This is a genomic window from Kribbella endophytica (assembly GCF_054781295.1).
Genome location: NZ_BAAGUR010000007.1, coordinates 1 through 57,156, shown reverse-complemented (window position 1 = coordinate 57,156; position 57,156 = coordinate 1). Strand labels below are relative to the sequence as shown.

At 68.7% G+C, this 57,156-nt stretch carries 50 protein-coding genes (1 of these 50 only partly in view); 33 read left to right on the top strand and 17 right to left on the bottom strand.

What is annotated here, in order from left to right:
- From ACYVIO_RS40005 to ACYVIO_RS39995, 3 genes are all read right to left on the bottom strand, one after another.
- Window positions 1-28, bottom strand: the beginning of a protein-coding gene (locus ACYVIO_RS40005) for a glutamate ABC transporter substrate-binding protein (protein ID WP_460656235.1). It extends 815 nt beyond the left edge of the window; 28 of the gene's 843 nt are visible here — the first part of the coding sequence; it begins with the start codon at window positions 26-28; its stop codon lies beyond the left edge, outside the window.
- A gap of 50 nt (window positions 29-78) precedes the next feature.
- Window positions 79-807, bottom strand: coding sequence for an amino acid ABC transporter ATP-binding protein (locus ACYVIO_RS40000; protein ID WP_460656461.1), 729 nt, complete (start codon window positions 805-807; stop codon window positions 79-81).
- Window positions 808-980: 173 nt separating this feature from the next.
- The gene (locus ACYVIO_RS39995; RefSeq protein ID WP_460656234.1) at window positions 981-2,507 is read right to left on the bottom strand and encodes an amidohydrolase family protein; all 1,527 of its coding nucleotides are present in this window, start codon (window positions 2,505-2,507) and stop codon (window positions 981-983) included.
- A gap of 100 nt (window positions 2,508-2,607) precedes the next feature.
- Between ACYVIO_RS39995 and miaB the strand changes: the two genes are divergently transcribed.
- Window positions 2,608-4,086 carry a tRNA (N6-isopentenyl adenosine(37)-C2)-methylthiotransferase MiaB gene (gene miaB, locus ACYVIO_RS39990; protein ID WP_460656233.1) on the top strand — a complete coding sequence of 493 codons (1,479 nt, stop codon included), beginning with the start codon at window positions 2,608-2,610 and terminating at the stop codon, window positions 4,084-4,086.
- On the top strand, window positions 4,086-4,745 hold the full coding sequence (locus ACYVIO_RS39985; protein WP_460656232.1) for a phosphotransferase: 660 nt from the start codon (window positions 4,086-4,088) through the stop codon (window positions 4,743-4,745). The genes miaB and ACYVIO_RS39985 overlap by 1 nt, the downstream gene beginning before the upstream one ends.
- On the opposite strand, the gene ACYVIO_RS39980 is transcribed toward ACYVIO_RS39985, so the two are convergent.
- From ACYVIO_RS39980 to ACYVIO_RS39965, 4 genes are all read right to left on the bottom strand, one after another.
- Window positions 4,742-6,556 carry a LamG-like jellyroll fold domain-containing protein gene (locus tag ACYVIO_RS39980; protein WP_460656231.1) on the bottom strand — a complete coding sequence of 605 codons (1,815 nt, stop codon included), beginning with the start codon at window positions 6,554-6,556 and terminating at the stop codon, window positions 4,742-4,744. The two genes, ACYVIO_RS39985 and ACYVIO_RS39980, sit on opposite strands and share 4 nt — an antisense overlap.
- Before the next feature lie 64 nt (window positions 6,557-6,620).
- Window positions 6,621-7,076, bottom strand: a complete 456-nt coding sequence (locus ACYVIO_RS39975) for an NUDIX hydrolase (RefSeq protein WP_460656230.1) — start codon at window positions 7,074-7,076, stop codon at window positions 6,621-6,623.
- A gap of 111 nt (window positions 7,077-7,187) precedes the next feature.
- The gene (locus ACYVIO_RS39970) at window positions 7,188-7,430 is read right to left on the bottom strand and encodes an antitoxin (RefSeq protein WP_460656229.1); all 243 of its coding nucleotides are present in this window, start codon (window positions 7,428-7,430) and stop codon (window positions 7,188-7,190) included.
- Between the two features lie 89 nt (window positions 7,431-7,519).
- Window positions 7,520-7,741, bottom strand: coding sequence for a hypothetical protein (locus ACYVIO_RS39965; RefSeq protein WP_460656228.1), 222 nt, complete (start codon window positions 7,739-7,741; stop codon window positions 7,520-7,522).
- Window positions 7,742-7,885: 144 nt separating this feature from the next.
- Between ACYVIO_RS39965 and miaA the strand changes: the two genes are divergently transcribed.
- The 4 genes from miaA (at window position 7,886) to ggt (ending at window position 11,990) form a co-directional block, all read left to right on the top strand.
- A complete protein-coding gene (gene miaA, locus ACYVIO_RS39960; RefSeq protein ID WP_460656227.1) occupies window positions 7,886-8,860 on the top strand; it encodes a tRNA (adenosine(37)-N6)-dimethylallyltransferase MiaA in 975 nt (324 codons plus the stop codon).
- Window positions 8,847-9,368: a SigE family RNA polymerase sigma factor gene (locus ACYVIO_RS39955; protein ID WP_460656226.1), complete on the top strand. Its 522-nt coding sequence runs from the start codon at window positions 8,847-8,849 to the stop codon at window positions 9,366-9,368. The genes miaA and ACYVIO_RS39955 overlap by 14 nt, the downstream gene beginning before the upstream one ends.
- 1 nt (window position 9,369) lies before the next feature.
- Window positions 9,370-10,068 carry a hypothetical protein gene (locus ACYVIO_RS39950; RefSeq protein WP_460656225.1) on the top strand — a complete coding sequence of 233 codons (699 nt, stop codon included), beginning with the start codon at window positions 9,370-9,372 and terminating at the stop codon, window positions 10,066-10,068.
- Between the two features lie 80 nt (window positions 10,069-10,148).
- Window positions 10,149-11,990, top strand: coding sequence for a gamma-glutamyltransferase (gene ggt, locus ACYVIO_RS39945; protein ID WP_460656224.1), 1,842 nt, complete (start codon window positions 10,149-10,151; stop codon window positions 11,988-11,990).
- Here ggt and ACYVIO_RS39940 read toward each other — a convergent pair.
- Complete coding sequence (locus tag ACYVIO_RS39940; RefSeq protein WP_460656223.1) at window positions 11,987-12,238, bottom strand: hypothetical protein; 252 nt, start codon at window positions 12,236-12,238, stop codon at window positions 11,987-11,989. The two genes, ggt and ACYVIO_RS39940, sit on opposite strands and share 4 nt — an antisense overlap.
- Before the next feature lie 22 nt (window positions 12,239-12,260).
- On the opposite strand from ACYVIO_RS39940, the gene dapF reads away from it, so the two are divergent.
- Window positions 12,261-13,100, top strand: a complete 840-nt coding sequence (dapF, locus tag ACYVIO_RS39935; RefSeq protein ID WP_460656222.1) for a diaminopimelate epimerase — start codon at window positions 12,261-12,263, stop codon at window positions 13,098-13,100.
- Between the two features lie 85 nt (window positions 13,101-13,185).
- Window positions 13,186-14,679, top strand: a complete 1,494-nt coding sequence (gene hflX / locus ACYVIO_RS39930) for a GTPase HflX (RefSeq protein WP_460656221.1) — start codon at window positions 13,186-13,188, stop codon at window positions 14,677-14,679.
- Window positions 14,680-14,741: 62 nt separating this feature from the next.
- Here hflX and ACYVIO_RS39925 read toward each other — a convergent pair whose 3' ends face one another.
- Complete coding sequence (locus tag ACYVIO_RS39925) at window positions 14,742-17,102, bottom strand: immune inhibitor A domain-containing protein (protein ID WP_460656220.1); 2,361 nt, start codon at window positions 17,100-17,102, stop codon at window positions 14,742-14,744.
- A 248-nt stretch (window positions 17,103-17,350) separates the two neighbouring features.
- Between ACYVIO_RS39925 and macS the strand changes: the two genes are divergently transcribed.
- On the top strand, window positions 17,351-18,472 hold the full coding sequence (gene macS, locus ACYVIO_RS39920; protein ID WP_460656219.1) for a MacS family sensor histidine kinase: 1,122 nt from the start codon (window positions 17,351-17,353) through the stop codon (window positions 18,470-18,472).
- Window positions 18,469-19,104 carry a response regulator gene (locus ACYVIO_RS39915; protein WP_460656218.1) on the top strand — a complete coding sequence of 212 codons (636 nt, stop codon included), beginning with the start codon at window positions 18,469-18,471 and terminating at the stop codon, window positions 19,102-19,104. The genes macS and ACYVIO_RS39915 overlap by 4 nt, the downstream gene beginning before the upstream one ends.
- A gap of 177 nt (window positions 19,105-19,281) precedes the next feature.
- Here the strand turns inward: ACYVIO_RS39915 and ACYVIO_RS39910 are convergent, their stop codons facing one another.
- Window positions 19,282-20,463: a S8 family peptidase gene (locus ACYVIO_RS39910; RefSeq protein ID WP_460656217.1), complete on the bottom strand. Its 1,182-nt coding sequence runs from the start codon at window positions 20,461-20,463 to the stop codon at window positions 19,282-19,284.
- A 308-nt stretch (window positions 20,464-20,771) separates the two neighbouring features.
- On the opposite strand from ACYVIO_RS39910, the gene secD reads away from it, so the two are divergent.
- From secD to ligD, 3 genes are all read left to right on the top strand, one after another.
- The gene (gene secD, locus ACYVIO_RS39905; protein WP_460656216.1) at window positions 20,772-23,069 is read left to right on the top strand and encodes a protein translocase subunit SecD; all 2,298 of its coding nucleotides are present in this window, start codon (window positions 20,772-20,774) and stop codon (window positions 23,067-23,069) included.
- 442 nt (window positions 23,070-23,511) lie between these two features.
- Entirely contained in the window at window positions 23,512-25,422 is a 1,911-nt protein-coding gene (locus ACYVIO_RS39900; protein ID WP_460656460.1) for an ATP-dependent DNA helicase, read from the top strand.
- The gene (ligD, locus tag ACYVIO_RS39895) at window positions 25,422-26,390 is read left to right on the top strand and encodes a non-homologous end-joining DNA ligase (protein WP_460656215.1); all 969 of its coding nucleotides are present in this window, start codon (window positions 25,422-25,424) and stop codon (window positions 26,388-26,390) included. The genes ACYVIO_RS39900 and ligD overlap by 1 nt, the downstream gene beginning before the upstream one ends.
- 391 nt (window positions 26,391-26,781) lie before the next feature.
- Here the strand turns inward: ligD and ACYVIO_RS39890 are convergent, their stop codons facing one another.
- Window positions 26,782-27,297 carry a glutathione peroxidase gene (locus ACYVIO_RS39890; protein WP_460656214.1) on the bottom strand — a complete coding sequence of 172 codons (516 nt, stop codon included), beginning with the start codon at window positions 27,295-27,297 and terminating at the stop codon, window positions 26,782-26,784.
- A gap of 48 nt (window positions 27,298-27,345) precedes the next feature.
- Entirely contained in the window at window positions 27,346-28,119 is a 774-nt protein-coding gene (lexA, locus tag ACYVIO_RS39885) for a transcriptional repressor LexA (protein WP_460656213.1), read from the bottom strand.
- 345 nt (window positions 28,120-28,464) lie between these two features.
- Between lexA and ACYVIO_RS39880 the strand changes: the two genes are divergently transcribed.
- Complete coding sequence (locus tag ACYVIO_RS39880) at window positions 28,465-29,001, top strand: LysM peptidoglycan-binding domain-containing protein (protein ID WP_460656212.1); 537 nt, start codon at window positions 28,465-28,467, stop codon at window positions 28,999-29,001.
- Between the two features lie 185 nt (window positions 29,002-29,186).
- Here ACYVIO_RS39880 and ACYVIO_RS39875 read toward each other — a convergent pair whose 3' ends face one another.
- The gene (locus ACYVIO_RS39875) at window positions 29,187-30,137 is read right to left on the bottom strand and encodes a nucleoside hydrolase (RefSeq protein WP_460656211.1); all 951 of its coding nucleotides are present in this window, start codon (window positions 30,135-30,137) and stop codon (window positions 29,187-29,189) included.
- 98 nt (window positions 30,138-30,235) lie between these two features.
- On the opposite strand from ACYVIO_RS39875, the gene ACYVIO_RS39870 reads away from it, so the two are divergent.
- Complete coding sequence (locus tag ACYVIO_RS39870) at window positions 30,236-32,095, top strand: glycerophosphodiester phosphodiesterase (RefSeq protein WP_460656210.1); 1,860 nt, start codon at window positions 30,236-30,238, stop codon at window positions 32,093-32,095.
- Window positions 32,096-32,182: 87 nt separating this feature from the next.
- Here the strand turns inward: ACYVIO_RS39870 and ACYVIO_RS39865 are convergent, their stop codons facing one another.
- The gene (locus ACYVIO_RS39865; protein WP_460656209.1) at window positions 32,183-32,866 is read right to left on the bottom strand and encodes a GntR family transcriptional regulator; all 684 of its coding nucleotides are present in this window, start codon (window positions 32,864-32,866) and stop codon (window positions 32,183-32,185) included.
- Window positions 32,867-33,143: 277 nt separating this feature from the next.
- Between ACYVIO_RS39865 and ACYVIO_RS39860 the strand changes: the two genes are divergently transcribed.
- The 10 genes from ACYVIO_RS39860 (at window position 33,144) to uvrA (ending at window position 48,398) form a co-directional block, all read left to right on the top strand.
- Window positions 33,144-34,424: an extracellular solute-binding protein gene (locus tag ACYVIO_RS39860; protein WP_460656208.1), complete on the top strand. Its 1,281-nt coding sequence runs from the start codon at window positions 33,144-33,146 to the stop codon at window positions 34,422-34,424.
- The gene (locus ACYVIO_RS39855) at window positions 34,421-35,350 is read left to right on the top strand and encodes a carbohydrate ABC transporter permease (RefSeq protein ID WP_460656207.1); all 930 of its coding nucleotides are present in this window, start codon (window positions 34,421-34,423) and stop codon (window positions 35,348-35,350) included. Before ACYVIO_RS39860 ends, ACYVIO_RS39855 begins: the two co-directional genes overlap by 4 nt.
- Window positions 35,343-36,161 carry a carbohydrate ABC transporter permease gene (locus ACYVIO_RS39850; protein WP_460656206.1) on the top strand — a complete coding sequence of 273 codons (819 nt, stop codon included), beginning with the start codon at window positions 35,343-35,345 and terminating at the stop codon, window positions 36,159-36,161. The genes ACYVIO_RS39855 and ACYVIO_RS39850 overlap by 8 nt, the downstream gene beginning before the upstream one ends.
- A 1-nt stretch (window position 36,162) precedes the next feature.
- Window positions 36,163-37,896 carry a GH39 family glycosyl hydrolase gene (locus ACYVIO_RS39845; RefSeq protein ID WP_460656205.1) on the top strand — a complete coding sequence of 578 codons (1,734 nt, stop codon included), beginning with the start codon at window positions 36,163-36,165 and terminating at the stop codon, window positions 37,894-37,896.
- A 2-nt stretch (window positions 37,897-37,898) separates the two neighbouring features.
- Window positions 37,899-39,344: an NAD-dependent succinate-semialdehyde dehydrogenase gene (locus ACYVIO_RS39840; protein ID WP_460656204.1), complete on the top strand. Its 1,446-nt coding sequence runs from the start codon at window positions 37,899-37,901 to the stop codon at window positions 39,342-39,344.
- A complete protein-coding gene (locus ACYVIO_RS39835) occupies window positions 39,341-40,249 on the top strand; it encodes a dihydrodipicolinate synthase family protein (protein ID WP_460656203.1) in 909 nt (302 codons plus the stop codon). Before ACYVIO_RS39840 ends, ACYVIO_RS39835 begins: the two co-directional genes overlap by 4 nt.
- Window positions 40,246-41,943 (top strand): dihydroxy-acid dehydratase, encoded by a 1,698-nt coding sequence (locus ACYVIO_RS39830; protein ID WP_460656202.1) that lies wholly within the window; start codon window positions 40,246-40,248, stop codon window positions 41,941-41,943. Before ACYVIO_RS39835 ends, ACYVIO_RS39830 begins: the two co-directional genes overlap by 4 nt.
- A 298-nt stretch (window positions 41,944-42,241) precedes the next feature.
- Window positions 42,242-42,736 (top strand): transcriptional regulator NrdR, encoded by a 495-nt coding sequence (nrdR, locus tag ACYVIO_RS39825; RefSeq protein ID WP_460656201.1) that lies wholly within the window; start codon window positions 42,242-42,244, stop codon window positions 42,734-42,736.
- Between the two features lie 119 nt (window positions 42,737-42,855).
- On the top strand, window positions 42,856-45,750 hold the full coding sequence (locus tag ACYVIO_RS39820; protein WP_460656200.1) for a vitamin B12-dependent ribonucleotide reductase: 2,895 nt from the start codon (window positions 42,856-42,858) through the stop codon (window positions 45,748-45,750).
- Between the two features lie 155 nt (window positions 45,751-45,905).
- Entirely contained in the window at window positions 45,906-48,398 is a 2,493-nt protein-coding gene (gene uvrA, locus ACYVIO_RS39815) for an excinuclease ABC subunit UvrA (protein WP_460656199.1), read from the top strand.
- 19 nt (window positions 48,399-48,417) lie between these two features.
- On the opposite strand, the gene ACYVIO_RS39810 is transcribed toward uvrA, so the two are convergent.
- Window positions 48,418-49,242 carry an aldo/keto reductase gene (locus ACYVIO_RS39810; RefSeq protein ID WP_460656198.1) on the bottom strand — a complete coding sequence of 275 codons (825 nt, stop codon included), beginning with the start codon at window positions 49,240-49,242 and terminating at the stop codon, window positions 48,418-48,420.
- A gap of 129 nt (window positions 49,243-49,371) precedes the next feature.
- Here ACYVIO_RS39810 and ACYVIO_RS39805 point away from each other — a divergent pair, with 129 nt between their 5' ends.
- From ACYVIO_RS39805 to ACYVIO_RS39795, 3 genes are all read left to right on the top strand, one after another.
- Window positions 49,372-50,001 carry a hypothetical protein gene (locus ACYVIO_RS39805; RefSeq protein ID WP_344183851.1) on the top strand — a complete coding sequence of 210 codons (630 nt, stop codon included), beginning with the start codon at window positions 49,372-49,374 and terminating at the stop codon, window positions 49,999-50,001.
- A gap of 184 nt (window positions 50,002-50,185) precedes the next feature.
- Window positions 50,186-51,124, top strand: a complete 939-nt coding sequence (locus ACYVIO_RS39800; RefSeq protein WP_460656197.1) for a hypothetical protein — start codon at window positions 50,186-50,188, stop codon at window positions 51,122-51,124.
- A gap of 150 nt (window positions 51,125-51,274) precedes the next feature.
- Window positions 51,275-52,213, top strand: a complete 939-nt coding sequence (locus tag ACYVIO_RS39795; protein WP_460656196.1) for an aldo/keto reductase — start codon at window positions 51,275-51,277, stop codon at window positions 52,211-52,213.
- Window positions 52,214-53,076: 863 nt separating this feature from the next.
- Here the strand turns inward: ACYVIO_RS39795 and ACYVIO_RS39790 are convergent.
- Window positions 53,077-53,484 carry a MerR family transcriptional regulator gene (locus ACYVIO_RS39790; protein WP_460656195.1) on the bottom strand — a complete coding sequence of 136 codons (408 nt, stop codon included), beginning with the start codon at window positions 53,482-53,484 and terminating at the stop codon, window positions 53,077-53,079.
- Window positions 53,485-53,692: 208 nt separating this feature from the next.
- Complete coding sequence (locus ACYVIO_RS39785) at window positions 53,693-53,959, bottom strand: hypothetical protein (protein WP_460656194.1); 267 nt, start codon at window positions 53,957-53,959, stop codon at window positions 53,693-53,695.
- Between the two features lie 138 nt (window positions 53,960-54,097).
- Here ACYVIO_RS39785 and ACYVIO_RS39780 point away from each other — a divergent pair, with 138 nt between their 5' ends.
- The 5 genes from ACYVIO_RS39780 to ACYVIO_RS39760 all read left to right on the top strand — a co-directional run bounded on the left by ACYVIO_RS39780 (window position 54,098) and on the right by ACYVIO_RS39760 (window position 56,664).
- On the top strand, window positions 54,098-54,451 hold the full coding sequence (locus ACYVIO_RS39780) for a helix-turn-helix domain-containing protein (protein ID WP_460656193.1): 354 nt from the start codon (window positions 54,098-54,100) through the stop codon (window positions 54,449-54,451).
- A gap of 65 nt (window positions 54,452-54,516) precedes the next feature.
- Window positions 54,517-54,720: a KTSC domain-containing protein gene (locus ACYVIO_RS39775; protein ID WP_460656192.1), complete on the top strand. Its 204-nt coding sequence runs from the start codon at window positions 54,517-54,519 to the stop codon at window positions 54,718-54,720.
- Between the two features lie 101 nt (window positions 54,721-54,821).
- Window positions 54,822-55,049, top strand: a complete 228-nt coding sequence (locus ACYVIO_RS39770) for a hypothetical protein (protein ID WP_425840185.1) — start codon at window positions 54,822-54,824, stop codon at window positions 55,047-55,049.
- A 74-nt stretch (window positions 55,050-55,123) separates the two neighbouring features.
- Window positions 55,124-55,309, top strand: a complete 186-nt coding sequence (locus ACYVIO_RS39765; protein ID WP_460656191.1) for a hypothetical protein — start codon at window positions 55,124-55,126, stop codon at window positions 55,307-55,309.
- Between the two features lie 20 nt (window positions 55,310-55,329).
- On the top strand, window positions 55,330-56,664 hold the full coding sequence (locus ACYVIO_RS39760; RefSeq protein WP_460656190.1) for a serine hydrolase domain-containing protein: 1,335 nt from the start codon (window positions 55,330-55,332) through the stop codon (window positions 56,662-56,664).
- The last annotated feature ends 492 nt before the right edge of the window (window positions 56,665-57,156 follow it).

Sequence of the window (57,156 nt, the reverse complement as noted above, 5' to 3'; positions counted from 1 at the left end):
CGAGGGCAGCGATGATCCGCTGTCGCATGGTGGTTCTCCTCCAGTGATTCGGTACTGCTCGGGAACTGCGGGCGGCGGTCAGTGGGTGAGGATCTTGGACAGGAAGTCCTGGGCCCGCTTGGACTGCGGATCGGTGAAGAACCGCTCCGGCTCGGCCTCCTCGACGATCTGACCGTCGGCCATGAAGACGACCCGATCGGCCGCCTTCCGGGCGAAGCCCATCTCGTGGGTGACCACGACCATCGTCATGTTCTGCTTGGCGAGCCCGACCATCACGTCGAGAACCTCGTTGATCATCTCCGGGTCCAGCGCCGAGGTGGGCTCGTCGAACAGCATCACCTTCGGGTCCATCGCCAGCGCGCGGGCGATCGCCACCCGCTGCTGCTGGCCGCCGGACAGCTGGGCCGGGTACTTGTCGGCCTGCGCGGAGACGCCGACCCGCTCGAGCAGGGCGCGGGCGCTCTTGTCGGCCTCGGCCTTCGACAGGCCGCGGACCTTGGTCGGTCCGAGCGTGACGTTCTGCAGGATCGTCTTGTGGGCGAACAGGTTGAACGACTGGAACACCATGCCGACGTCGGCGCGCAGCCGGGCCAGGGCCTTGCCCTCGCTGGGCAGCGGCTGGCCGTCGAGGGTGATGCTGCCGGTGTCGATCGGCTCCAGGCGGTTGATCGCGCGGCACAGCGTCGACTTGCCGGACCCCGACGGTCCGATCACGACGACGACCTCGCCCTTGCCGATGGACAGGTTGATGTCCTTCAGGACGTGCAGGTCACCGAAGTGTTTGTTGACGCCGGTGAGCGCGACCAGTCCGGTCTTCACCGGAGCGGCGTTCGCCGAGGTGACGGAATCGTTCATGGCGTGAACCTAGCCGAGGCAAGGGTTGCCTCGCACGGCCCTCCGATTCCGCGGAGGTAACGATCTGCGACGGCCGACGCGGATTGTGATCGGTCGATCACAATCCGCGCTGCTGTCCGTCGATGTCAGTGCCCTCCGCAGCACCCACCCGCCGCCAGGGCGGGTCCGACCGGCGGAGCCTGTACGGCGGCCTCGACATTGGCGAGCATTCGCCGCCGGGCCTGCGGCGAGATCACCCGGCCGCGGGTGACGACGGTGTGGATCCGCCGGGTGTTGCGGATGTCGGTCAGCGGATCGGCGTCCAGGACGACCAGGTCGGCGATCTTGCGTGGGGCAACAGAACCCAGGTCGTCGCTCATCCCGAGGAACCGGGCCGGCTCGACGGTCGCGGCGTACAGGGCCTGGCGCGGAGTGGCTCCGGCACCGACCATCAGTTCGAGCTCCTGGTGCAGCGCGAAGCCGGGCACCATCCACGGCGTACCGGTGTCGGTACCGGCCAGGATCGGGACGTCGTGGGCGAACAACTCGCGGACGAACCGCTGGCGGTACTCCCACATCTGCTGCTGCCGGGCGATCTCCTCGGGCGGGCGGTTCGCGCTGTAGAGGTTGGCCAGGACGTACTCGTAGGTGCCGATCGAGTCCGCGCTGAGGTACTTGCTGGTGGCCGGGTCGAGGCTGGTGAAGTCGGGCCGGTCGAGCACGTTGTGCATGGTCAGCGTCGGCGTGACCCGGGTCCGGTTGCGGCGCAGCAGGCCGAACACGTCGGCGGCGCGGGAGCGGCTGAACGAGTTCGCGGCGATCCACTCGATCGGGTGCACCTGACGGAACCAGCCGTTGTAGTCACCGGTCCTGATCGTGATCGCGCGCTGCATCCGTCGTACCTCGGCCTCCCGGCTGGACACCGAGAGCGCGAGCGCGTGGATGTGCTCGATGCTGCGCTGGCCGGCGTTGCTGACCTGCTGGACCGAGACCTGGTCGGGACCGTGCCCGTGCACGGTGAGTCCGTTGCGTCGCGCCTCGTCGAGGATCGCCCGGTACGCCGTGGGGCCGAGCCGCGAGTACACCTTCACGAAGTCGGCACCCTCGGCCTTCACCTGCCGTACGGCGGCGCGCGCGGAGGCCTCGTCGTTCACCACCAGGACGTGCAGCAGGTTCGGGTCCCACAACGTCGGGTCGCCGTCGATGATCTGGCTGGCCACGACCATCCGCGGGCCGAGCAGCGTGCCGGCGTCGATCCGGTCGCGCCAGTCGTAGACGACCGGGTCGGGCGCGGCCATCTCGCGGACCGTGGTCAGGCCGTTGGCCAGGTAGAGCGGCGGCGAGACGTGCTCGTCGCCGAGGCTGTGGACGTGCATGTCGGCCAGGCCGGGGATGACGAACTTCCCGGTCAGGTCGAGCTCGGTGGCGCCGCGCGGGACCGGGAGGTTGCGGCCGACCCCGATGATCCGGTCGCCGCTGATCAGCACGGTCTGGTGCTTGGCGCGGTGGCCGGTGGCGACGTCGATCACGGTGACGCCCGTGAGCGCGGTGATCCGGGTGGTCCCGACCGCGGCCAGCGCGGCGACGGGGGAGGAGGCGAAGGTGCCACCGGCGACGACAGCGGCGCCTGCGACGGCGGAACGGGCAAGGAACTGACGGCGAGAACTGTTCATGGCTTCAACTGTGGCCGGACGCGCTCGCCCGGTCAGGGGTGCGAAGGGCCCGACCCAGGTAGGGAAAAGTCCACCCTCGGACGTACTCTTGGTGGCTGTTATGCGTACTTACGAGGTCCGCACCTACGGGTGTCAAATGAATGTCCACGACTCCGAGCGCCTGCGCGGCCTCTTGGAGGACGCGGGCTACGTCCGTGCACCCGAGGGCGACCAGGCCGACGTGGTCGTCTTCAACACCTGCGCGGTCCGCGAGAACGCCGACAACAAGCTGTACGGCAACCTCGGCCACCTGGCGCCGGTGAAGGCCAAGAAGCCCGGCATGCAGATCGCCGTCGGCGGCTGCCTGGCGCAGAAGGACAAGGCGACCATCACCAAGAAGGCGCCCTGGGTGGACGTCGTCTTCGGCACCCACAACATCGGCTCGCTGCCGGTGCTGCTGGAGCGGGCCCGGATCGCCGAGGAGTCGCAGGTCGAGATCCTCGAGTCGCTCGACGTCTTCCCGTCGACGCTGCCGACGCGGCGCGAGTCGCCGTACTCGGCCTGGGTCTCGGTCAGCGTGGGCTGCAACAACACCTGCACGTTCTGCATCGTGCCGGCGCTGCGCGGGCGCGAGAAGGACCGCCGCCCGGGCGACGTGCTGGCCGAGGTCGAGGCGCTGGTCGCCGAGGGCGTGCTCGAGGTGACGCTGCTCGGCCAGAACGTGAACTCGTACGGCGTGGAGTTCGGCGACCGGTACGCGTTCTCGAAGCTGCTGCGCGCCTGCGGCGCGATCGACGGGCTGGAGCGGGTCCGCTTCACCTCGCCGCACCCGCGCGACTTCACCGCGGACGTGATCGAGGCGATGGCCGAGACGCCGAACGTGATGCACTCGCTGCACATGCCGCTGCAGTCCGGGTCGGACCAGATCCTGAAGACGATGCGGCGCTCGTACCGGCGCGACCGGTACCTGAAGATCATCGAGGACGTGCGCGCGGCGATGCCGGACGCGGCGATCACCACCGACATCATCGTGGGCTTCCCCGGCGAGACCGAGGAGGACTTCCAGGGCACGCTGGACGTCGTCCGGCAGGCACGGTTCGCGGGTGCGTTCACCTTCCAGTACTCCAAGCGCCCCGGCACTCCGGCGGAGTCGATGGAGGACCAGGTCCCGCGCGCGGTCGTCCAGGAGCGGTACGAGCGGCTGGTCGCGCTGCAGGACGAGATGGCGTGGTCGGAGAACAAGGCGCTCGTCGGGCGTTCGCTGGAGGTCCTGGTGGCCGAGGGCGAGGGCCGCAAGGACGCCGCGACCCACCGCTTGTCCGGTCGTGCTCGCGACAACCGACTCGTCCACTTCGCGCTTCCCGAGGGCGTCGAGACACCCCGACCGGGCGACATGGCAACGGTCGAGGTCACCTACGGAGCTCCGCACCACCTGGTCGCCGACGTCTTCGGTTCAGTACGCCGTACGCGCGCAGGCGACGCCTGGGAGAAGCTCCAGGACGCTCCCGCCTCGTCGACTCCCGGCGTGATGCTCGGCCTACCGACCATCGGCAAGCCCGCCCCGCTGGAGCCGGTAGTCGGCGGCTGCCAGGTCAACTGATGCTGGACCCGGAGGCCGAACCGTTCGCCTCCGGGCGGGACGCCGATGTCTACCCCATCGACGACGAGTGGGTTCTGCGTCGCTACCGCAACGGGCATCCGGTGCGGGATGAAGCTGAGTACATGAAGTGGGTCGGCAAGCACGGGTATCCGGTGCCTGTGGTGGGGCGGGTGGATGGGCCGGACATGGTGATTCAGCGGCTCACTGGACCAACGCTGGCCGAGGCGGCGATCGCGGGGGACATCGGACCGGTTGAGCTGGGGGAGATGCATGCCGACCTGCATTGGCGGTTGCATGCGATTCCCGCACCGAGCGGCGCCGAGGATTCCGTGGTCATGCACGGTGATCTGCACCCCGAGAACGTGATGCTGACTGCCGACGGACCCGTGGTGATCGACTGGCGCAACGCCGAGGAAGGCCCGGCGGAGTTCGACATCGCGATGACCGCGATCATCTTCGCCCAGGTCGCCCTCGACCCCGCGTTCGCCGAGCTGTCGGAATTGTTGCGCAAGGCCCTCAACAGCTACCTGGCCAATTCGATCGACCCGAGACCGCATCTCCCGGCGGCGTTGGCCAGGCGAGGCAGCAACGTCACGCTCACCAAGGAAGAACTGGCCCTGCTGCCGAAGCAGGACCAGCTCATCCGCAGCATCCTCTAGGCGTTCAGGAAGCTCTTCACCGGCAGCGCCCGGTCGACGATCCGCAGCTCACCGATGTGCCCAGCGAACGCCTGCTCGACGACGTTGTCGTAGTGGTTCGCCCCCAGCAACCACGGCAGGTTCGCCGTGGCCAGCCCGTTCGAGCGGGTGGACGGATTCCGCAGCAGCGGCGACGAATCGACGTACAGGGTGGTGAACCGCCCGTCGTTGACGACCGCGAGATGGAACCACTCACCGGCGCGCTGCTCGTGCCCCCAGTTGGTGAACGTGTCGTTGCGGTCGAGCGGGTAGACCGCCCACTGCGCCTGCCGCCCTCCGGAGAACGCCAGGTTGACCACCGGCTCCGACGGATCACTGCCCGTCTTCCCGGCATCGGTCCCCGTCCCCATCCGACTCAGCAGTCCCATCCACGAGTGATCGGCCCCGTCGTCGAGCAGCTTCACGAACGCCTCGATCGTGTACCCACCCCGGAAGGTCAGCCGGTTCAACGGCGAATCCGCGGCCGTCTGCAGATACCCGCCCCGCGCCGGTTTCTTGCCCCCGGCAAACACCCAACTCGCGTGCCCGGGCTGCTCCGGGTGGAACTCCGCCGAAGCCTGCAAGCTGTCCGACGAACTACCCGGCAAGTACGCCGTAGTCAGGTGATTCCCACGCCCCGAGTGATCAACCACCCGAGAAGCAACCGGCCCGTCGAACCGCCAGTACGCGACCGTCCCCGGAATCACCAGCTTGGACGCCGGCCGAGCAGGCCGCACCGCCACCGGCGCGAACCCGGCGAACCGTTCCGCGAAGTCGATCGGCACGCTGAACCGGTTGGTGTCGTCGGTCAGCTCGATCTCGCCCTCGGCCAGCAGGCTGCGCCGAGCGGTGTCCTGGCCGAGGATCCACGGCGAGATCGTCTCGACGTCGATCACGTTGCGGGCCAGGTCGAAGTGGTACAGCCGGATCATGCCGCTGCCGCCGTAGTACCGGTCCTGGTAGTTGGTGATGTGCAGGTGCACGTCGTGGCCGGCCGCGTTCTGCTTCACCACCCGGCCGGACGGCCAGTAGTGGCCGTTCAGGGTCAGGAAGATCTGGTCGTTGCCGTTGACCAGCTGGTCCCAGACGCGGTTGCCGTGATCGGACAGGTGAGCGACCGGGTCGCCCGCGTCGGCGTACACGAGGTCGTGGGTGGTCAGGATGACGGGCAGCCGTGGGTGCGCCGCGATCACCTGACGCGCCCACGCGAACCCGGCGTCGGACGGCCGCCAGTCCATCGCGAGCAGCAGCCACTGCCGACCGGCCGCGCGGAACACGTGGTACGAGTTGTAGCCGTCGGGCGTCGAGCCGCCGTACGTGCTCATCCGGCGGAACCGCTGCGGCCCGAAGACGTGCAGGTACGGCGAATCGCCGCGCTGGTCGTCCTTCGAGGCGTCGATGTCGTGGTTGCCGGCCAGCACGCTGTACGGCAGCCGCGCACGGTCGAGTACGCCGAACACCGGGTCGGCCTGCGCGAACTCCGAGGCCTGCGCGTTCTCGACCACGTCGCCGAGGTGCGCGGTGAACGCGAGGTTCTCGGCGCCGCGGTTCTCGATCAGGTACTTGAAGCTCGCGGTCAGCGGGGCGCCGTCACCCCGGTCGAGGTCGAACAGGTACTGCGTGTCAGGTACGACGGCCAGCGTGAACCGCGGCTCCTCAGCATCGGGGGTGGGCCGCCCGGTCTGAGCCGACGAAGGAGCAGCCGAAGCCACTCCGGGAATCACCGCCGCGCCCGCGCCGAGCGCGCCCGCCTGCAGAAGCCGTCGTCTGGTCGTGCCGTCGTACTGGTCCATCGGTGCCTCCACAGGTTCGCTGACAACGCAGGAACTGTAGAGGTGGTTCGGTGAACGGCAGGGGTCAGTCGGTGAAGCCCTGGGCGATCACCGGAAGGAGATTGCCCGTGCGGACCCCCTCCAGCACCCGCGCCTCGTGCGGCACGACCGGATCGGGCAACTGATCGAGCGGGTACCACGCAAGCCCATCGGCCTTGCCCGGCTCCATCGACCGCGGCTCACCGGTCCAGCGCGTGGCGGTGAAGAAGAAGTCGACCCGCTCGTCGATCCACTCGCCGTTGCCGCCGGTCCGGTGCATCGCGGTCAGCGGGACCAGGTCGGCCGGGTCGATCTCGACCCCGACCTCCTCGAGCACCTCGCGCCGCGCCGCCGCCAGGACGGACTCACCCTGCTCGACGTGCCCGGCCGGGACGGCCCAGTAGCCGTCCATGTAGCCGGTGTTGGCCCGCAGCAACATCAGCACCTCGTTGCCTCGCCGGAGGACGACGTACGCGGCAGGCACCACCTGAAATCTCTCCACGCCCGGAACCCTAGACCGCCCCGCCGACAGGTGTTTGCCCTCGGCATCCGGACCCGGACGGACCGAAGGGCCGCGGGGAGACCCCGCGGCCCTTCGTCGTACCCGTGAGAATCAGGCCGGGTTCGGCTTGTTCTCGATGTCGTCGTCCTGGCCGTCCAGACCGTCGAGACGGTCCTTGGCGACGTCGACGCCCTGGTCGATCTTGTCGCCGTACTTGCCGCCGGTCTTCTGGTCGGCGAAGTCGCCGGCCTTGTCCAGGCCATCGCCGACCTTGTCGCCGTGCTGGTCGACCAGGTCGGTCGCCTTGTCCTTCAGGTCCTCGGCCTTGCCCTTGAACTTGTCGAAGATGCCCATCGTGGGGTTCCCGTTTCTTGCGTAGTGAACTGCTTACAGACAGCTAGCGGGATCTTCCCACCTGTACGGCCCCAGATGTGGGAGGTTGTTCAGTTTCCCCCGCCGCTTTCGACGTCGCCACCGCTCTCGACGTCCCCTCCACTTTCGATGTCGCCACCGGACTCGCCCTTCGGGCCCCGCTCGACGTCTCCACCGCTGCGTTCGACGTCTCCGCCGCTCCGCGTCAGCTCCACGTCGCCACCGCTCAGCTGGGCGCCCTTGTCGATCGCGTCCTTGGCTGCCGCGGTCTCTTCCTCGAACTGGTTCGTCACTACGGGTTCCCTCCCGGGTCGTGGTCCGACTACACCTGAGTTCCTACCCTCACCACGGGTTCTCCACAAGCCCCACCTCGTCACTCTTGTCCCAGAGTTCACGCCTTGCGTCACGCCGGGCGTCCGCACTGTCACACTGGACCGATGGCCGCACCACTCGTCGTCGCCGTCGTCGGTCCCACCGCGGCCGGCAAGTCCGACCTGTCCGTTGCTCTGTGCAAGCACCTGGGCGGCGAGGTGGTCAGCGCCGACGCCTACCAGGTCTACCGCGGGATGGACATCGGTACGGCGAAGATCACCGCGGCCGAGCGGGCCGGCGTACCGCACCACCTGCTCGACATCCTCGACGTCACCCAGACCGCGACCGTCGCCGAGTTCCAGCAGCTCGCGCGGGCCGCGATCGACGACTGTCTGCGTCGTCAGGTGGTGCCGGTGCTGGCCGGCGGATCGGCGCTGTACGTCCGCGCGATCCTCGACGAGTTCGAGTTCCCGGGCACCGACCCGGCGATCCGCGAGCGGCTCGAGCAGGACCTGGCCGAGCACGGCTCCGGCGTTCTGCACAAGCGTTTGGCCGAGATCGATCCGCCGGCCGCCGAGCAGATCCTGCCGAGCAACGGTCGCCGGATCGTTCGCGCTCTGGAGGTCATCGAGCTCACCGGAGCGCCGTACGCCGCGACGCTGCCCGGGCACACCTCGATCTACCCCGGCGCCGTGCAGCTCGGGCTCGACGTCCCACGGCCGGTGCTCGACGAGCGGATCGGCCGCCGGGTGGACCGGATGTTCGAGCAGGGCTTCGTCGACGAGGTGCGCGGACTGCTCGACCACGGACTGCTCGACGGCCGTACGGCGAACCGCGCGCTCGGCTACCCCCAGGTCGTCGCGCTGCTGCGCGGCGAGATCTCCGAGACCGAGGCCCGCGAGCAGACCGCGCAGCAGACCCGGCGGTTCGCGCGGCGGCAGGATTCCTGGTTCCGCAAGGACCCGCGGATCACTTGGTTGCCCTACGACGCACCCGACCTGATCGGGCAGGCGATTCAGGTACTAAGAGGCAACCAAACGCCCGCCCCCGACGTAGACGGGGTGGAAGAGGGCCTGGGGGCTGTCGATGCGAGGGGGTGACCGTGAGGCCGAGTTCCGCGAGTACGTGCTCGCGGACCGCACCCGACTGCTGAGAACGGCGATGCTGCTCACCGCGGGGGACGTGCACACTGCCGAGGACCTGGTCCAGACCGCCTGCACCCGGGTCTACGTGCACTGGCACCGGATCCGGCACGAAGGTGCCGGGCCGTACGCGCACCGGATCCTGGTGAACGCCTTCCTGGACGAGCGACGCCGGGCCGGCCGTCACCCCGAGGTGATGACCGCGGACCCGCTCGAGCCGCGGGAGCCCGACGTCACCGACCATGCCGACCTGCTGGCGGTCCGGAGCGCCCTGCTGGACCTGGCACCGCGGCAACGTGCGGTCCTCGTGCTGCGCTACTTCCAGGATCTCGACGTGGCCACCTGCGCGCGGATCCTGGAGTGCACCGAAGGCACCGTGAAGAGCCAGACCGCGAAAGCACTGAAAAGACTGAAGGACCTGATGGCCGACGACCAGGCCTCGGGCCCTGCGACCGGGAGTAGTTGACGTGGACGACGTGAAGAGGCTGCTGGAGCAGTTCGCCGACCGAGCGGTCGACGGCCTGCCACCGGCGGACGTGGACGCGGACGTGACCCGCGGGCGCCGGGCGTTGCGCCGGATCAAGGCGCGCCGCCGGGTCACCGGTGTCCTGTGCGTGGCGGCGGCGACCACCGCCGTACTGGTGGTCGGTGACCAGGGGGAGTGGTGGGGTGGAGGTGGCGAGGCGGAGGTCGCCACCGACGCCGCGACCACGCGGTCCCAGCCGCAGCCGGAATCGGCGACCGCCGGATCGGCCACCCCGTCGGGCACGAAGGAAGAGACCTTCTCGACGTACTCGGCGACCGTCGTCCAGCTGGTCACCAACGCCAAGCCCTGGAACGGGATCGGCTGCACGCTGACCCCGCTGGGCTGGACGGCGGCGCCGCAGAACGCGGCCAAGCGCGTCGTCCTGACCCCGCCCAGCGCGCGGACCGCCGACACGGCGGCGCAGCTGGAGCTGTTCACCGCCGCTGAGCCGCAGTCGCTGAGCGGGATCCGCGCGGTCGAGACCGGCGGCAAGGTCTTCCACGTCGGCAGCACCGGCGGCCGCGAGGTCGGCCAGGTCCAGCTCGGCGAGACCTGGCTGGTGGCCAAGCTGCCGATCGAGCACCAGGACTGGAACGACGACCTGGTCCGCCGCTTCCTGGCCTCCTGCAGCGTGTCCTGACGCGCGAGAACTGGCGTAGACCCCTCCGTTCCGGTAGGCAGGGGCCTGTCCCAGTACGTCGACTCCTGCGGAGGACCCCGGTGACACCGAAGAAGCTGGCCGCATCCCTGACCGCGGGTGCGCTCGTCCTGACCGGCCTGACCGCCGGCGGCGTGCCCGCCCAGGCGACCGCCGAGAGCCACGCACCCCAGCCACCGGCCAAGAACGCCACCGCGATCGGGTACGGCGGCGCCGTCGCCTCGGTCGACCCCGAGGCGACGAACGTCGGCATCGGCGTCCTGCGCCGCGGCGGCAACGCCGTCGACGCCGCGGTCGCGACGGCCGCCGCGCTCGGCGTCACCGAGCCCTACTCGGCCGGTATCGGCGGAGGCGGCTACTTCGTCTACTACAGCGCGAAGAACCGCAAGGTCTACACGATCGACGGCCGCGAGACCGCACCCGCGGCGATGCCCGCCGACGCGTTCATCAACCCGGCGACCGGCACGCCGTACACCTTCTTCCCCGACCTCGTCACCTCCGGCGTCTCGGTCGGGATCCCGGGCACGCTCGCGACCTGGGACTCCGCGCTGAAGTCGTGGGGCTCGCTGCCGCTGAAGAAGGCGATCAAGCCGGCCGCCGAGCTGGCCGACCGCGGCTTCGTCGTAGACCAGACGTTCCGCAGCCAGACGCTCGACAACAAGGCCCGCTTCTCGGCGATCGTGCCGACGGCCAAGCTGTTCCTGCCGGGCGGCGACGCCCCGGCCGTGGGGTCCGTCTTCAAGAACAAGGAGCTGGCCAGGACGTACGACCTCATCGGCAAGCAGGGCCCGTCCGCGTTCTACCAGGGCCCGCTCGCGGGCGAGATCGCGAAGGTCGTGAAGACCCCGCCGAAGACGCCCGGCACGACGCTGCCGGTGATGCCCGGTCACCTGACCACGGCCGACCTGGCGAAGTACAAGGTGCTCAAGCAGGACCCGACGAAGGTCAGCTACGACGGCCTGGACGTGTACGGCATGGCGCCGTCGTCCTCCGGCGGTACGACGGTCGGCGAGGCGCTCAACATCCTGGCGCCGAAGAAGCTGTCGACCCTGAGCACGCCGGATGCCCTGCACAACTACCTCGAGGCGTCCGCGCTGTCGTTCGCCGACCGCGGTCGGTACGTCGGGGATCCGAAGTTCGTCGACGTACCGACCAAGGAGCTGCTGTCGAAGGGCTTCGGGGCCGAGCGGTCCTGCCAGATCAACCCGACGAAGGCAGCGGCCAAGCCGGTGCCGCCGGGTTCGCCCGACGGCTCGTACGACGCGTGCGCGCCGGCCGCGGCCAAGGCCGAGCACCCGGACACCGAGGGCCTGTCGACCACGCACCTGGTCGCTTCGGACCGGTGGGGCAACGTCGTGTCCTACACGCTGACGATCGAGCAGACCGGTGGCTCCGGCATCACGGTCCCGGGCCGCGGCTTCCTGCTGAACAACGAGCTGACCGACTTCAGCGCCGTCCCGGACCCGGCCGACCCGAACCGGATCCAGCCGGACAAGCGGCCGCGCTCGTCGATGTCGCCGACCATCGTGCTGAAGCACGGCAAGCCGTTCCTCGCGCTCGGCTCGCCGGGTGGTTCGACCATCATCACCACGGTCCTGCAGACGCTGACCAACCGGCTCGACCGGGGGATGACGCTGCCGGAAGCGGTCGCCGCGCCGCGTGCGTCGCAGCGCAACACCGCGGCCGTGACCGCCGAACCGGCCTTCATCGACGCGTACAAGGCCCAGCTCACGCCGTACGGGCACACGCTCGTGCTCGCGGGTGACGCGCTCACCTCGGCCGCTGAGATCGGTGCTGTCGCTGCGCTGGAGTTCCTGCCCGGTGGTGGGTACCTGGCGGCGGCCGAGCCCAAGCGGCGCGGTGGTGGCTCCGCGGCCACCGTCCACCAGCTCTGGCCGCGCTAGCGCTTCTTCAGCCGCTGAGGTGCCGTAGGCAACGGCGGTGGCTCCGGAGCCGGCTGCTCGACAGCCGGCTCCAGCCATCCGCCGTACTCGTCGACCAGGTCGGTATCGGCATCCGCCGGCAGCACGACCACCCACGGGTGGTCCTCGTCGTCGTCCTCCCCGTGGAACCGCTCGCGCCGCAGCTCGCCGCCGAGCCGCTCGGCCACCGCCTCGGCGTCGTCCCGCTCCCAGAAGTACGCGATCTCCATGGGGCAACCGTACGATCTGTGCATGAGCACTTTCGCCTGGCTGAAGGGGCACGGCACCGAGAACGACTTCGTGCTGCTGCCTGATCCCGACGGTTCGGTGCACGGGGACCTCGCGCCTGAACTGGTGCGGTTCCTGTGCGACCGGCACGCGGGGATCGGTGCCGACGGGGTGCTGCGGGTGATCGACGGCGCGAAGCAGACGTACGTCGAGGACGGCGGCGAGTGGTTCATGGACTACCGCAACGCCGACGGTTCGACCGCGGAGATGTGCGGCAACGGGATCCGCGTGTTCGTCCGGTACCTGGTCGACGAGGGCCTGACCGCCGGCAAGCCGGTCCGGATCGGGACCCGGGCGGGCGTCAAGGAGGTCGTCGTTCACGACGACGGCACGATCACCGCCGACCTGGGGGAGCCGCGCGTCGGCCCGGCCGGCGTGGTCGTCGAGGCGAACGGGCACCAGTGGCCCGCGGTCGCCGTCGACATGGGCAACCCGCACGCGGTCGCGTTCGTCGACGACCTGCGCGAGCCGGGCCACCTGGTCGACCAGCCCACCTGGTCCCCGGAAGAGGCTTTCCCGGACGGCGTGAACGTCGAGTTCGTGACCCGCCTGGGCCCGTACGACGTCCAGATGCGCGTCCACGAGCGCGGCGCGGGGGAGACCCGCTCCTGCGGCACCGGGACCTGCGCGGTCACCGTCGCGTCGACGCTGGCAGCCCGGCAGGAGCGGCCGGTCACGTACCGGGTCGGCGTACTGGGTGGCGAGGTGTCGGTGACGTGGCGGGCGGACAACCACCTGGAACTGCGCGGACCTGCTGTCGTCCACGCTCGTGGAGAGTTCGACCGGGGCTGGTTGCCCGCTTGAGCGGGGGAATTCACCGGGTGACCGGGTCGTTGACAGTAGTAATCGGGTCGCCCGTACGGGTGAGCCGTGCCACGATGGAAGGTATATGACGACCCATTCGAACGCATACGAAGAGATCAACGACGTCGACCTCGACCTGACGCAGGACGACGCGCTCGACGACGAGGACACTTCGTCGGGTTACGACAACGACACTGAGGGTCCGGGCATCGAAGGCCTGGAGCTCGAGGAACGCCAGGCGCTGCGGCGCGTGGTGGGGATGTCGACCGAGCTGACGGACATCAGCGAGGTCGAGTACCGCAAGCTCCTGCTGGAGCGGGTGCTCCTGGTCGGGGTGTGGACCGAAGGCAGCGCCGAGGACGCCGAGAACTCGCTGGCCGAGCTGAAGCTGCTCGCCGAGACGGCCGGTTCCGAGGTCCTGGACGGTGTGATCCAGCGCCGCAAGAAGCCCGACGCCGCGACCTTCATCGGGTCCGGCAAGGTGGCCGACCTGCGCAACCTGGTCGCCGCTCTGGGTGCGGACACGGTGATCGCCGACGGTGAGCTGGCCCCCGCGCAGCTGCGCAACCTGGAGGACAAGCTCAAGGTCAAGGTGGTCGACCGGACCGCGCTGATCCTGGACATCTTCGCCCAGCACGCGAAGAGCAAGGAAGGCAAGGCCCAGGTCGAGCTGGCGCAGCTGCAGTACATGAAGCAGCGCCTGCGTGGTTGGGGTGGAAACCTGTCCCGCCAGGCCGGTGGCCGCGTCGGTGCGGCCGGTGGCGGTATCGGTGGTCGTGGTCCGGGTGAGACCAAGATCGAGACCGACCGGCGCCGGATCAACACCAAGATCTCCAAGCTCCGCCGTGAGCTCAAGGAGATGAAGACGACGCGCTCGACGATGCGCCAGGAGCGCCGTCGGCACTCGGTGCCGTCGGTGGCGATCGCCGGCTACACCAACGCCGGCAAGTCCTCGCTGCTGAACGCGATCACGGGTGCGGGTGTCCTGGTCGAGAACGCGCTGTTCGCGACCCTGGACCCGACCACCCGGCGGACCACGACGGCGGACGGCCGGGTCTACACCTTCACCGACACCGTCGGGTTCGTCCGGCACCTGCCGCACGACATCGTCGAGGCGTTCCGCTCGACGCTGGAGGAGGTCGCCGACGCCGACCTGCTGCTGCACGTGGTCGACGGGTCCCACCCGGACCCGATGGCCCAGATCCACGCCGTCCGCGAGGTGCTCACCGAGATCGGGGCGGTCGACGTCCCCGAGATCATCGTGATCAACAAGGGCGACCTGGCCGACCAGCTGGCGCTGGCGCCGATCCTGCACCGCGAGACCGGTGCGATCGTGGTCTCGGCCCGGACCGGTGAGGGCATCGACAAGCTGAAGGCGCTGGTCGAGGCGTCGCTGCCGCAGCCGCACATCGCGGTGGACGCACTGCTGCCGTACGACCGGGGCGACCTGGTCTCGCGGGTCCACTCCGAGGGGGCGGTCGACACCCTGGAGCACACCGGCGACGGGACCAGGCTGACGGCGCGGGTGCACCCGCAGCTCGCGGGCGAGCTGGCGCCGTACCAGGTCGCAGCCATCTAGTACGACAGGCAAACGAAAGGGCCCCCGGGGAATCCCCGGGGGCCCTTCGTGTTGTCAGCGCATCAGTTGCGCGCCGACACCTTGACCTTCATGGTCGTGCCGGTGCGCGACACCACGGTGATGTTCACCTTGTTGTTCGGCACCTTCACGCTGTTCTGCGGCTGCGCCGCGTCCCAGTAGGACTTGCTGTCGTTGAACGTCTTCACGGCGTCCTGACCGCGGACGTAGCTGGCGTTGCCGTTCACGTGCAGCGTGAACGAGTCCGCCTTCTCCAGCCCGAACGGCGCGTCGTAGCCGCCGATCCGCGGACGCCAGATCTGGCCGTCCAGACGGTTGATCGGAGCCGGGTGCGAGTCGATCGGCAGGATCAGGCCCTCACCCGGGTGCTGGTTGGTGTTGTTGTCGCCCTGCGAGGCGTCCCAGTACGAGATCAGCAGGCCGTCCTGGTACGGGAAGTGCTCGACCTTGTCGGCCAGCGTGCTGGCCCAGCCGAAGTTGTACGGGCCCGTCTGCAGGTGGGCGTCGTACGACGTGTAGTTCAGGTGCGACGCGAGGTAGTAGTTGTCGTACTGCGTCGTGATCGTCGAACCGACCGAGCTGAAGCCGTTCAGCGCCCAGCCCTCGGGCGATGCCTCGGCACCGGAGTCGACGACGGTGGTCGCTCCGCTGGTCACCTTGACCTCGTCGGCGAAGAAGCCGTAGCCGCCGGTGTTGGCGTCGGTGGTGTAGCGGAACTGCAGCCCGATCGTCTTGCCGGCGTACGCCGACAGGTCGAAGGTGGCCGGAACCCAGCCGCCGCTCTCGCCGTCGATGCCGTTGCCCTCGGCCGGGTTGGTGATGTTGCCGGCGATCGTCTTGTAGCCGGTGCCGTCGTTGACCTCGACGTAGGCGTAGTCGCACGCCGTGGTGTCGCAGTCCTCGATCTGCCAGTTCGCCTTGAAGGTGAGCGACGCGGCGCCCGCCGGCAGGGTGACCTGACGGTTCATCGTGTGGGTGAAGTCGTCGCCCTCACCGCTCCACCACGACTTGGTCCCCGCCGTCGGCGGCTGCAGCGGCGTGGTGACCGACTTCTTCGGCAGCGTGACGACCAGACCCTGGGCCTTGGCCGAGTTGTACTCGTGCGGGCCGAGGTCGAGCGTCTTGTTCTGACCGGCCTTCACGATCTCGTAGTCCAGCCAGCCCAGCTGCAGCTTCTCCCAGGCGCCGAAATCGGCCGCCTGCTCGCCGATGCCGCCGTCGCTCGGCTTGCCGACCCGGCTCTGCGCCATGATCGACCACCAGTTGACGCCGTTCTCGACCGCCGCACCGGAGGTGTCGTAGAGGTCCGGCAGACCGAGGTCGTGGCCGTACTCGTGGGCGAAGACGCTGATCCCGCCGTTCTCCGGCTGGATCGTGTAGTCGCCGACGTAGAAGCCGGTGTCACCCAGCTGCGCGCCGCCGGCCGGGTTGTTGGCCGGGCCGCCGGCCTGGCCGACGTACCAGCGGTGCGACCAGATGGCGTCCTCACCCTGGTGCGGGTCACCATCGGCCTGGTCGCCACCGGAGTGGACGATCTGGAAGTGGTCGAGGTAGCCGTCCGGCTCGTTGAAGTTGCCGTCACCGTCGAAGTCGTAGCGGTCCCACTGGTCGAACGTCGCCAGGTCGGCCTTGATCTGCGCCGCGGTACGGCCGGCGGCCTTCTGGTCGGCGACCCACTGGTTCACGGCGTCCTGGACCAGGGCCCAGGTGTTGTTGCAGACGTTGCCGGTGCACGGGAAGCCGTTCGAGCGACCGTAGCGGGCCTCGTTGTACTTGACCTTGACCCAGTCGGTGACCGTGCCGGACACCGAGTAGCGGCCCGAGGACTGCTTCTCGTAGTACTTCTTCACCGAGTTGCCGGCGCCGAAGTACATGTCCTGGAAGTGCTTGCGGTTGTAGTCGGCCTGCCAGACGGTCGAGTTGTCGACCGCGCGGTCCGGCTCCGGGATCGCGTTGTGCAGCGGTCCCTCGAAGGTGCTCGGACCGGGCACCGCGGGAGCGGTGTCCTGGTCGGGGTAGCTCGGGTGCCGCTCGTTGCCGAACTCGGCGAGGACGACGAAGATCCGGTCGGTCTTCTCGCGCGACAGCTCGACGTACTGGTCGACCTTGGCCTTGGCGGTCTTCTGCCCCTTCGCGGCCGCGGTCTTCTTGCCCAGCTTGACGACGGTGCTGGCACCGCGCTTCTCGGCCTTGGCAGAGCCGTTCAGCACCTTGGTCAGTGCCTCCTGGCGCAGTTCGCGGCGCTTGTCCTCGAGCGGGCTGGGCAGCTCGTCGGACGTTGCCTGCTCGTTGGCCGTGACGGCCGGGCCCTCTTTGGGCGATGCGGCGGTCCCGGACTGGGCGAAGCTCAGTCCGATCGTCGCCGCCAGGGCCAGGCTGAACAGCCCGGCAGATACTTTGCGCACGATTCCCCTCCTGCGTGTGAAAGGTCCGCTACGTGAGGTTTGTGACTTGACGCAGCGTGACCACGTGCTCCCCCGAGCGTGGAACTTCTGCGCGAGAGTACGGGGAAAACCGGCGATCCTGAAGTGGTTCCGATCAAATATATTGATTCGTGCGGGGAATCCTGCGCGCACGCAAGGGGTAATACCACTCAACTCACTGGAGTACGACGACGCAGCGTTGCGGCCTCGATCGTTGGCAGACTGTGCTCGTGGACTCCGACCGGGCCGACCTGCTGCTGCCGTTGTGGCGGGCCCTGGTCGTGTTCCGGGTGATCACCTTCGGCTTCGCCTGCTTCGGTGTCTGGGTGCGCTGGACCGGCATCGCCCACCCGTCCGGCGCGATCCTCCAGCTGGCGATCATGGGCGTGTGGACGATCGTTGCCTCGATCGGCTACAGCCGGCACTGGGGCCGCCGCAACACGCGGCTCGCGGTCGCGGATCTCGTCGTCACGGTCGGGTGCATGTACGCGACGCTGTTCGCCCAGCCGCTGCTCGACATCCGTGCCGGAGCGTCCGTACTGACGTCGGTGTGGGCTGCCGGGCCGGTGATCGCGCTGGCGATCTCGCGCGGTCGCGACGGGGGACTGGTCGGCGCGATCACGGTGAGTCTCGCTCTGCTTTCGCTGCGTGGTGTGGAGAACGTGTCGAAGATCCTTGCCAACGTGCAGCTGTTGCTGGTCGCCGGTCTGGTCGTCGGGTACGCCGCGACCGCCATGCGCCGCGCCAACCTGAGGTTGCGCGAGGCAATCGCTGCCGAGAGCGCGACGGCTGAGCGGTTGAGGCTCAGCCGGTCGATCCATGACGGCGTACTGCAGGTGCTGGCGCAGGTTCAGCGTCGCGGTACGGCGATCGGTGGCGAGGCCGTCGAGCTCGCCTCGCTGGCGGCCGAGCAGGAGGTCGCGCTGCGGTCGCTGATGGCGTCCCGGCCGGTTCAGGAGCGGCAGGGGCAGATCGACCTGTGCAGCGCGTTGTTGCCGCTGGCTACTACGCGGGTGGACGTCGTCGTACCGGCTGTGCCGGTCGTGCTGCCCGTTGGCGTGGTCAACGAGCTCGTTGCCGCGGTCAAGGAGGCCCTGAGCAACGTCCTGAAGCACGCGGGGCCGGATGCGCGGTCCTGGGTCGTGGTCGAGGACCTCGGTGCCGACGTCATGGTGTCGGTCCGCGACGATGGAGCCGGTACGACCCCGGGCCGGCTCGACGAGGCGCGTTCCGACGGGCACCTGGGAGTCAGCCAGTCGATCCGGGGCCGGATCACGGACCTCGGCGGCAGCGTCACGGTCCGGACGGCGCCTGGCGAAGGAACCGAGTGGGAAATGACGGTGACGAGATGACCCGCGTGATGATCGTGGACGACCATCCGATGTGGCGCGAGGGGGTCGCGCGTGATCTGGGCAGCCGCGGGTACGACGTGTGCGCGACGGCGTCCGACGTGGCGTCGGCGGTGAAGATCGCGCTGGCGACCCGGCCCGACGTGGTGGTGATGGATCTGCAGCTCGGCGACGGTTCGGGGGTCGACGCGACCCGCGAGATCACCAACGCGTTGCCGGACACCCGGGTTCTGGTGCTGTCGGCAAGCGCTGAGCAGACCGACGTACTGGCCGCGGTGAAGAACGGTGCCTCGGGCTACCTGGTGAAGTCGGCGTCCCTGGAGGAGTTCGACGACGCCGTACGACGTACCGCCGAAGGCGACGCGGTCTTCTCGGCCGGACTGGCCGGGCTGCTGCTGGGGGAGTACCGGCGGCTCGGTGCGGGGCCGGAGGTGCCGCAGCTGACCGAGCGGGAGACCGAGGTGCTGCGGCTGGTCGCGCGCGGGCTCACCGCCAAGCAGATCGCGCTGCGGCTGGTGCTGTCGCACCGGACCGTCGAGAACCACGTGCAGAACACGCTGCGCAAGCTGCAGCTGCACAACCGGGCCGAGCTGGTGCGCTACGCCATCGAGCACGGTCTGGACTCTGCTGAATAGACAGCAGCGCCGCCGTACCGGCTGTGGTGGCAGACCGGTACGACGGCTGACTCAGCGGTCACGCGGCCTCCCGGCCTGGACTGAGGAGCGTAAGGAGCGAAGCGACTGAAGCGACGAGGGAAGGCCGGGAGTTGAGCCGCGTGACCCGCCGTGCCGGAGGCGCGGCAGAGGGTACAGCTAGAGTCCGTTGGTGAAGAGCAGGCGGTTCACGGTGCCGCCGGTGGCGCCGCCGCTGACCACGTTCGGGGTCGCGTTGGCCTCGATGTAGGACTTGACCGTCGCCGGCGTGGCGGACGGGCTGGTCTGCAGGTACAGCGCCGCGACGCCCGCGACGTGCGGGGTGGCCATCGAGGTGCCGTTGTAGGAGCCGGTGGTGTTGCCCGGCAGCGTGGACACGATCGCCGAGCCCGGCGCGTACACGTCGACGCAGGAACCGGTGCTCGAGTACGACGCCCGCGCGTCGGTGTTGGTGCTGGCCGCCGTGACCAGGGCGGTCTCGATCTTGCGCGGCAGCAGGTTGCAGGAGTTCGCGCCGGTGTTGCCGGCCGAGGTGGCCAGGAAGACGCCGGAGCTGATCATCCGGCGCAGCGAGGTCTCCAGCGTGGAGTTGGCGCTGAAGTTCCAGGAGGTGTTGGCGACCGCCGGCTTCACCGCGTTGCGGGTGACCCAGTCGACCGCGGCGATGGCGGCCGACGCCGTACCGCCGCCGCTGCAGTTCAGCCACTTCACACCGTGCAGCCGGACGTTCTTGGCCACGCCGTACGAGGTGGAACCGATGGTGCCCGCGACGTGCGTGCCGTGGCCGTTGCAGTCGGTGTTGTTGCTGTCCAGGCCGTTGAAGTCGAAGCTGGCCCGGCCGCCGAAGTTCGGGTGGCTCGGGTCGACCCCGGAGTCGATGATGTAGGCGTGCACGCCGGTGCCGGTCCGGGTGTAGGTGTAGGAGCGCGACAGCGGCAGGTTGCGCTGGTCGATCCGGTCGATGCCCCACGAGGGCGGGTTGGTCTGGGTGGTGTCGAGGACGTTCTCGACGTACACGTCCTCGGAGATGGCGACCACGTCCGGGCTCTTCTGCAGCGCCGCCAGCTGGGCCGGCGTGAGCTTGGCGGTGAAGCCGTTGACCGCGCTGGAGTAGGTGCGCTGCGGTGCGATGCCGAGCGAGCTCTTCAGCTTGAGGCCCTGCTTCAGCTCGACGATGTAGGTGTCCTTCACGGCGCTGATGCCGGGCTCGGCGGGCGCGCGCTGGACGAGGATGATCCGGCCACCGGGGTCCGGCGCGGGAGCGGCACCGGCGGTGCCGGCGGTGGTGAGGGCGATGGCCGGGACGACGACGGCGGCCAGGGCAAGGCGGATACGACGCACTGTTCCTCCTCGGGGAACTTGGTCACCCACCGGGGCGGAGGGGTGATCACACTCGGTCCTGGAGCGGTTACGGAGCGAGTGGTGAGAGGAGAAGTTAGGGCGTGCTCACCTGACGCGTCAATCAGTTCTGGTGCCCGCTGATGTCATGGCACTGGGTGGCCGTTTCCCTTGTCTGCAACGTTGAATTGGCCGCGAATGCTTTCTGGCCGCTGCCTTGGTCGTCTCCGTACACTGTGCGTTCCACGTTCCGTGGTCTGCTCTGTGTCACGACACCCGTACCCAGGGTGCCCACCTCCCGGAGGCTCGTAGTGAACCGGTCGTCCCTGGTGCGCGCGTTGTTCGCGTTCCTTGTCCTAGCGGCGTCGACGTACACCGTCCTGACCGCGAAGCCGGAGCTCGGCCTGGACCTGCGGGGTGGCACCCAGATCGTCCTGGAGACCAGCGACTCCCCGACGGCCAAGGCCGACGCGAAGAACACCGACAAGGCGCTCGAGGTGCTGCGCCGGCGGATCGACGCGCTGGGCGTGGCCGAACCGAGCGTGACCCGGCAGGGTGAGAATCGGATCATCGTCGAGCTGCCCGGCGTACAGGACCCGCGCGAGGCCGCGAAGGTGATCGGCAAGACCGCGCAGCTGAGCTTCCACGAGGTGCTCGACCAGGTCGCCGAGAAGCCGGCCAAGCCGGCCGCCGGCGATCTGTACCTGCCGAGCGAGGGTGGCGGCGTACTGAAGCTGGGCAAGCCCGCGATGACCGGTGACAAGGTCAGCGGCGCGGAGGCCGTGCTCGACTCCCAGCAGGTGGCGGCGGGCTGGATCGTGCAGCTGAACTTCAAGGACGGCGGCGGCAAGATCTGGTCGCAGATCACCGGCAAGGCGGCCTGTGCACCGGCCGGCGCACCGGGCCGGCTGATCGCGATCGTGCTCGACAACGAGGTGCTCACCGCGCCGCAGGTCGACCCCAACGGCGGCACCCAGCTCTGCAACATCGGCCTGCCCGAGAACAACAGCACCATCACCGGCAACTTCGCCGAGGCCGAGGCCAAGGACCTGTCCGCGCTGATCTCCGGCGGCGCGCTGCCGCTGCCGGTCGAGGTCATCGACCAGCGGACCGTCGGGCCCTCGCTCGGCAAGGACGCGATCCAGGCGAGCGCGCTGGCCGGCATCATCGGCGTCGCGCTGACCGCACTGTTCATCGTCATCGTCTACCGGCTGGTCGGCCTGATGGCCGTGATCGGCCTGCTGGCGTACGCCGGGATGTCGTACGCCGCGCTGACCGCGATCGGCGCGACCCTGACCTTGCCCGGCCTGGCGGGCTTCGTGCTCGCGATCGGTATGGCGGTGGACGCGAACGTCCTGGTCTTCGAACGCGCCCGAGAAGACTTCATCGGCGGGCGGACCGACGGACTGCGGCGCTCGCTGCGCAGTGGTTTCCAGAACGCGCTGTCCGCGATCGCCGACTCCAACATCACCACGCTGCTCGCTGCCGGGCTGCTGTTCTTCCTGGCGGCCGGTCCGGTGCGTGGATTCGGTGTGACGCTGTCGATCGGTGTGATCGCGTCGATGCTGTCGGCGCTGGTCGTCACGCGGGTCTTCGCGGAGTTCGTGGTGTCGCGGAAGTTCGTGCTCGACCGTCCCGCGCTGAGCGGCATCGCCGGGCACGGCCGGGTCCGGACGTGGCTCGAGGAGAAGCGCCCGGCGCTGATGAAGCACAGCCGGCGCTGGCTGCTGATCACCGTCGCCGCGATCGTGATCAGCGTCGCGGGGGTCGCAATCCGGGGCCTCAACCTGGGCATCGAATTCACCGGTGGTCGTTTGCTGGAGGTCAGCACCGCCCAGCAGATCACGCCCGACCAGGCCCGCGCCGCGGTCGCCGAGGCCGGCTACCCGAACGCCGTCGTCCAGTCCTCCGGTACGGACGACATCACCGTTCGCACCGCCACGATCAGCGACGACGAGGCGGAGAAGATCCGCGAATCGATCTCCCGCATCGGCGGCGGCACCGAACTCATCCGCAACGAGAGCATCGGCCCGTCGCTCGGCAACGAACTCCGCAACAAGGCGCTGATCGCGCTGGGCGTGGCCCTGCTGGCCCAGCTCATGTACCTGGCCATCCGCTTCCGCTGGACCTTCGGCGCCGGCGCCGTACTGGCCCTGCTCCAGAACGTGGCGGTGGTGGTCGGCGTCTTCGCCTGGACCGGCAAACCGGTCGACGGCATCTTCCTCGCCGCGATGCTCACGATCATCGGCTACACGGTGAACGACTCGGTCGTCGTCTTCGACCGCATCCGGGAAACCCGCAACGCCCGCTCCACAGAGGCCTTGGGCCCGGTCGTCGACACCGCCATCATCAACGTCCTGCCGAGAACCATCAACACAGGCATCTCGACGTTGTTCATCCTGGCGGCCCTGCTGTTCCTAGGCGGAGACTCCCTGGGCGACTTCGCCCTGGCCCTCCTCCTGGGCATCCTCGTAGGCACCTACTCCTCGAACCTCACAGCAGCCCCCCTGCTCGTCGAGCTCGAAAAGCGCTACCCAGCCCCACCGCCCCGCCCCAAGCGCACCCAAAGAGACCGAGACAGCGAACCCGACCGAGGCGCCGTCGTCTAACCCACCTCCGCCACGACGCTGGCCAGGCCAGTGCACCGCCCCCGGCACCCCGCCGGGGGCGGTGCCATGTCCACCCCCACCACCTCTGACAGACCTCGAACTACTTCAAGTAGTTTCCGGCCGCAGCGACCTCAGCCCCCGCCGACCTCCCCGGCCGCATCGCCGCCGACCTCAGCCCGCACTTCCTCTGACAGGCCTCGAACTACTTCAAGTAGTTTCCGGCCGCAGCGACCTCAGCCCCCACCGACCTCCCCGGCCGCATCGCCGCCGACCTCAGCCCGCGCTTCCGCCGTACCGAACAGACCATCCACAGCCGACCAAGCGAATGGCAAAAGTTGTCCGCCGGCCCGGCTAGGGTGTTGTGGTGGGTGTTGATGTGCACGAGTTGCTGGCGGCTGCGGTCTCCGGGGTGAGCGGGCAGACCCGACCAGGCCAGGTGGCGATGGTCGAGGCAGTGGACGGAGCCATGCACGACGGCTCGCACCTGCTGATCCAGGCGGGGACAGGCACGGGCAAGTCGCTCGGCTACCTCGTCCCGGCCCTGGTCCACGCAGTGGAGAACAGAAGGGTCGTCGTCTCGACAGCGACCCTCGCCCTCCAGTCCCAGCTCGTCGACCGCGACGTACCAGCCCTGCTCGACGCGACCGAGAAGCTCCTCCCGCGCCGCCCGTCGTACGCGATCCAGAAGGGCCGCAACAACTACGCCTGCCTGCACCGCATCCGCGAGGGCGCCCCGGACGAGGACGGCATGCTCGTCGACGTCCCCCCGTCCGGCCCGATCGGCCAGCAGGTGGTCGAGCTGCGCGAGTGGGCCGAGCAGCAACTGCTCGACGACGAGGCCGGCGACCGCGACCACGCGCCCTCCCACCAGTACCAGGCCTGGCAGCAGGTGGCGATCGCCGCTCGCGAGTGCCTCGGCGCGCAGAAGTGCCCGTACGGCGAGGAGTGCTTCGCCGAGAAGGCCAAGGAGCAGGCCCGCAAGGCCGACATCGTCATCACCAACCACGCGCTGCTCTCGATCGACGCCTTCGAGAACCGCACGGTCCTCCCCGAGCACGACGTCGTCATCGTCGACGAGGCCCACGAGCTCCCCGCCCGCGTGACCGGCGCGGCCGGCGACGAGCTCTCCCCGCAGATGGTCGAACGCGCCGCCAAGCGAGCGCGCAGGTTCGTCGACGACGACCATGCCGACGACCTGATCGACGCCTCTGACGCTCTCCGCGCCGCCCTCGACCAGACCCGCGAAGGCCGGATCGAAGCCGCCAACGCGGCCGTCCTCGAGGCGGCCGCGATGGTCCGCGACACGGCCCGCGCGGTCTACTCCGACCTCGGCAAGAAGTCCGACGACAAGGACGACCCCGACGGCGCGAAGCGGCAGTCGAAGGGCGCGGTGAAGGAGATCTTCGACGTCGCCGAACGCGTCGCCGCGCTGAACGACCTGGACGTCGTCTGGCTGATCGACCGCGACCGCTTCGGCAAGGAGCTGCGGATCGCTCCGCTCACCGTCGCCGGCCTGCTGCGCGAACTCGTGCTGAAGGACCGCACCGCCGTACTGACCTCCGCGACGCTCACCCTCGGCGGCGACTTCGACGCGATCGCCCGTCAGGTCGGGCTGCGCCCGGCCGACAAGCTGGCGGACGACGACGAGATGCCCGAGCTCGACGACGAGTCCGAGACCGGTCCGCTGCCGTGGCGCGGGCTCGACGTCGGCTCCCCGTTCGAGTACGAGAAGCAGGCGATCCTGTACGTCGCCAAGCACCTGCCCCCGCCGCACCGCGACGGCCTCGGCTCGAAGCAGTTCGAGGAGATCGTCGACCTCGTCACCGCCGCCGGCGGACGCACCCTCGGCCTGTTCTCGTCCCGCCGCGCCGCCGAGGCCGCGACCGCCGCGGTCCGCGAGGCGACCGACCTGAAGATCCTCTGCCAGGGCGACGCCCACCTGAACGAGCTGTCCCGCGAGTTCATCGACGACCCCGAGACTTCACTCTTCGGCACGCTGTCACTGTGGCAGGGCCTCGACGTCCCCGGCTCGACGTGCAACCTGGTGATCATCGACAGGATCCCGTTCCCGCGCCCCGACGAGCCGTTGATGGCCGCCCGCCAGCGCGCCGTGGACGAGGCCGGAGGCAACGGTTTCATGTCCGTCGCCGCCACCCACGCCGCCCTGTTGCTTGCCCAGGGCACCGGCCGCCTGATCCGCCGCACCACCGACCGCGGCGTGGTCGCCGTACTCGACCCACGCATCGTCACCGCCCGCTACGGCTCCTTCCTGCGCGCCTCCTTGCCTCCGATGTGGCCCACAGCCGATCGTGAGAAGGTGCTAGCCGCGCTGAAACGACTCCAGGACGACTGATGAGCCCCGCGTCCGGCCCACCCGTGCTGCCGATGATGGCGGCGTTGGGGACGATGCCGTCCGGGGGTGACTGGGCGTACGAGCTGAAGTGGGACGGGATCCGCGTGATCGCGGAGGTGGACGCCGACGGGTGCCGGCTCTGGTCGCGGAACAGCCGGGACGTGTCCGGGGGATACCCCGAGCTGCTCGGGCTGAGCGAAGCGTCGGGGTTGCAGCTGCCCGCCGTACTGGATGGTGAGATCGTCACGCTGGACGAGAATGGCGCGCCGTCGTTCGGGTTGTTGCAGCGGCGGATGCATGTGCGCGATCCGCGGCAGTTGAAGCAGTTGATCCTGCAGGTACCGGTCTCGGTGCGCGTTTTTGACGTACTGCGGCTCGACGGGAAGTCGTTGCTGGAGGCAACGTACGACGATCGCCGGGCGCTGCTGGAGTCGCTGGACCTCGACGACCCGTTCTGGGAGGTGCCGGCGGCGTACTCCGACGGCGAGGAAGCACTCGACCTCTCAGCCGCTCAAGGGCTGGAAGGCGTGGTCGCCAAGCGCCGCAGGTCGCGTTACCTGCCGGGCAAGCGCAGCTCGGACTGGGTGAAAGTGAAGCCGGTGCAGACGCGCGACGTCATCCTCTGCGGCTGGCACCCGGGGGAGGGGAACCGAACCGGCAGGATCGGCTCCCTGTACTGCGGCGCGTACGACGACAGCGGCCAACTGGTGCTGATCGGCAAGGTCGGCTCCGGCCTAGATTTCGCGATGCTCGACCTACTCGGCGCGGAGCTGGCCGGCCTAGAGATCGACCACCCACCCTTCGACGCCTCCACCATCCCCGCAGGAGACCGCCGAGCCGCCCACTGGCTGGACCCACTGCTCGTCGCCGAAGTCACCTACTCCGGCTGGGCCGCCGACGGCCGCCTAAGACACCCAGTCTGGCGAGGCCTCCGCCTAGACATAGACCCCGACTCAGTCACCCGCTGAACCCCAGCAGCAGCCGCAAACCGCCGCACCCCAGCAGCCCGCGAGCCGCCCCACCCCAGCAGCCGCGAATCGCCGCACCCCCAGCGCGCCCCCCGCACCACAACAAGTACCGGCCCGGACCTCGGCCCACCGACCAATCACACCGACCTGCTCAAAGGCCTCGCAGGTCACCCGCCGACGCCCGCGGCCACCCCCGGCCCCACCGCGCCACCCCAACAAGTACCAGCCCGGATCCCGGCGCACCGACCAATCACGCCGACCGGCTCAAGCGCTCACAGCCACGGCGGGCCCATGTCGCGCTCGACTTCAACATCCCTGCGACACTGAGGCATTCTCTGTCGAAGGGAATCGAATCCACCGAGTCTCCGATCCCCGCCGAACAAACGCCTGCTCAGTCCCCAGAATCCCGCTGGCGACTCGGCGCAGGCATCGCGAGTGCCGCTTCGACCTTGTCGGCCAGCTTCTCCGGCGTCGCCGTCGGCGCGTACCGAGCGATCACAGCCCCGTCCCGCCCGATCAGGAACTTGGTGAAGTTCCACTTGATCCGCCCGCCGAGCAGCCCACCGGCTTCACGCTTGAGCCAGTTGTACAGCGGCAAAGTCTTGGACCCGTTCACGTCGATCTTGGAGAACATCGGGAACGTGACGTGGTAGATCGTCGAACAGAAGTTCGCGATTTCGTTCTCGTCGCCCGGCTCCTGGTGGCCGAACTGGTCGCAGGGGAAGCCCAGCACCGAAAAGCCTTGTTTCCGGTAACCCTTGTAGAGCTTCTGTAGGCCCGTGTACTGCGGGGTCTGGCTGCACTGCGAGGCCGTGTTCACCACCAGGAGCACCTGGTCACGGAAGTCGGCAAGAGACTGTTCATTGCCTTCGATCCGTGTGGCGCTGAAGTCATAGACAGTCGTCATAGCTCAATGCTGACACGACACGCCCGACTTCGCTCGTCGTCTGAGATGTCAGACACGCCGCAGAACTGTTACGACCTTTCCGAGGATCACCGCGTCCTTGCCGTCGATCGGCTCGAACGCCGGGTTGTGCGGGAGCAGCAGGATCTCGGTCGCGGTCTTCTTGAACGTCTTCACGGTCGCTTCGCCGTCGATCATCGCGGCGACGATGTCACCGTTCTCCGCGGTCTGCTCCTGGCGCACGACCACCCAGTCACCGTCGCAGATGGCGGCCTCGATCATCGACTCACCCTTGACCTTCAGCATGAACAGGGTGCCTTCGCCGACCATTGCCTTGGGCAACGGGAAGACCTCTTCGACGGCCTGCTCGGCGAGGATCGGATTACCGGCGGCGATCTGGCCGACCACCGGTACGTAGACCGCGGCCGGGTGGATGTCGCCGGCGCCGGTCTCGTCGTACGACGTCTGCCGGACCGAGCCGACCGAACCGCGACGCGCCACCTCGGCGACCTCGTTCGGATAACGGACCTCGATCGCGCGCGGCCGGTTCGGGTCGCGGCGCAGCAGGCCCTTCTGCTCGAGCACCTTCAGCTGGTGGGAGACCGAGGAGGAGCTGGTCAGGCCGACCTTCTCGCCGATCTCGCGCATCGACGGCGGGTATCCCCGGCTGTCGACGGAGTCGCGGATCACGTCCAGCACCCGGCGCTGCCGCGGGGTCAGACCGGTCGCGTCGGCCGGGCCGTCCGGCAGCTCGGACACGGTCGGCTCGGTGCCACTGCCCTTGCTCGAACCGCTGCCCTTGCTGGAACCGCTCGTCCTGGCCATCGGTGGTAACTCCTCGGGTCCGGGGCCGGCGCCAAGGCGTTACTCGGCTCGGCCTTGCGTGATCGACTGAGCACGACGTTAGACCGAATCCTGAGATTCTTCAAACATCTGTTCGAAGGCGTGTCGGTTCGCACGTTTGTTCGTGTGTCAGGTTATAGAGCGGGAATTTCCTCGGCGTGTCCTGGTTGGAACAGTTGCGGATCGGGCGTCCGGCGGTTAATCATTCGTACAGACGTTCGATCGAACAGGTGTTCGGACGCCGCCGAATCAGAAACTGTCGGAGGCGCCCGGTAGACAGAGATCGACAACGCAGGACGAGGTCTGGACGAGGGTCTGGAGGATCCGATGAGCACAGCGGCTCTGGCAACAACAAGTGCGCCGGAAGTGGGCGCTCCCGCGGAGCCTGCCGTGGTGCCGACCGTCATCCGGCGCCGCCGGCGCATCGACGGTACGACGACTGACCCGCTGGGCGTGCGCGCCTGCTCGGGCACCGACCTCGACCCACGGCCGCGACTGGTGCACCGCATCTCGCAGCCGGCCGGTCGCCGTCCGGTGCAGCCACAGACCCCCGAGATCGAGCCGTCAGCCCTGCAGCTCACCCGCCGGGGTCGCGCGGTCCTGACCACCCTGTCCGTGCTGATCTTCGGCGCGGCCATCGCCGTACTGGGCTTGCGTGTCGCCGGAGCCCTCGAGCCCGCACCGCAGTTCACCAGGACCGTCCAGGTCCAGGTCGGCGCAGGCGACACGCTGTGGTCGATCGCCCAGACCACCAACCCCTCGGACAACCCCGCCGCGATCGTCGAGCAGATCGCCGACCTCAACAACCTCCGCACGGTCGCCGACGTCGTCCCCGGCCAAACCCTGGACGTCCCCGTCCGCTAACCAGCCGCCGAGCAGTCGGTGTGCGGGACGTCCGCCTCGTTTGCCGGCCAGTCGTCCTGGTGCCAGCATGGCGCGCGGTCGAGAAGCAATCTCCCGAGGATGTCGCCCGCGGGGAGGGTCCCCGACAGTCGCGGGCGGATCAGCGGACGCCCACGTGCAGGATCAGTGGACGCCCGCGCGCTCGATCAGCGGACCGTCGACAGCCATAGGTCGGCGTACCGGCGGCCGTTGACTGCGGTGGCTACCTTGACGATTGCCGGCGTTGAGCCGTGTGGATCCGTGCTGAGGTCGCCGGTCCAGTCGCGGGTGTCGACGATCGTCCGGCCGCGGGACCAGCTTCCGGACAGCTCGACGCGCAGCGGGAACTCTTGCGTCGTCAGGCCGTCCGGGTCGATCACCGCGCAGACCGCGCCGCCGTCGCCGATGCTCGCGGCCTCCGCGCGGTACAGCTCGCTGCGCCGCTCGATCAGCTGGCGTGCAAGATCCGCCGACGTCGACCCGCCGAGCGCACCGGCCTCGGCCAGCGTGATCGGCACGTTGTAGAACACGTCGAGCCCGTACATCGTCACCGGCACCCCGAGCTCCCCGGACGCCGCGAGCACGACCGCCGCCGCCTCCGGATCGGTCCAGATGTTGAACTCCGCCGAGGCCGTCGCGTTCCCGATCCCCGCCGCGCCACCCATGAACACGATCTCCCGCAGCCCTCGCGCGGCCTGCGGGTACGTGCGCAGCAGCAACGCGATGTTCGTCATCGGCGCGAGCGGGATCAGCGTGATCAGCTCACCCGACTCAGCAGCCTCCAGCAGTACGTCGCGCAGCAGCTCCACGGCGTGCCGCGGGTCCGGCGTACGGGATGACTTCGGCCAGTCGAGGTCCCCGAGCCCGTCCTTGCCGTGCACGTGCGGTGCCGCGCGGACCGGCTGCAGCAAGGGGAGTGCCGCACCCCGAGCGACCGGTACGTCGCCACGCCCGGCCGCGTCGAGCACGGTGAGCGTGTTGACCACGACCTCGTCCAGGCCGACGTTGCCGCCGACGCAGGTGACCGCTTTGAGATCGAGCTCCGGATGGCGGGCGGCGAGCAGCAGGGCGCAAGCGTCGTCGAGCCCGGTGTCGACATCGAGAATGACCGGCTTCATGCCGCCATCCTCACCTATTGGGCGATCCATCGCGCGTTGGTGGGCAATTCATCACCAGCTCTGGTCCTGTTGGCGTGGCTTTCCTACGGTCGTTGCCCATGAAGCTCACTTCACGCCGCCCTCGTGCAGTGCTGGCCGCCCTGGCCGCAAGCGCCACTGTCACGGCCGTCCTGACCACGCCGTACGCCGCCGCCGAACCTGCGGAAACCCACACCTCGACACAGGCAACAGCCCCCGAACCGATCGTCGACGAGACCTTCGACGGCACCACATTGCCCACCGGCTGGAACGTCGTCGACGGCACCTGGAAGGTCCAGAACGGCCGCCTGACCGGTACGTCGACGACCGCCAGCCAGCTGAGCCGGATCACCTTCGGCACGCCGCTGACCGACTTCCGGATCGAGAGCCACCTGCGCTTCGAGACCGCCGTGGACGCCGCCCGCTGGGTCGCGTTCGGTCTCGACCTCGCGCCGGCCGGCGCAGTCCCGTGGTCGATCGCGACGCTGCGCAACGGCTCGACCGCCGCAAACGGCGTCGAGTTCGCGCAGCGCACGCCGTCGAACACCTGGAACGTCACCGACACCGCGGCCGCGCCGATCGCGGTCGGCGTCGGCAAGCAGGTCGCGGTCGCCGTCGAGGTCCGCGGAGCGCGGGCGACCTGGTACGTCGAAGGTCGCGAGGCACTGCGGACCACGATGGTCAGCCGCAGCGCGTCCGGCGTACAGGCTCTGCTCGTCAACGGTGCGAGTGTTTCGTTCGACGACCTGAAGGTGACGCCGCTCGCCAAGGAGTCGTTCGTCCGCAAGCCCGGCGACCCGCTGCGGGTCTGGGCGCACCGCGGCGGATCGAGCGCCGCGCCGGAGAACACGGCCGCGTCCGACGAGGTCGCGCGTCGCGGGCGCGCGGAGTGGATCGAGAACGACGTCCAGCCCACCAAGGACGGCGTGCCGATCATCCTGCACGACGACACCGTCGACCGGACGACCAATGGCAGCGGCCTGGTGCGCAACCTGACGGCGGCGCAGATCGCTGGGCTGGATGCAGGTTCGTGGTTCGCGCCGGCCTTCACCGGTCAGCGCGTGCCGACGCTCGGGCAGCAGTTGGACGGGCTGAAGACTCGCGGCGGCAACCTGCTGCTCGAGGTGAAGGGCGCGCACACGCGCGACTCGGTCGCCCGGATCGTCACCGAGATCCGCAATCGCGCGATGACCAGCCGGGTGTTCGTGCAGAGCTTCGAGCCGGAGCACCTGCGCTGGATGCACGAGCTGGCGCCCGAGCTTCCGCTCGGCCTGCTCCGCAGCACGCTCGACCCCGACCCGGTCGCGATCGCGAAGGACCTCGGGCTGTCGGCGTACAACCCCTCGGACGCCGCGTTCCAGACCCGGCCGGGCATCGTGGCCGAGCTGCACGCGCAGGGCGTCGCGGTGAACGTGTGGACGGTCGACGACGCGACGCGCTGGAACTCGCTGGAGAAGGCCGGCGTCGACGGCATCATCACGAATCGCTCGGCCGAGCTGTACGGCTGGAACTCCGCGTTCCTGCAGCGCTCGCGGCCTGGCGTTCTCAGCCCGGCCGCCGGTCAGAAGGTCGACCGCGCCCAGCACCTCCGGCTCGCGCTGACGTCGCCGGAGCCGGCGACCATCACCCTCGACGGCAAGCCTGTCGACAACGGCGCGCTGATCGACACCGCCGGCCTGGCCGCCGGTGAGCACGTGATCAAGGCCCAGACCGGTCAGCAGGTCATCGAGTCCCGCTTCCAGATCGTCGCCACCCCGACCGGCCTCGCCAACCTGATCCTCACCTCCGGCGCAACCCCGTCGGCCGTCTCAACGATGACCACCCTGCTCGGCCAACGCCAGTACGGCGTACTCGCGGTCTACGCCCGCACCCCGGCCGCGGCTGGGCTCACCGCAGCCCGCCGCGCGCAGATCGTGGCCGAAGCACAAGCCCTGAGCTGACCCGGCCCTCTCCTCCCGCATTCCGAATCGCTGCGCGACTCGGAATGCGGGAGGAAGACGGCGGGATGCCGGTTCAAGCCGATCGAACTAGCTCTCCGGCCTCGACTCGATCAGCCGGTGGTACGAGCCGACCAGGTGGTCCTCGATCACCGTCGCTGCGGCTACTGGATCACCGCCGACCAGAACATCCCGGATCGCCTTGTGCTCGGCGTACGCGATCTCGTGGAAGTCCCGCCGTACGACGTGCCGCGAGTGCAGGAACATCGCGACCTGACTCCGGATCTGCTGCCACGCCTTGTCCAGCCGGGCATGCCCAGCGGCGTCGTACAGCACCCCGTGGAAATCCAGGTCGAGATCCAGCGCCGTCTGCGGCGCATAGTCCGGCCCGAGCGCGCGCATCTTCTCGAGCACCTCATCCATCGCCGCGAGGTGCTCGTCGCTCAGCCGGGGGAGTGCACGCTCGATCGCCAGCCGCTCGAGGCTGAGCCGGAGCGTGTAGATCTCCTCCACATCCTCCGCGGTCAGCGTGATCACCTGCGCCCCGCGATGCCGGCGCAGCACGACCAGACCTTCGCGTTCGAGCTCGATCAATGCCTCGCGGATCGGCCCGCGACTCATCTGCAACGCCTTCGCCAGCTCGCCTTCGGGCAGGTGCTCGCCGGGAGCGAGGGCGCCGGTGACGATCATCTGCCGGATCGCCGGCACGACCGTCGCCCACAGCGCGGGGCTGCGTTCGGTCTGCAGGGCGAGCTGGTCGAGGGGACCGGCCACAGCAACTCCTTCATCGGTGTAGATGGTCGATTGTTAACCATTGACTTTTGACAACGCCGAGATCAGGCTAGCTCGTAGGACCCGCCACGGGGAGAGGCCACGGCCGGAGATCCCAGCCAGTTCCTCCCCGCACTGCCGATCGCACCGCCTCACACCACCCGATCGCACTGCCGCACCGATCGCACCTGATCGCACCTGATCGCACCGCCGGCCCACGGGATGTCTCGTCCGGCCGGCCCATCCGCTCATGACACCGCTCCGTCAGAGGGAGAGCTCCGTGCTGCCCACACTGTCCCGGCGCCGGTTGCTGGCGCTGGCCGCCTCAGGAGCCGCGAGCACCGCGCTCGCGAGCTGCTCCTCACCGTTCGACGACACGACCCGCGGGGGCGGTCGCGTGCTCGAGTTCACCACCTTCTACACCGGCGGCGACGGCGGTCTGATGCAGACCATCGTCGACCGGTACAACCAGTCCCAGGACGCCGTGACGATCCGGTTCAGCTCACCGGCGTACGGCGGGGACTATCTGACCAAGATCCTGACCGCGTCGCTCGCGGGCGCACCGCCGGCGATCGTCGCCCTGCACAGCTACGAGATCCCGCCGCTGAAGCGCTTCCTGCACGCCATCGACCTCGCCGACCTCGGCCTGAGCACCGACGACTTCATCGACGGCACCTGGCAGCTCGGCCAGATCGACAATCAGCTGTACGGCGTAACGATGAGCACCGGTCCGCAGGCGCTCGGCTACAACCGCCAGCTGTTCGCCAAGGCCGGACTGGACCCGGACAAGCCACCGACCAACGCCGCCGAGTTCCTGACCGCGGCGCAGGCGCTGAAGAAGCGCGGCCCGTGGGGATTCGTCCGCGAGACCGGGGTCTGGATGCCGTGGCTCAGCCTCAACTGGCAGGCCGGCGGCGACCTGATCGACGAACGCAGCCAGGCGCTGTTCGCCAGTGAGGCCGGGATCGAGGCTGCGCACTTCGAGCAGGACCTGGTGCACAAGCACAAGGTCGAGCCGCAGCAGCTGATCACCGGCGTACAGGTCGGGCAGCTGTTCAGCGACCAGAAGGTCGGGATGACCTTCACCTTCCCGTGGGGGCTGGCCCAGCTGCTGAAGACCAACAAGGATCGCGGCACGGAGCTGGACGTCGCGCCGCTGCCGCAGTTCTTCGGCGGTCCGCGCGCGGTCGTCGCGACCTCGCACATCTACTGCATCCCCAAGCAGCGCAAGAACGACGACTGGATCCGGACCGAGGCCCAGAAGTTCATCGCCTGGCTGGTCAAGAACGGCAGCGTCGACTGGGCCGGCGCGCAGGCGCCGGCGGCCAAGGCGGCGGTCGCACCGGTTGCCGCGAGCAAGGATCCGCTGCTGCAGAAGATGTCGGTCTTCATCGACCAGGCCAAACATGCCCGGTTCGCGCCGTATGCGTACCGCTGGAACCAGGCGTACCAGTACCTCAACGACGCCATGGACGACGTGGTCTACCAGGGCGCGAAGGTGGAGGACGAGCTGCGCCGGGCCGCGGCCCGGGCCACCGTGACGATGAAGGAGCCGTCATGAGTGTCGCCACGACCCGCGTCTCCGCCCCCGCGCGGTCGAAGGCTGCGACTGTCAAAGGCCGCAGCCGGGGGAGCGCCGCCATTCTCTTCCTGACCCCGTTCGCCGTCCTCTACCTGTTGCTCTGGGCAATCCCGATCGTGAGCGGCCTGTTCCTCAGTACGACGGACGTGAACGTTGCCGACGGCACCGGTGGTTTCGTTGGTCTGGACAACTACATCGGGCTCGCTCATGACAGCGACTTCCGCGCCGCGTTCGGGCACACGCTGCTGTTCGTCGTACTGAACGTGCCGATCCTGATCGCGGTCGGCCTGATCCTGGCGCTGGTGCTGAACCGCGACCTGTCCGGCCGCAACATCCTGCGGGCCGCGTTCGTCTCGCCGTACTTGCTGCCGGGTGCCGCGGTCGCGCTGATCTGGAACCTGGTGCTCAACCCGGTCAACGGCTCGCTCAACACCGTGCTGGAGAAGATCGGGCTGCCCGCCCAGCAGTGGCTGACCGAGCCGGGCCAGGCGATGGGCGCCGTGGTGTTGCTGACTCTCTGGTGGCGAGTCGGCTTCCCGCTCCTGATCCTGCTGGCTGCGCTGCAGGACATCCCGAAACCGCTCTACGAGGCGGCGAGGATCGACGGCGCAAGCGCGTGGCAGCAGTTCCGGTACGTGACACTGCCGGGGATCGCGCCGGTGCTCGGCCTCGTGATCCTGCTGCGCCTGATCGATTCGTTCAAGGTGTTCGAACAGGTCTACCTGCTGACCGCGGGCGGTCCGAGCGGCAGCACGCGCGTCGTACTGCAGATGCTCTACGAGACCGGCTTCCGCGACTTCAGGACCGGGTACGCCGCCGCGATCGGCTGGGTGCTCGCCCTGGTGATCCTGCTGGTCGCGATCGTCCAGCAGGTCCTGACCAGGAGGGCGGCCAACCATGGCTAAGCGATGGATCGTCACTGGCATCTCGATCGTGATGGCGTTGCTCTGGGCGCTTCCGTTGCTGTGGGCCCTCTCCTCGTCGTTCGAGGGATCGACGGCCAACGGCAACCAGCTCTGGCCGACCGAGGCGACGACCGCGAACTGGAGCATGCTGGTCGACCCCGGCGGTCGCGCGGTCAACATCTTCGTTGCCTTCTTCAACAGCATGGTCGTTGCCGTGAGCGCCACGGTGCTCGCGCTGATCGTCTGCTCGATGGCCGGCTACGCCCTGGCCCGGTTGCCGTTCCGCGGCAACAGCGTCGTACTGGGTCTGCTGCTGGTGACCATGCTGATCCCGAGCGAGGTCGTGCTGGTCCCGCTGTTCCAGCAGTTCAACAAGCTCGGCCTGCTCAACACGTACGGCGCGCTCGCGCTGCCGCACATCGTGTCGCTGCTCGGCGTCGTGCTGATCCGCCAGTTCATCGTCAACCTGCCCGAGGACCTCACCGACGCGGCGCGGGTGGACGGGGCGAACGCCTGGCAGACGTACCGGCACGTCGTCCTGCCGCTGATCCGGCCGGCCCTGGCCACGCTCGGGATCCTGGTCTTCCTCGGCGCCTGGAACGACTTCCTCTGGCCGCTGATCTCCACCAGTTCGCCGGGCATGCAGACGTTGCCGCTGGCCCTCGTCACGTTCCGCTCGGCGTACGGCGACATCGACTACGGCGTGGTGATGGCCTCGACGATCCTCGCGGTGACACCCCCTCTGCTCGTCTTCCTCCTCGCCCAGCGCTTCATCATCCAAGGCATCAGCAGCACCGGACTGAAAGGTTGAGATGACCACCGAGACCGATCTGCCTGACCAGAACAGCTCCCGCAGCGGCGTGCAGGAGGTGCCGTACACCCCGTCGGACCCCGACGCCGCGCACGTCCGCCGGGCCCGCGTCACCGTGGACGCGGCCGACGACCTCGGGCTGCTCGACCGGCCGTGGGCCAGCCTCGGCTACGACGAGATCAACTGGACCTACACCCCGCAGGGCCGCCGGACCCTGCAGACGATCGGCGGCTTCGCCGAGACGCCGTACCACGTCCGGCCGCACTACGTCTTCAACAGCGGCACCGGCCTCGGCCTGCCGCACTGGGGCAGCGGCAACGTCTACCACGAGGACGCCGACGGCAACCCGTACTACGACTTCACCATCGCCGACCAGACCTACGACACGATTGTTGCCGCAGGCCACCACCCGCTGGTGGAGCTGGCCTTCACGCCGCTCGCGCTCGTGCCGGACTACGCCAAGGCGGAGTTCGCGTTCGAGAGCAGCCCGACGCAGTACAGCGAGTACGAGGCGGGGCTGTGGTCCTACCCGCCGAAGGATTATGACAAGTGGGGCGGCCTGGTCGCCGCGCTCGCCCAGCACTGCCTCGACCGTTATGGCGAGGAGGAGGTGTCGGGCTGGCTCTGGGAGCTCTGGAACGAGCCGGACATCTTCTACTGGCGCGGCACGCCCGAGCAGTTCCAGGACCTGTACGCCGTGACCGCTTCGGCGATCCGGAGCGTTCTGCCGGATGGTCGCGTCGGCGGTCCGACGGTCACCGGCGGAGACAAGGGCGTCGCGTTCATGCGCAGCTTCCTGCAGGCCTGCTCGGACCGTTCGCTGCCGCTCGACTTCGTCTCGTTCCACACCAAGGGCTCGGCGTTCTCGCCGTGGCGGGTCTACGGCCCGATCGGTGCTCCGGCCCCGGTCAAGCAATCGCCGTCGACGACCAAGATGCTGCGCGAGATCGACCGGATGCTCGCGGTGATGGAGGAATTCCCGGCGTACGCCGGACTGCCGGCCATTGTCGACGAGTGCGACGCGTCGGTCCCGGCGCACTGGGGGATCTACGACAACGCGAACTTCGGCTACCGCAACACCGAGTACTACCCGGTCTTCCAGGCCAAGCTGATGAAGAAGGTGCTCGACCTCAACGCGCGGCACGCCGCGAAGGTGGCCGAGGCGACGACCTGGAGCTTCTCGATGGAGGGCGAGCGGTACTTCGAGGGGACGCGGAGCTTCGTCACCGCGTCGGGGCTGGAGAAGCCGCTGATGAACGGTTATAGGGCTCTCGCCAAGTTGGGCGACCGACGGCTCGCGGCGGCATCCGACGCTATAACCGAGACGGCGGATCTGGGTGCTTTGGGCAACGGGCTCGGGGAGGAGGTGGACGTGATCGCGTCCCGGAGCTCGGTCGACGGGAGCGTCGCCGTACTGGTCTGGCGGCATGCCGACGACCAGTACCTGGAGGACGGCGAACCGACGACGGTCGAGCTGGAGATCTCCGGGCTGGACTCGGGGGAGTGGACCGTCGAGCACTGGCGGATCGACCGGAACCACAGCAACAGCCACACGGTCTGGCAGGACCTCGGTGCGCCGCAGGATCCGACGCCGGAGCAGCTGGCGACGATCCAGGATCGGCAGGGCCTGGAGCGGTTCGCCGAGGATGTCCAGGTGACGATCGGCGGACTCTATGAGGCCCGGATCGAGCTGCCGTTGCCGTCGTTGAGCCTGATCGTGCTGCGGGCGGCCTGAGCATGCTCTTCATCGGTGGTGAGTGGCGGCCGGCGTCGGACGGCCGGGTGATCGATGTCCTCAACCCGGCGACCGAGCAGGTGGTCGACCAGGTCGCGAATGCTTCGGCGCAGGATCTCGACGACGTCCTGGCCGCGGCCGCTGAAGGCTTCGCGGTCTGGCGTCGTACGGCGCCCACCGAACGGGCTTCAGCGCTGGACCGAGCGGGGCGGTTGTTGCTGGATCGCGCCGACGCGATCGCGGCGACGCTCACCGAGGAACAGGGCAAGCCGCTGGAGGAGTCGCTGGCGGAGGTCCGGCAGTCGGCCGAGTACTTCAGCTGGTTCGCCGGCGAGGCACTTCGTTCGTACGGCCGATTGTTGCCGACGGCACCTGGTCGCCGCGCGTGGGTCGAACGGCGACCGGTCGGACCGGTCGCCGCCTTCACCGCCTGGAACTTCCCGGCCTCCCTGCCGGCCCGCAAGCTCGCTCCCGCGGTCGCCTTCGGCTGCAGCATCGTCATGTGCCCCGCCGTCGAAGCACCCCGTACGGCGGCCGCCCTGGTCCAGGCCCTGGACGACGCCGGGGTCCCGCCCGGCGTCGTCAACCTGATCACCGGCGACCCACCCCGCGTCAGCGAACACCTGATCAGCTCGCCGGTGATCGCCAAGATCACCCTCACCGGCTCGGTTCCCGTCGGCCAGACCCTGGTCGGCCTCTCGGCCCAGCACCTCCAGTCCCTCACCCTCGAACTCGGCGGCCACGCCCCGGTCCTGATCTTCGACGACCTGAGCGCCGAGCAACTGGGCCGAGCCGCCGACGTCCTGGTCCGCGCGAAGTTCCGCAACGCAGGCCAGGTCTGCATCAGCCCCAGCCGAGTCTTCGTCCAAGAAGCCGTCTACGGCGCCTTCGTCGAGGCCGTCGTAGAACGCGTTGCCCGCCTCACCACAGCTCCGCCTCCGGCGGGCGGCGCAGCCGCCACGCCCTCGGGCGCCACCTCACCCCTTTCCCCCCTCGCCAACGCGCGTCGCCGGGACGCCGTCGCGGCGATGGTCGCCGACAGCGGAGCCAAGATCCGATGCGGCGGTGTCCAACCCGACGGCCCCGGCTTCTTCTACCCGCCGACCGTCCTCACCGACCTCCCACCCGAGTCCGCGGTCCTCCGCGACGAACCCTTCGGCCCGATCCTCCCGCTCCTCCCGTTCTCCACCCTCGAGAACGGCCTAGAGCAGGCGAACGCCGTCCCGTACGGCCTGGCCGGCTACCTCTTCACCGCGAACACCGAACGCGCCGACGCCGCCATCGCCGGCCTCGACGTCGGCATGATCGGCCTCAACGAAGTCGCCCTGGCCTCGGCAGCGTCCCCGTTCGGCGGCGTCGGCCTGTCCGGCTACGGCCGCGAGGGCGGCACCGAGAGCCTGGAGGCCTACACGGTCGCCACCGCGGTCACGACGAAAGGAGCTCCATGAGTCTGGCCCCCGGAGTGTGGGGAGTGCTCGCCACTCCGTTCACCGCGGACGCCGCGGCCGTCGACACCGACTCCCTGGCCCGGCAGGTCCGCCACTACGAAACGATCGGCGCGACCGGCCTGACCGTGCTCGGCGTCTTCGGTGAGGCCGCCCGCCTGACCCCGGGCGAACGCCGTACGGTCGTCGAGACCGTCGTTGCCTCCTGCAACCTCCCGCTCGTCCTCGGCATCAGCTCGCTCGACCTCGACGACGTTCTGGCCGAAGCCGCGAACGTCGTACCGGCTGCCGCCGATCGCCTGGCCGGCTTGATGATCCAGGTCAACACCCCTGATCCCGATGCCCTGGGCAAGCATCTCGCATCAGTTGCCCGAGAGACCGAAGGCCCGATCGTCGTCCAGGACTACCCGGTGATCACCGGCATCCCGATCGCGACCCCCGACCTGGTCGAAGCGGTCCAGGCGGTCCCGCAGGTCGTCGCGGTCAAGTCCGAGTCGTCCCCGAGCCCGCCAGCCGTCGCCACTCTCGCTGCCGGCCTCGACGTCCCCGTCTTCGGCGGACTGGGCGGCACCTGCCTGCTCGACGAGCTCGCCGTCGGAGCCGCCGGCGCGATGACCGGCTTCTCCGTCCCCGAAGGCCTGCTCGCCTGCGTCACGGCGTACGGCGAGGGCGGCTTCGACCAGGCCCGCGAGGTCTGGCGCGACTACCTCCCACTGGTCAACTTCGAGTTCCAGTCCGGCATCGCGCTCGGACTCCGCAAGCACAGCCTGGTCCGTCGGGGCCTGATCGCCTCCGACGCGGTCCGTACGCCGGGCGCCGTACCGCCGCCCTCGATGCTGAGGGTGTTGACCCAGCACCTGGCCCGGACACCAGGTGTCGAGCTGCAAGATGATGTGCTGGCCGGATGAGCGAAGAGAGCGGGATCTACCGCGGTCTGGTCAGCTACGGCGACCGGGACTTCTCCAAGTACCTGCGCCGCACGTTCCTGCACGCCAGCGGCCGTTCGCCGGAGTCGCTCGACCGGCCGGTGATCGGCATCGCGACGTCGACCAGCGATTTCAACCCGTGCCACCGGCAGCAACCGGAGCTGATCCGGTCCGTGGCCAACGGCATCATCGCGGCCGGCGGCCTGCCGATGGAGTTCCCGACCGTGTCGCTGGGGGAGAGCTTCCTCGAGCCGACCTCGATGGTCTACCGCAACCTGATGGCGATGGACGTCGAGGAACTGGTCCGCGCCCAGCCCATGGACGCGGTCGTCCTGGTCGGCGGCTGCGACAAGACCGTCCCGGCCCAGCTGATGGGTGCGTTCTCCGCCGGCCGCCCGGCGATCCAGCTGGTCACCGGGCCGATGTCGACCGGTCGTTACCAAGGCGAGCGGCTCGGAGCCTGTACCGACTGCCGCCGCTTCTGGGGCCGCTACCGGGCCGGTGAGGTCGACGCGGCCGAGATCAGCCGCGTCGAGCGGAACCTGGCGACCACAGCGGGCACCTGCGCGGTCATGGGTACGGCGTCGACCATGGCCTGCATCGTCGAGGCCCTGGGGATGGCCCTGCCCGACAGCGCGACCGCGCCGGCAGTCCACGCCGACCGCCTCCGCATCGGCGAGGCCACTGGGGTCGCAGCCGTCGAGATCGCCGCAGCACGTCGTACGCCGGCTCAGGTGGTGACCGCAGCCTCGGTCCGAAACGCTGTCCGAGTCCTGCTCGCTATCGGCGGTTCCACCAACGCCCTGATCCACCTGACCGCCATGGTCGGCCGGTTGGGCCTGCGGATCGACCCGGCCGAGCTGAACGAGCTGAGCTCGACCACACCCGTCCTGGTGGAGCTGAAGCCGACCGGTGCGCACTACATGGAGGACCTGCACGCTTCGGGCGGCCTGCCCGCCGTACTGCATGAGCTGCGGGACCTGCTCGACCTGTCGGCGCTGACCGTGACCGGCGAGACGCTGGGGGAGCGGCTCGGCTCCGGGCCGGTGTGGGTGGACCGGGAGGTCGTCAGGCCGCTGGACTCGCCGTCGCGGGCCGAGGGCGGGCTGGTCTGGTTGCAGGGCTCGCTGGCGCCGTCCGGTGCGCTGATCAAGCGGTCCGCGGCCGACCCGGCCCTGTTCGAGACGACTGGGCGGGCGGTGGTGTTCAGTTCGCTGGCAGACCTGTCGGAGCGGATCGACGACCCGGAGCTGGACGTCACGGCGTCCGACGTACTGGTGCTGCAGAACGCCGGGCCGATCGGAGCCGGGATGCCGGAGGCCGGGTACCTACCGATCCCGGGCAAGCTGGCCAAGGCCGGGGTGCGGGACATGGTCCGGATCTCGGACGCGCGGATGAGCGGTACGGCGTACGGGACGATCGTGCTGCACGTGACGCCGGAGTCGGCCGTCGGTGGGCCGCTCGCACTGGTCCGGACCGGTGACCAGATCCGGCTGTCGGTGGCCGAGGCGCGGCTGGACCTCCTGGTCGAGCCTGACGAGCTCGAACGACGCCGCGCCGAGCTGCCGCCTCCGCCGCCCGCCCCCGCGACCGGGTACCGGCGGCTGTTCCACGAGCACGTGCTGGGCGCCGACGAGGGCTGCGACTTCGACTTCTGCCGACCCGCGCCTGGCTAGAACCTGCCATGTCCCGAGGCCCTTCGGAGCGCCGTATTTTGCGCCTCCGGAGGGCCTCTGCTACGGCGCCACGCGGGAGTACACGGGGCCTTGCGAGTGTTGGAACAAAGAGACGCGCGCGGAATCTGGGCGTTCTTGCAAACTGTCGGAGCAGCGACGTAGCATCCCTAGATGTAGTGGTTACACGGGTGTAATTTTCCACAGGTAGTGGTTGGTTACCCACAAGTCGTACACAGGTTGTCCCCAGCTTGATCCACAGCGTCGCCGTTCGGCGGCCCCACGGGAGGAGTGATTCGCCGTGCACTGTCCGTACTGCCGGCACAGCGATTCCCGGGTCGTCGACAGCCGGGTTGCCGAAGACGGCGGAGCGATCCGCCGCCGGCGACAGTGCCCGGTCTGCGAGAAGCGGTTCACCACCGTCGAGCAGATGCAGCTGACGGTCGTGAAGCGCTCCGGCGCGACCGAGCCGTTCAGCCGCGAGAAGGTCGTCCGCGGTGTGAGCAAGGCCTGCAAGGGCCGGCCCGTGGACGCCGACGCGCTGTCGCGGCTGGGACAGAAGGTCGAGGACGCGCTGAAGGGCGGCGGATCGCCGGAGGTGCCGGCCCACGAGGTCGGTCTGGCCATCCTCGGTCCGCTGCGCGAGCTCGACGAGGTGGCCTACCTGCGGTTCGCGAGCGTCTACCGGCAGTTCGAGTCGGCCGACGACTTCGAGACCGAGATCGCGCTGCTGCGGGCCGAGAAGGACCCGGAGGGCACCGAGCCCGCGCCGCAGGGCGTGGCTCCACAGACGTAACGGGGATTGCAGTACCGAGCACGAAGCACGTGGCATCACCAGCAGTACGCCGTACAGGCACCGGAGAAGTACCAACGGGGCGGTCCCGACAGACCGCAGACACAGGGCGAGGAGCAACCATGACAGAGACGGTGACCGGCCACTCGGGGTCGACCAAGAGGTCGGCGGCCGGGTTCCGTGGGCGCAAGAGCGCGCCGGCGGGACTCACCATCGAGCGCATCTTCACCACCGAAGGCGTCCACCCGTACGACGACGTGACGTGGGAGCGTCGCGACGTCGTGCAGCAGAACTGGAAGACCGGTGAGACGGTCTTCGAGCAGCGCGGGGTCGAGTTCCCCGACTACTGGAGCGTGAACGCCTCCACGATCGTCACCACCAAGTACTTCCGCGGCGCGGTCGGTCACGACAACCGCGAGTGGAGCCTCAAGCAGCTGCTCGACCGGGTCGTGAAGACCTACCGCAAGTCCGGTGAGGACGAGGGCTACTTCGCCACGCCCGCCGACGCGGAGATCTTCGAGCACGAGCTCACCTGGATGCTGCTGCACCAGTACTTCAGCTTCAACTCGCCGGTCTGGTTCAACGTCGGCACCTCCTCCCCGCAGCAGGTGTCGGCCTGCTTCATCCTCGCCGTCGACGACTCGATGGACTCGATCCTGAACTGGTACAAGGAGGAGGGCCTGATCTTCAAGGGCGGCTCCGGTGCCGGCCTGAACCTGTCCCGGATCCGCTCGTCCAAGGAGCTGCTGCAGTCCAGCGGCGGGACGGCGTCCGGCCCGGTCTCCTTCATGCGCGGCGCGGACGCGTCCGCGGGCACGATCAAGTCCGGTGGCGCCACCCGCCGCGCGGCGAAGATGGTCGTGCTCGACGTCGACCACCCCGACATCGAGGAGTTCGTCGAGACCAAGATGCGCGAGGAGGACAAGATCCGCGTCCTCCGTGACGCCGGCTACGACATGGACCTCGGCGGCCGCGACATCACCTCGGTGCAGTACCAGAACGCGAACAACTCCGTCCGGGTCACCGACGAGTTCATGCGCGCGGTCGAGGAGAAGGGCGAGTTCGGCCTGCGGGCCCGGATCGACAACTCGATCATCGAGACCGTCGACGCCCGCGAGCTGTTCGACAAGATCAGCCACGCCGCCTGGGCCTGCGCCGACCCGGGCATCCAGTACGACGACACGATCAACGACTGGCACACCACGCCGGAGACGGGCCGGATCACCGCGTCCAACCCCTGCTCGGAGTACATGCACCTCGACAACTCCTCCTGCAACCTCGCGTCGCTGAACCTGCTGAAGTTCCTCAACGACGACGACATGTTCGACTCGGAGAAGTTCGTCAAGGCCGTCGAGCTGATCATCACCGCGATGGACATCTCGATCTGCTTCGCCGACTTCCCGACCGAGGCGATCGGCGACACCACCCGCGCCTACCGCCAGCTCGGCATCGGCTACGCCAACCTCGGCGCCCTGCTGATGGCGACCGGACACGCGTACGACTCCGACGGTGGTCGCGCACTGGCGGGCGCTATCACCTCGCTGATGACCGGTACGTCGTACAAGCGCTCCGCGGAGCTGGCCGGCATCGTCGGCGCGTACGACGGCTTCGAGCGCAACAAGGACGCGCACACCCGGGTGATGCGCAAGCACGCCGCGGCCAACGACGCGATCCGCACCGTGGGCGATATCGACAAGGACGTCCAGAAGCACGCCACGCTGGCGTGGGAGGGCGTGCTGAAGACCGGCGCCAAGAACGGCTGGCGCAACGCGCAGGCCTCGGTGCTCGCGCCGACCGGCACGATCGGCTTCATGATGGACTGCGACACGACCGGGATCGAGCCGGACTTCTCGCTGGTCAAGTTCAAGAAGCTGGTCGGCGGCGGCTCGATGCAGATCGTCAACCAGACCGTCCCGCGGGCGCTGCGCCAGTACGGGTACACCGAGGAGACGATCGAGGCGATCGTCGAGTACATCTCCGAGCACGGCCACGTGGTCGACGCTCCGGGCCTGAAGACCGAGCACTACGAGATCTTCGACACCGCGATGGGCGAGCGGGCGATCAAGCCGATGGGCCACGTGCGGATGATGGCGGCCGCGCAGCCGTTCCTGTCCGGCGCCATCTCCAAGACCGTCAACCTGCCGGAGACCGCGACGGTCGAGGAGATCGCCGACGTCTACTTCCAGGGCTGGAAGCTCGGCCTGAAGGCGCTCGCGGTCTACCGCGACAACTGCAAGGTCGGTCAGCCGCTGTCGGACTCCAAGGCCAAGAAGGCCGAGGCGTCGACCGAGGCCGCCGCGGAGAAGGTCGTCGAGAAGATCGTCGAGTACCGGCCGACCCGCAAGCGCCTGCCGAAGTCGCGCCCGTCGCGGACGACGTCGTTCAGCGTCGGCGGCGCCGAGGGCTACATGACCGCGGGCTCGTACCCCGACGACGGTCTCGGCGAGGTCTTCCTCAAGATGGGCAAGCAGGGCTCGACCCTGGCCGGCGTGATGGACGCCTTCTCGATCGCGATCTCGATCGCGCTGCAGCACGGTGTGCCGCTGGAGACCTACGTCCAGAAGTTCACCAACCTGAAGTTCGAGCCGGCCGGTCTGACCGACGACCCGGACGTGCGGATGGCGCAGTCGATCATGGACTACATCTTCCGCCGCCTGGCGCTGGACTACCTGCCCTTCGACGACCGGGCCGGCCTCGGCATCTACTCCGCCGACGAGCGGTCCCGCCAGCTCGACACCGGCTCGTACGAGGCGACCCCGGTCGAGGTGTCGGAGCCCGAGTCCCTGAAGGCCGTCGAGCCGGCCCCGGAGAAGCCGGTCGCGGTCGAGGACGCCTCGATCGACGCCGCGGCCGCCAAGCCGGTCAGCTCCGAGGTCCGCACCACCGCCGAGATGTTCGAACTCATCACCGGCACCTCGGTCGACGCGCCGCTCTGCTTCACCTGCGGCACCAAGATGCGCCCCAGCGGCTCCTGCTACGTCTGCGAAGGCTGCGGCAGCACCTCCGGCTGCAGCTGAGCAGTCCCCGGCCGCGGCGCCTCGACGGGCCGCAGCCACCCGGCCCTCACCGGCCGACCTGATTGATAGCACCACGGCCCCCGGGAACTTCCCACCTTCCCCGGGGGCCGCAGTGCGTTCCGGTTCAGGCCGGACCGATCGGGTACCGAGGGGTCGTGACCGACCAGCCGATCGACGGGTTCGTGCGGGTCCGCGGCGCACGGGAGAACAACCTGCGCACAGTCGACGTCGACCTCCCACGAGACGCGATCGTCGCCTTCACCGGCGTCTCCGGATCCGGCAAGTCATCACTTGCCTTCGGCACCTTGTACGCCGAGGCGCAGCGCCGGTACTTCGAGTCGGTCGCGCCGTACGCACGCCGCCTGCTCCAGCAGGTCGGGGCGCCGCACGTCCAGGAGATCACCGGACTTCCACCGGCCGTCGCCCTCCAGCAACGCCGCGGCGCGCCGAGCTCGCGATCCAGCGTGGGCACCATCACCACGCTCTCGAACCTGCTCCGGATGCTGTACTCCCGCGCGGGCACCTATCCGCCCGGTGCGGCCCGTCTCGACGCGGAGGCGTTCTCACCGAACACCGCGACCGGCGCGTGCCCGAACTGTCACGGCTTGGGCGTCGTCCACGACGTGACCGAGGAACTGCTCGTCCCGGACCCGTCGCTGAGCATCCGTGAAGGGGCGATCGCCGCCTGGCCAGGCGCCTGGCAGGGTGCGAACCTGCGCAGCATCGTGAGCGGTCTCGGTATGGACATCGACCGGCCGTGGCGCAGGCTGCGGAAGAAGGACCGGGACTGGCTGCTCTACACCGACGAGCAGCCGTCGGTCCTGATCAAGCCCGAGCGGGACCGCGTCGACTACGGCTACAACGGGACGTTCTGGAGCGCACGCAAACACATCATGCACGTACTGGCCGACTCCAAGAGTCAGCAGATGCGCGACCGTGCGATGCGGTTCGTCCGGAGCGTGCCGTGCCCGCTCTGCCACGGCAGCGGGTTGCGGCCGGAAGCACTGGCCGTGACCTTTGCCGGTCACTCGATCTCCGAACTGAACGCCCTTCCGCTCGACGAACTGGTCACGGTGCTTCGTCCGGTCGCGGAACTGGCCGAGGCGGACGCCACGACCTCCAACGCGACGTCGGGCGAGACGACCGAGGCCGCCGTACGAATCTGTGCCGATCTCGTCGCTCGCGTCGCGGTGCTGCTCGACCTCGGACTCGGATACCTCAGCCTTGCTCGCCGTTCGACCACACTCTCGCCCGGCGAGGCACAGCGTCTGCGGATCGCGTCGCAGCTCCGGTCAGGGCTTTTCGGTGTCGTCTACGTTCTCGACGAACCGTCCGCGGGCCTGCACCCGGCCGACGCTGAACCACTGCTGGACGTGCTGGACCGACTGAAGGCCGCCGGGAACTCGCTCTTCGTCGTCGAGCACGACCTGGACGTCGTACGGCGTGCGGACTGGGTGGTCGACATCGGCCCTGGCGCGGGGGAGGGCGGTGGCAAGGTTCTCTACTCCGGTCCGGTGGCCGGCCTCGAGGCCGTGGCGGAGTCGATCACCAGCCGGCACCTGTTCGGGCGCGCCGAGCCGCTCGATCACAGTCCCCGGACACCGCACGGTTGGCTGCACCTGCGCGGCGTCACCCGGCACAACCTGCGCGACGTCTCGGTCGAGATTCCGCTCTGCGTTCTCACCGCGGTGACGGGAGTGTCGGGCTCGGGCAAGTCCACCCTGGTGACCCAGGTGCTCGCGGAAGTCGTCCGCCGGCATCTGGGTCAGGAGCCGAACGAGCAGGGCGAGCCGGACGACACAACCGCTGAGCTCGAGGTCGACGACGTCTCCGGCCTCGAGGCCTTCGACCGGTTGGTGCTGGTCGACCAGCGCCCGATCGGCCGGACGCCGCGCTCCAACCTCGCGACGTACACGGGCCTGTTCGACGCCGTACGCAAGCTGTACGCCGGGACCGACACCGCAAAGAAGAGGGGCTACTCGGCGGGCCGGTTCTCCTTCAACGTGGCCGAGGGGCGGTGCGAGACCTGCCAGGGCGAGGGGTTCGTCGCCGTCGAGCTGCTGTTCCTGCCGGGGACCTACGCGCCCTGCCCGACCTGCCACGGTGCTCGGTACAACGCCGAAACGCTGGAGGTGACGTACCGCGGCAAGAACATCGCGGACGTCCTGGCGATGTCGGTCGACACCGCGACGAAGTTCCTCGCCGACGTCCCAGCAGCCTCACGCAGCCTCGAAACGCTGCGCGACGTCGGGCTCGGCTACCTGCGACTGGGGCAACCAGCGACCGAGCTCAGTGGTGGCGAAGCCCAACGGATCAAGCTCGCCACCGAGCTGCAGCGAGCCCGCCGCGGCCACGCCCTCTACCTCCTCGACGAACCCACCGCCGGTCTCCACCCCGCCGACATCGCTCTTCTGCTCCGCCAGCTCCACCGGCTCGTCGACGCCGCCAACACGGTCGTCCTGGTCGAGCACGACCTGGACACCATCGCGGCCGCCGACTGGGTGATCGACCTGGGCCCAGGCGGCGGCATCGCCGGCGGCCAGGTGGTGGCGACCGGCACTCCGCTCGAGCTCGCCAGATCGAAGACCAGCGCCACTGCTCCGTACCTGGCTCGCCGACTGAAAGCCGCCCGGAACCCCGGCTCGTGAGCGTTCGGGCCCTTCGTGGTCAGTGACCGCTGCGATCCGAGTCCGCAGGCGTCGACCCCGTACCGTCCATCGCCGACAGCGTGGCCAACTGCTCCTCGGTGAGCTCGAAGTCGAACACGTCCAGGTTCTGCGCGAGGCGCTCCCGGTTCGCCGACTTCGGGATCGGTACGACGTCCAACTGGATCTCCCAGCGCAGCACGACCTGCCCCGGCGTCTTCCCGTGGTCCTTCGCGATCTGTACGACGTCCGGCCGGTCGAGCAGGTCGCTGCCCTTGCCCAGCGGGCTCCAGGCCTCGGTCACGATGCCGTGCTGGGCGTGGAAGTCGCGGTTGTCCTGCTTGGTCCAGATCGGGCTCAGCTGGATCTGGTTGACCTCGGGAGCCTCACCGGTCTCGTCGATCAGCCGCTGAAGGTGAGCCGGCTTGAAGTTCGACGTACCGATGGCGCGCACCAGCCCGGCCTCGCGCAGCTCGATCAGCCCGCGCCAGGCGTCGACGTACTGGTCCTGGTCCGGGTTCGGCCAGTGGATGAGCAGCAGGTCCAGATAGTCGAGACCGAGCTTCTCCGCACTCGCCTCGAACGCTGTCCGCGCACCCTCGACGCTGTGCCAGCGCTTGTTGAACTTCGACGTCACGAACAGCTCCTCGCGCGGAGCACCCTTCAGCGCACGACCGACGCCGACCTCGTTGCGGTAGTTCTCGGCGGTGTCGATCAGCCGGTAGCCGAGCTCGAGCGCCGTGGCGACAGCGCGCTCGGCGTCGTCGTCGTTCATCGGCGACGTACCGAGCCCGAGCCGCGGCAGCGCGGTTCCGTGACTCAACGTGACGGTCGGGGCAGCACTCATCGGACTTCTCCTCGGCTGGTCGGGTCTCGGCCAACGGTATCCAGCGACCCCAGGGTCAAACTGTCGGGATCCTGGGTGATGATGATTCCGGGCCACTGAGGCAGGCCCCGGGATGCGAGGGGGTTGGGGATGAAGAACCGACTGATCACGTTGGTGGACCTCGGTCTGGACAGCTCCTTCGACGCGTCGATGACGTTCGTGCAGGGCGTTGTCGGCAACGTCAACGCCGGCTGGAACGAACCGGTGATCGACGTGAACTTCGTCCGGACCCGGGACCACGAGACGGCGTTCTCCGCCCTCACCACCCCGTCGACCGTGCTGCACGTGATGGCGCACGGCGACCACAGCGAGGAGCCCTCGTTCCTGTCCACGGACGGCCAGACCCAGGTTTCGCTGAGCGCGCTGGCCGACTGGTTCCTGGACCGGCAGTGGGGGATCTCCAGCGGCGTGGTGATCGCCGACGGCTGCAAGACCGGCATCGGCAAGTGGCAGCGCGCGATCCGCGACTGCCTGCAGGACGACATCACCTACATCGGCACCAGCACGGTCGTCGGCTGGTACGAGGCGACCGTGTTCTGTTCGGCGTTCTACGGCGCCCTGATCCGCAACCGAGGTCTCGGCAAGAGCCCCGCTGAGCAGGGCTGGGACGCTGCCAACCGTGCGATCAGCGCGTACGAGACCCTCACGGACGCCCGCTGCCCGTACAAGCCGGTGGTCCTCACTCCCTCCCGCCGGGCCCTGCGCTCCCTGACCGGCTGACCGTCCTTTTCTCACGGACTGACGGAGTTCCATTCTCACGGAGTGAGAGCGACACGCAGAGCTGTCGCTACCGTCCGTCGACCATGTGAGACTTTTTGTGCCTCTGACCGACCGCCCAGGACCTAACAGCGGGGACTCCTCCAGCCGGGTACGCCGGCCGGTACTTGCGTTGAAGGAATCCCTGATGAAGCTCGACAAGAACACCCTCCTGCTCTCCGCCGCGGTGGTTGCTTTCCTGTATCTCCTGGCACTGGTCCTAGGCGTGCCGGGCTGGGTGGCCGTCATGGTCTCCGTTGTCCTCCTGCTGGTCGTCGCCGTGGTCTACAACGAGCCGATCACCAAACCGGCCCCGATCACCGTCCAGGCCCCGGTGACCCACTCGCCGCCGAGCCTGCACTCGTCGCACTCCGCGGACCACGACCCTGTCTTCTCCCTCCCGCCGACCCGCACGATCGCCGACGTACGCCTCCCGTCCGCGTCGCCCGACTTCCAGTTCAGCTTCTCCGCCGTCGTCCACTGGTCGACCGTCCTGTCCGGATCCCGTCACGCCGACCTCAGCAGCGTCGCCGTCGACTCCCTGCTGAACCGCGCGAAGGCGCTCACCGCAGGCCAGCAGCCCACCGAGGAAACCCTCAACCAGCACCGCCTGGCTTCCCTCCTCGGCGAACCGGACCTCGACGACCGAGGCCAGGTCCGCACCTGGGCGACGGAGGTCCGGCTGCGTCTCCCCGACGCGGACAGCAAGCACCTCCAGGTCCTCGCCGCCCTCCACCGCCGCGAGCAAAGGACCCTGCTCGAACGCCGAATGGAACGCGACGAACGCGCCTACCTTCGCGATGAGGTCCTGGCCAGCCCCGGCTCCGCCGCCGTCTGGTGGCTCGTCAACAACCCCGGCGAAGTCGAGAAGGCCGTAGAGCTCCTGGAAACCCTCGCCCAGCTGTCCTCCGTCGCGAACACCGACGAACTCCCACCGGAGCAGCACCCCAAGCCCCACCTCACCTCCGCCGACAACTCCATCGCCGAACTCGCCACCGTCCTCAACCACCACCCCGAGGAAGACGCTCCCACCGACTACCGCGAACAATTCTTCGCCGAAAAGCCACCCCGCCCCGAGCACGGCTGATCGGACGACGTACGTCGCGCCACTACGGTCCGTCATCCAGGTGACGCTTCCGATGGCTCTGGTGGACTACCCCTGCCTGCTCCGGCGATTCCGCGATTTTGTGAACTCGCGGCTTGACCTGGAGTGCGCTCCAGCAACGAAGGTGGAGCGATGAACACACCGACAATGGCCCTCGGGACGATGTACTTCGGCACCACGGTGGACGAACGAACCGCTTTCTCGATCCTCGACCGGTACGCCGAACTCGGCGGAGCCTTCATCGACACTTCGAACAACTACAGCTTCTGGACCTCCGAGGCGGGGTACGGCGGTCAGAGCGAGGCGCTGCTGGGCCGCTGGCTGGCGTCCAACCCAGGGGTCCGCCCCCGCCTCAGCACGAAGGTAGGCGCGCAACCCACGCGGGTCGGCGGGTTCCCCGACCACCTCGAAGGACTACGCGAGGACGTCGTACGCGCAGCCATGGTGAAGAGCCTGGAGCGGCTGGGCGTGGACGGCGTGGACCTGTACTGGGCGCACGTCGAAGACCCGAACGTTCCGGTGGAGGACCTGGTCGCAACGTTCGGCGGTCTGGTCCGTGATGGCCTGACCGCTCGCTGGGGCGTGTCGAACCACCCGTCCTGGCTGCTCGAACGGATCCGCGCCACCGCCGAACGCGCCGGCCACGCGCAACCAGTCGCCTACCAAGAGCGTTACTCCTACCTCCAGCCCGCCGGCGGCATGGACGTCGAGGGCCAGCCGATCCCGCTGGGAATGCTGTCACCGGACGGCCTCGACTTCCTGCGCCGCAACCCGTCGTTCGAGGGCTGGGTCTACACGGCCACCCTCCAAGGCCGATACGACCGCACCGACCGCCCACTCGAGCCCGAGTACCACCACCCCGGCACCGAGCGACGCCTAGCGGCACTAACCCGTGTCGCCACTGCCCGCGGACTCCAACCGGGCCAGGTAGTCCTCGCATGGCTAGCCTCCGGCACCCCGGCCCTGACCCCGATCGTCGGAGTCAGCACCGTCGAACAGCTCGACCAGGCCGTAGAAGGCGCGTCCACCCTCCTCACCAAGGACGAACTGTCAACGCTGGACGACGCCTAGCCGGATGATCTGTCGGCGTTGGCCGGCGTCTAAGCGACGAACCGGCAACGCTGCACCACGCCTAGGGATGATCCGGCGACGCTCGCCCGCGCCTGGTCGCCCTCGCCGGCACCAGGCCGTTCCCAGACGACGAACTGGCAACGCTGGACGACGCCTAGTCGGATGATCTGGCGGCGCTCGCCAGCGTCTAGGGGACGAACTGGCAACGCTGCACCACGCCTGGGGATGATCCGACGGCGCTCGCCTGCGTCTGGTCGCCCTCGCCGGCACCATGCCGCGTTCTTAGGGGAGGAACGGGCAACGCTGGACGACGCCTAGCCGGATGATCTGGCGGCGCTCGCCAGCGCCTGACGGACTGGCAACGCTGGACCACGCCTAGGGATGATCTGGCGGGGTTGGCCGGTGCCTAGGCAACGACACCAGGCCAGCCCTGATGTCGGCAATGGGTGCGCGGCCGACCCTGCTCGCTCTCGCCGATACCTGCGTGCTCGCGTTCGCCGGTACCACCACCGCCTCCGCCGCGCCGGCCGCCGTCCAGGCTTCACCGCCTGGTGGCCATGCCAGGAGCGGGTGCGCGGCCGGCCCCGATGCCGGGGCCGGGTGCGCGCCCGGCTCTGATGCCACCGAGATGTGGCTGGCCATCACCTGGCTGCTCGTCGACCCCTCGGCGGCAGCGGCTGCGCGGCCGGTCCCGATGCCGGCGATGGGTCAAGACATCGCACTCCCCGTTCGGAGCAAAAAGTCGCACTCGCCGGCCCGGGTCAGGACGTCGCACTCGCAGTCCCGAGCGAGGACGTCGCAGTCCCTGTCCCGGGGTGAGGGCGTCGCAAACCCTGCCCCCCGTCCCCGGCCCGCGTCCCCGATCAGGACGTCGCAGTTCCCGTACCGGGTGAGGACGTCGCACTCTCCGTCCGGCGGAGTTCTCCGCGGTACCAGTCCGCCTTCTCCTCGACTCGGGTGAGGGTTGCGTCAAGCTCCGCGATCCTCGCCCGGATCGAGGCTGCGTGCTCCTCGAGCAAGGTGACTCTCTCCGGCATCGTGGAGCCGTCACGGCTCAACTCGCCGTACCGACGTAACTGCTCGATCGACATCCCGGTGTCCCGCAAGCACCGCAGGAACCCGAGCATCCAGAGATCGCCGTCGCTGTACACGCGCCGCCCACCAGTACTGCGCTCGATGCGCGGCAGAATCCCCTCGCGCTCGTAGTACCGCAGCGTGTCGATGCTGAACCCAGATTGTGCGGCCGCCTCGGCCGGCGAGTAGGTCGTCATCACAGGAAGCTAACAGCTCACCTGGAGCCGACTCCAGCTCCAACCGCAAGCTCGCTGGTCATTCAACGCACCGTAACGCGGAACCATCGCCGATCAACCGGCCACAGGCAAGCCCCCGACAGGACAGGCGGGTTCTGGTTTCCGGCCGACGCCAGACGGGCTGGTGGAGCCGTCCCCGGAGCAGGGGAGTGGAGACGGCCCCACCAGGTCAGGGGTCCAGCCACTGAATGGTGGTGGCGCCGTTGTGGCCGTGGATGGTGAGGAGGGCTGGGATGCCGTCTTGCCAGACGGTGGTGGTGGGGTAGGGGCCTCCCCAGCGGAGGGTGACGGTGTTGTCGGACCACTGGACGCCTTCGGCGACTATGCCGGTGCCGCTGATGCCGGAGACGTCTATGTGGCGGACCAGGTGGAAGCGGCGTGGGGGTTGTCGGGTGAGGCGGTCGAGGTGGCGGCGGATCGTGGGTGCGCTTGTCATGGATTCAGTGAACGGCGTGCGACGCGGCCACACCATGAACTGAACAGGTATCCACAGGGCATTCTTTGCGCACTCGGCGGACGGCCGAAAACTCGTACCTTTCTTGCAGAAGTGACCGAGCGAGCAAGGGAGTGGGAGATGGCAGTCGTCGAGAAGTGGACCGGCCGGCACGCGCAGGCCCTGCGGGAAGCGCTGCGGTTGACCAACGAGGCGTTCGCCGGACGGCTCGGCATCGCGCCGCGGACGATCACGAAGTGGAAGGAGCGCCCGGAGATGGTGCCCAGCCCGCACCTGCAGGAGGCGCTCGACACGGAGCTGGCACGCGCGCCGGTCGAAGTCCTGACTCGCTTCACGGCGAACCTGGGCGAGCCCGACCAGCGGATCGCGCTGGACCAGGCGTCGATCGGCCAACTCAACGCCGCGGTCACGGATCTCGCTCGGCTACTGGCGCGCATCGAGTTGAGCGCGTTGCAGCAGCCTTCGGCACACTGAGGTGGACCTGCGGCGGGGCAACGTAACGGCGTACAGGTGAAGGCATGTGCTGAGAGGGGTTGAGGATGCGGCGAAAGCCGGTGGACTCGTCGAGCGTGCTGTCGATCGGATGGGAGGACGGGACGCTCGAGGTGGAGTTCGTGAGCGGCGACGTCTACCGGTACTTCGACGTCTCTGAGTTCACGTACGCCGCTCTGGTGCGGTCCGACAGCGTCGGGCGTTTCATCAACACCCGGATCAAACCGCACCACGACTTCAAGGAGGTCTGAGGGCGGCTGCGGAAGACGTCGGCGGGCATGGGGTTTTCGCTGTGTCACCGGCGGGCACCAGAGGGTCGTTCCACGGGGGTGCGCTCAGCCAGGAGGTGGACATGCCCACTCGTAGAGCCTCTACGACTGGATCTCGCGTCATCACGATTGTTGTTGTGGTCTGGCTGTTGATCGGCCTCGCGGCCGCGGCGCAGCGAAACTACTTCGGAGGTTCCGATGCCACCTGCGCGAAGGTGGGGACCACGCTGGTCACCATCGTCGCCGGGCCGCTGAACTACATCGGCGCCAACCCGAAGATCGACTGCGAAGCCCCGCAGCCGTCCAAGTAACCAGATCGCCGCAACCTCGAGCGCGTCCGGCCACGGCTGCTTCGGCATCCGTGGCCGGTGCTCGCTCTGCTCGGGTGAGTGAGGTTGTGTCGTTCGCGTTCGCGTTCGCGTTCGCGTTCGCCGTCGCCGTCGCCGTCGCCGTCGCCGTCGCCGTCGCCGTCGCCGTCGTGTTCGCGTTTGCCGTCGTGTTCGTGTTCGAAGCCGCAGGCCAGAGCGCGGGTCGGAGCCGCCGGGACCCTGTGCGCTTTAGGCTCCGATGAGTCGAGTGTGAGGAGCAGCCGTGGGGGTTGAGAGCGACGTACTGCGTGAGCAGATCGCCAGCGAGCTGGAACGGTTCGCCGTGCCCGGGGCCAGCTGGGCGGTGATGAGTGGCGGCGGCATCGTCGCGACTGGAGCCGCCGGGGTTGTCGACGCTGACGGCGGGACCGAGGTGTCGACAGAGACGCTCTTCCAGGCGTGTTCGATCAGCAAGCCCGTGACGGTGTTCGCGATGCTTCGACTGGTGGATCGCGGGCTGCTCGAACTGGACGAGGACATCAATCGCCGGCTGACGTCGTGGCAGATCCCGCAGACGGGGAACTGGCAGCCGGTGGTGACCTTGCGCCAGCTGGCGAGTCATAGCGCTGGCCTGACCGTGCACGGCTTTCCCGGATACCCGTACGGCGAACCGCTGCCGACAACCATCGAGATCCTTGACGGCGTACGACCGACCAACACCTTCGGGGTAAGGGTCGACACGGTGCCGGGAGCTCAGTTCCGGTACTCCGGCGGTGGGACCGTCGTCCTGCAGCAACTGCTGGAGGATGTGACCGGTACGCCGTTCCGCGAGTTGGTGCGGGAGCTCGTACTCGAGCCGTTGGAGATGGCCGACAGCGACTACGCGCAGCCCTTACCCGACGAGCTCCACGGGCGGGCGGCGACTGCACATGACGAGCAGGGCCGTCCGATCCCCGGGCGCTGGCACAGCTATCCGGAGTTGGCAGCTGCCGGCCTGTGGACGACGCCAAGCGATCTCTGCAGATTCGCGCTGGCGGTGCAGGCGGCGTACGTCGGTGCCGATGGCGCGCTGCTGTCGCCGGAACGTGGCCGGGAGATGCTCACGCCACAGATTCGCGCGAGTGATCGCCTCGGGGGACTGGATCACCTTGGGCTCGGGGTGTTCCTCGGTGCCGGCGGTGTGCGGTTCGGACACAGTGGTGGGAACAAGGGGTTCAAGTGCCACCTGCTCGCGGATCGCGAGTCCGGGTTCGGCGCCGCGGTGATGACGAACGGCGACAACGGCATGTGGGTGGTGCAGCGAGCGTTCGCAGCGCTGGCATCGGCGTACGGATGGAGCGGGTACGACGAACCGCTGGACGACTGGGATGTCCCAGGCGACGACGTGCTCGAGGGATTGGTGGGCAGCTACCGGCTGCGGGACGGGTTCGGCTTCACGGTCCATCGACTGGGCGGTGGGATCGCGGTGACCTTCGACGGTCAGGAGCCGATGAGGTTCGTGCCGATGGATGGGGCTACGTTCGCCAGTTCGATGGTCAGCGCTCGGTTGCGGCTCCGCGGGCAGAGCCTGGTGTTCGAGCAGAACGGGGACCAGATCGAGTGCTCACGGATCGAGTGAGTCTGCTGGGAATAGGTCAGGTGGGGGACCGGTTACACCTGATGCCGCCCGGTACATGACCCCCGGGCTTCACACTCAGCCGCTTCGAGCGGCCACTCGCCGAGAGGCGTCTGCTGGGCGGTGCGGTACTCGGTGGGTGGGTGACGAGCGATCGTCGCCCACCCATCACCCGTCTTGGGGAAACTCACTTGAACGGGTAGGGCACTATAGAAAGTGGACCTGGCGGTGACGCGGGGGCCGGCCTCGCGGAGACGCGAGTGACAGGTGGGATCAGAGGGACGGCTACGGCATCAGGTCGGTGTGGTCGAGACGTGCTCAGCACAGGTCAGGACAAGGGCCCGGATCTCGATTTGCATCTTCACCGTGAATGTCAGTAATGTTCTTCTTGTTGGAGCGAGTGCGGGACGCGAAAGCGGCCGGTCGCTACAGCAAAATCCCTGAAGGTTCTTCGGACCGAATCACGCCTCTAGCGGGCTTCGGTCGCTGAGTCGC

Excerpts from the sequence above, each read along its gene's own strand:
- ACYVIO_RS39880 (WP_460656212.1), top strand. The coding sequence starts at position 28,465 with ATGAGCACAGCGGCTCTGGCAACAACAAGTGCGCCGGAAGTGGGCGCT.
- ACYVIO_RS39980 (WP_460656231.1), bottom strand. The coding sequence starts at position 6,556 with ATGGACCAGTACGACGGCACGACCAGACGACGGCTTCTGCAGGCGGGC.
- hflX (WP_460656221.1), top strand. The coding sequence starts at position 13,186 with ATGACGACCCATTCGAACGCATACGAAGAGATCAACGACGTCGACCTC.
- ACYVIO_RS39840 (WP_460656204.1), top strand. The coding sequence starts at position 37,899 with ATGCTCTTCATCGGTGGTGAGTGGCGGCCGGCGTCGGACGGCCGGGTG.
- ACYVIO_RS39940 (WP_460656223.1), bottom strand. The coding sequence starts at position 12,238 with ATGGAGATCGCGTACTTCTGGGAGCGGGACGACGCCGAGGCGGTGGCC.
- ACYVIO_RS39870 (WP_460656210.1), top strand. The coding sequence starts at position 30,236 with ATGAAGCTCACTTCACGCCGCCCTCGTGCAGTGCTGGCCGCCCTGGCC.
- miaA (WP_460656227.1), top strand. The coding sequence starts at position 7,886 with ATGGCCGCACCACTCGTCGTCGCCGTCGTCGGTCCCACCGCGGCCGGC.
- ACYVIO_RS39875 (WP_460656211.1), bottom strand. The coding sequence starts at position 30,137 with ATGAAGCCGGTCATTCTCGATGTCGACACCGGGCTCGACGACGCTTGC.
- dapF (WP_460656222.1), top strand. The coding sequence starts at position 12,261 with ATGAGCACTTTCGCCTGGCTGAAGGGGCACGGCACCGAGAACGACTTC.
- ACYVIO_RS39770 (WP_425840185.1), top strand. The coding sequence starts at position 54,822 with ATGCCCACTCGTAGAGCCTCTACGACTGGATCTCGCGTCATCACGATT.
- ACYVIO_RS39820 (WP_460656200.1), top strand. The coding sequence starts at position 42,856 with ATGACAGAGACGGTGACCGGCCACTCGGGGTCGACCAAGAGGTCGGCG.
- ACYVIO_RS39915 (WP_460656218.1), top strand. The coding sequence starts at position 18,469 with ATGACCCGCGTGATGATCGTGGACGACCATCCGATGTGGCGCGAGGGG.
- ACYVIO_RS39890 (WP_460656214.1), bottom strand. The coding sequence starts at position 27,297 with ATGACGACTGTCTATGACTTCAGCGCCACACGGATCGAAGGCAATGAA.
- ACYVIO_RS39955 (WP_460656226.1), top strand. The coding sequence starts at position 8,847 with ATGCGAGGGGGTGACCGTGAGGCCGAGTTCCGCGAGTACGTGCTCGCG.
- lexA (WP_460656213.1), bottom strand. The coding sequence starts at position 28,119 with ATGGCCAGGACGAGCGGTTCCAGCAAGGGCAGCGGTTCGAGCAAGGGC.
- ACYVIO_RS39810 (WP_460656198.1), bottom strand. The coding sequence starts at position 49,242 with ATGAGTGCTGCCCCGACCGTCACGTTGAGTCACGGAACCGCGCTGCCG.
- ACYVIO_RS39805 (WP_344183851.1), top strand. The coding sequence starts at position 49,372 with ATGAAGAACCGACTGATCACGTTGGTGGACCTCGGTCTGGACAGCTCC.
- ACYVIO_RS39985 (WP_460656232.1), top strand. The coding sequence starts at position 4,086 with ATGCTGGACCCGGAGGCCGAACCGTTCGCCTCCGGGCGGGACGCCGAT.
- ACYVIO_RS39995 (WP_460656234.1), bottom strand. The coding sequence starts at position 2,507 with ATGAACAGTTCTCGCCGTCAGTTCCTTGCCCGTTCCGCCGTCGCAGGC.
- ACYVIO_RS39795 (WP_460656196.1), top strand. The coding sequence starts at position 51,275 with ATGAACACACCGACAATGGCCCTCGGGACGATGTACTTCGGCACCACG.
- ACYVIO_RS39900 (WP_460656460.1), top strand. The coding sequence starts at position 23,512 with ATGGTCGAGGCAGTGGACGGAGCCATGCACGACGGCTCGCACCTGCTG.
- ACYVIO_RS39800 (WP_460656197.1), top strand. The coding sequence starts at position 50,186 with ATGAAGCTCGACAAGAACACCCTCCTGCTCTCCGCCGCGGTGGTTGCT.
- ACYVIO_RS39850 (WP_460656206.1), top strand. The coding sequence starts at position 35,343 with ATGGCTAAGCGATGGATCGTCACTGGCATCTCGATCGTGATGGCGTTG.
- ACYVIO_RS39845 (WP_460656205.1), top strand. The coding sequence starts at position 36,163 with ATGACCACCGAGACCGATCTGCCTGACCAGAACAGCTCCCGCAGCGGC.
- ACYVIO_RS39855 (WP_460656207.1), top strand. The coding sequence starts at position 34,421 with ATGAGTGTCGCCACGACCCGCGTCTCCGCCCCCGCGCGGTCGAAGGCT.
- ACYVIO_RS39830 (WP_460656202.1), top strand. The coding sequence starts at position 40,246 with ATGAGCGAAGAGAGCGGGATCTACCGCGGTCTGGTCAGCTACGGCGAC.
- ligD (WP_460656215.1), top strand. The coding sequence starts at position 25,422 with ATGAGCCCCGCGTCCGGCCCACCCGTGCTGCCGATGATGGCGGCGTTG.
- ACYVIO_RS39780 (WP_460656193.1), top strand. The coding sequence starts at position 54,098 with ATGGCAGTCGTCGAGAAGTGGACCGGCCGGCACGCGCAGGCCCTGCGG.
- ACYVIO_RS39785 (WP_460656194.1), bottom strand. The coding sequence starts at position 53,959 with ATGACAAGCGCACCCACGATCCGCCGCCACCTCGACCGCCTCACCCGA.
- miaB (WP_460656233.1), top strand. The coding sequence starts at position 2,608 with ATGCGTACTTACGAGGTCCGCACCTACGGGTGTCAAATGAATGTCCAC.
- ACYVIO_RS39775 (WP_460656192.1), top strand. The coding sequence starts at position 54,517 with ATGCGGCGAAAGCCGGTGGACTCGTCGAGCGTGCTGTCGATCGGATGG.
- ACYVIO_RS39790 (WP_460656195.1), bottom strand. The coding sequence starts at position 53,484 with ATGACGACCTACTCGCCGGCCGAGGCGGCCGCACAATCTGGGTTCAGC.
- ACYVIO_RS39835 (WP_460656203.1), top strand. The coding sequence starts at position 39,341 with ATGAGTCTGGCCCCCGGAGTGTGGGGAGTGCTCGCCACTCCGTTCACC.
- ACYVIO_RS39970 (WP_460656229.1), bottom strand. The coding sequence starts at position 7,430 with ATGGGCATCTTCGACAAGTTCAAGGGCAAGGCCGAGGACCTGAAGGAC.